The 56,145-nt window shown below is 72.4% G+C and carries 51 protein-coding genes and 4 tRNA genes (1 of these 55 only partly in view); 29 read left to right on the forward strand and 26 right to left on the reverse strand.

The annotated features are described in order from the left end of the window. Positions 1–580 precede the first annotated feature (580 nt). Entirely contained in the window at positions 581–2,356 is a 1,776-nt protein-coding gene (locus ACFVXH_RS23625) for an AIPR family protein (protein WP_387826924.1), read from the reverse strand. A gap of 725 nt (positions 2,357–3,081) precedes the next feature. On the opposite strand from ACFVXH_RS23625, the gene ACFVXH_RS23630 reads away from it, so the two are divergent. The 3 genes from ACFVXH_RS23630 to ACFVXH_RS23640 all read left to right on the forward strand — a co-directional run bounded on the left by ACFVXH_RS23630 (position 3,082) and on the right by ACFVXH_RS23640 (position 4,472). After that, entirely contained in the window at positions 3,082–3,378 is a 297-nt protein-coding gene (locus ACFVXH_RS23630) for a hypothetical protein (protein WP_387826926.1), read from the forward strand. Positions 3,379–3,786: 408 nt separating this feature from the next. Next, positions 3,787–4,224 (forward strand): hypothetical protein, encoded by a 438-nt coding sequence (locus ACFVXH_RS23635; RefSeq protein ID WP_387826929.1) that lies wholly within the window; start codon positions 3,787–3,789, stop codon positions 4,222–4,224. Between the two features lie 50 nt (positions 4,225–4,274). Beyond that, positions 4,275–4,472, forward strand: coding sequence for a hypothetical protein (locus ACFVXH_RS23640; protein WP_387826932.1), 198 nt, complete (start codon positions 4,275–4,277; stop codon positions 4,470–4,472). Between the two features lie 360 nt (positions 4,473–4,832). On the opposite strand, the gene ACFVXH_RS23645 is transcribed toward ACFVXH_RS23640, so the two are convergent. Both ACFVXH_RS23645 and ACFVXH_RS23650 read right to left on the reverse strand, forming a co-directional pair. Next, positions 4,833–5,975 (reverse strand): MrcB family domain-containing protein, encoded by a 1,143-nt coding sequence (locus ACFVXH_RS23645; protein ID WP_387826935.1) that lies wholly within the window; start codon positions 5,973–5,975, stop codon positions 4,833–4,835. 222 nt (positions 5,976–6,197) lie between these two features. Then, positions 6,198–6,272: transfer RNA gene (locus tag ACFVXH_RS23650), tRNA-Val, on the reverse strand. Between the two features lie 145 nt (positions 6,273–6,417). Between ACFVXH_RS23650 and ACFVXH_RS23655 the strand changes: the two genes are divergently transcribed. After that, positions 6,418–7,827, forward strand: coding sequence for a hypothetical protein (locus ACFVXH_RS23655; protein ID WP_387826938.1), 1,410 nt, complete (start codon positions 6,418–6,420; stop codon positions 7,825–7,827). A gap of 101 nt (positions 7,828–7,928) precedes the next feature. After that, complete coding sequence (locus tag ACFVXH_RS23660; protein WP_049659427.1) at positions 7,929–8,144, forward strand: zinc ribbon domain-containing protein; 216 nt, start codon at positions 7,929–7,931, stop codon at positions 8,142–8,144. 30 nt (positions 8,145–8,174) lie between these two features. Here the strand turns inward: ACFVXH_RS23660 and ACFVXH_RS23665 are convergent, their stop codons facing one another. The 3 genes from ACFVXH_RS23665 to ACFVXH_RS23675 form a co-directional block, all read right to left on the reverse strand. Then, entirely contained in the window at positions 8,175–9,008 is an 834-nt protein-coding gene (locus ACFVXH_RS23665; protein ID WP_387826941.1) for an HAD family hydrolase, read from the reverse strand. Beyond that, on the reverse strand, positions 9,008–11,548 hold the full coding sequence (locus tag ACFVXH_RS23670) for a phosphoribosyltransferase (RefSeq protein ID WP_387827234.1): 2,541 nt from the start codon (positions 11,546–11,548) through the stop codon (positions 9,008–9,010). Before ACFVXH_RS23670 ends, ACFVXH_RS23665 begins: the two co-directional genes overlap by 1 nt. A gap of 133 nt (positions 11,549–11,681) precedes the next feature. After that, entirely contained in the window at positions 11,682–12,890 is a 1,209-nt protein-coding gene (locus tag ACFVXH_RS23675) for an HpcH/HpaI aldolase/citrate lyase family protein (RefSeq protein WP_375874110.1), read from the reverse strand. A 357-nt stretch (positions 12,891–13,247) separates the two neighbouring features. On the opposite strand from ACFVXH_RS23675, the gene ACFVXH_RS23680 reads away from it, so the two are divergent. Continuing rightward, complete coding sequence (locus ACFVXH_RS23680) at positions 13,248–14,414, forward strand: TerD family protein (RefSeq protein WP_387826944.1); 1,167 nt, start codon at positions 13,248–13,250, stop codon at positions 14,412–14,414. Positions 14,415–14,525: 111 nt separating this feature from the next. On the opposite strand, the gene ACFVXH_RS23685 is transcribed toward ACFVXH_RS23680, so the two are convergent. Next, positions 14,526–15,266: a Tellurium resistance gene (locus ACFVXH_RS23685; RefSeq protein ID WP_049652604.1), complete on the reverse strand. Its 741-nt coding sequence runs from the start codon at positions 15,264–15,266 to the stop codon at positions 14,526–14,528. A gap of 329 nt (positions 15,267–15,595) precedes the next feature. Here ACFVXH_RS23685 and ACFVXH_RS23690 point away from each other — a divergent pair, with 329 nt between their 5' ends. After that, positions 15,596–16,741 (forward strand): DUF2637 domain-containing protein, encoded by a 1,146-nt coding sequence (locus ACFVXH_RS23690; RefSeq protein WP_049652606.1) that lies wholly within the window; start codon positions 15,596–15,598, stop codon positions 16,739–16,741. 99 nt (positions 16,742–16,840) lie between these two features. On the opposite strand, the gene ACFVXH_RS23695 is transcribed toward ACFVXH_RS23690, so the two are convergent. The 5 genes from ACFVXH_RS23695 to ACFVXH_RS23715 form a co-directional block, all read right to left on the reverse strand. Next, positions 16,841–17,941, reverse strand: coding sequence for a DUF475 domain-containing protein (locus tag ACFVXH_RS23695; RefSeq protein WP_049652607.1), 1,101 nt, complete (start codon positions 17,939–17,941; stop codon positions 16,841–16,843). A gap of 147 nt (positions 17,942–18,088) precedes the next feature. Next, complete coding sequence (locus tag ACFVXH_RS23700; protein ID WP_049652609.1) at positions 18,089–18,667, reverse strand: TerD family protein; 579 nt, start codon at positions 18,665–18,667, stop codon at positions 18,089–18,091. A 227-nt stretch (positions 18,668–18,894) separates the two neighbouring features. Continuing rightward, positions 18,895–19,470: a TerD family protein gene (locus tag ACFVXH_RS23705; RefSeq protein WP_074000774.1), complete on the reverse strand. Its 576-nt coding sequence runs from the start codon at positions 19,468–19,470 to the stop codon at positions 18,895–18,897. A gap of 233 nt (positions 19,471–19,703) precedes the next feature. After that, positions 19,704–20,162 carry a peroxiredoxin gene (locus ACFVXH_RS23710; protein WP_074000773.1) on the reverse strand — a complete coding sequence of 153 codons (459 nt, stop codon included), beginning with the start codon at positions 20,160–20,162 and terminating at the stop codon, positions 19,704–19,706. A gap of 241 nt (positions 20,163–20,403) precedes the next feature. Continuing rightward, on the reverse strand, positions 20,404–20,847 hold the full coding sequence (locus tag ACFVXH_RS23715) for a DUF3052 domain-containing protein (protein ID WP_049652614.1): 444 nt from the start codon (positions 20,845–20,847) through the stop codon (positions 20,404–20,406). A gap of 517 nt (positions 20,848–21,364) precedes the next feature. On the opposite strand from ACFVXH_RS23715, the gene aceE reads away from it, so the two are divergent. Further along, entirely contained in the window at positions 21,365–24,115 is a 2,751-nt protein-coding gene (gene aceE, locus ACFVXH_RS23720; protein WP_074000772.1) for a pyruvate dehydrogenase (acetyl-transferring), homodimeric type, read from the forward strand. 116 nt (positions 24,116–24,231) lie between these two features. After that, entirely contained in the window at positions 24,232–24,690 is a 459-nt protein-coding gene (locus tag ACFVXH_RS23725) for a nitroreductase/quinone reductase family protein (RefSeq protein ID WP_079271734.1), read from the forward strand. 89 nt (positions 24,691–24,779) lie between these two features. On the opposite strand, the gene ACFVXH_RS23730 is transcribed toward ACFVXH_RS23725, so the two are convergent. Then, the gene (locus tag ACFVXH_RS23730) at positions 24,780–26,369 is read right to left on the reverse strand and encodes an MFS transporter (protein WP_369808305.1); all 1,590 of its coding nucleotides are present in this window, start codon (positions 26,367–26,369) and stop codon (positions 24,780–24,782) included. 233 nt (positions 26,370–26,602) lie between these two features. Between ACFVXH_RS23730 and ACFVXH_RS23735 the strand changes: the two genes are divergently transcribed. The 7 genes from ACFVXH_RS23735 to ACFVXH_RS23765 all read left to right on the forward strand — a co-directional run bounded on the left by ACFVXH_RS23735 (position 26,603) and on the right by ACFVXH_RS23765 (position 33,971). Continuing rightward, positions 26,603–27,289: a TetR/AcrR family transcriptional regulator gene (locus ACFVXH_RS23735; protein WP_049652623.1), complete on the forward strand. Its 687-nt coding sequence runs from the start codon at positions 26,603–26,605 to the stop codon at positions 27,287–27,289. Between the two features lie 116 nt (positions 27,290–27,405). Beyond that, the gene (locus ACFVXH_RS23740) at positions 27,406–28,734 is read left to right on the forward strand and encodes a sensor histidine kinase (RefSeq protein ID WP_053112114.1); all 1,329 of its coding nucleotides are present in this window, start codon (positions 27,406–27,408) and stop codon (positions 28,732–28,734) included. Continuing rightward, a complete protein-coding gene (locus ACFVXH_RS23745) occupies positions 28,731–29,405 on the forward strand; it encodes a response regulator (RefSeq protein ID WP_380778091.1) in 675 nt (224 codons plus the stop codon). Before ACFVXH_RS23740 ends, ACFVXH_RS23745 begins: the two co-directional genes overlap by 4 nt. A 153-nt stretch (positions 29,406–29,558) precedes the next feature. Then, on the forward strand, positions 29,559–30,683 hold the full coding sequence (locus ACFVXH_RS23750) for an alpha/beta hydrolase (RefSeq protein WP_387826953.1): 1,125 nt from the start codon (positions 29,559–29,561) through the stop codon (positions 30,681–30,683). A 27-nt stretch (positions 30,684–30,710) separates the two neighbouring features. After that, entirely contained in the window at positions 30,711–31,985 is a 1,275-nt protein-coding gene (locus ACFVXH_RS23755) for an acyltransferase (RefSeq protein ID WP_380742954.1), read from the forward strand. Positions 31,986–32,144: 159 nt separating this feature from the next. Further along, positions 32,145–32,507 (forward strand): MmcQ/YjbR family DNA-binding protein, encoded by a 363-nt coding sequence (locus tag ACFVXH_RS23760; protein WP_387826957.1) that lies wholly within the window; start codon positions 32,145–32,147, stop codon positions 32,505–32,507. A gap of 249 nt (positions 32,508–32,756) precedes the next feature. Beyond that, positions 32,757–33,971, forward strand: a complete 1,215-nt coding sequence (locus ACFVXH_RS23765) for an alpha/beta hydrolase family protein (RefSeq protein ID WP_259316584.1) — start codon at positions 32,757–32,759, stop codon at positions 33,969–33,971. Here ACFVXH_RS23765 and ACFVXH_RS23770 read toward each other — a convergent pair. Beyond that, positions 33,968–34,960 (reverse strand): helix-turn-helix transcriptional regulator, encoded by a 993-nt coding sequence (locus ACFVXH_RS23770; RefSeq protein ID WP_387826960.1) that lies wholly within the window; start codon positions 34,958–34,960, stop codon positions 33,968–33,970. The two genes, ACFVXH_RS23765 and ACFVXH_RS23770, sit on opposite strands and share 4 nt — an antisense overlap. A gap of 111 nt (positions 34,961–35,071) precedes the next feature. Between ACFVXH_RS23770 and ACFVXH_RS23775 the strand changes: the two genes are divergently transcribed. Beyond that, the gene (locus ACFVXH_RS23775; protein ID WP_049652636.1) at positions 35,072–35,650 is read left to right on the forward strand and encodes a TIGR03086 family metal-binding protein; all 579 of its coding nucleotides are present in this window, start codon (positions 35,072–35,074) and stop codon (positions 35,648–35,650) included. 52 nt (positions 35,651–35,702) lie between these two features. Here the strand turns inward: ACFVXH_RS23775 and ACFVXH_RS23780 are convergent, their stop codons facing one another. Next, positions 35,703–36,716 carry an aldo/keto reductase gene (locus ACFVXH_RS23780; RefSeq protein ID WP_387826963.1) on the reverse strand — a complete coding sequence of 338 codons (1,014 nt, stop codon included), beginning with the start codon at positions 36,714–36,716 and terminating at the stop codon, positions 35,703–35,705. Then, positions 36,713–37,216, reverse strand: coding sequence for a MerR family transcriptional regulator (locus ACFVXH_RS23785; protein WP_107086472.1), 504 nt, complete (start codon positions 37,214–37,216; stop codon positions 36,713–36,715). The genes ACFVXH_RS23780 and ACFVXH_RS23785 overlap by 4 nt, the downstream gene beginning before the upstream one ends. A 132-nt stretch (positions 37,217–37,348) precedes the next feature. Here ACFVXH_RS23785 and ACFVXH_RS23790 point away from each other — a divergent pair, with 132 nt between their 5' ends. After that, on the forward strand, positions 37,349–38,182 hold the full coding sequence (locus tag ACFVXH_RS23790) for a serine hydrolase domain-containing protein (RefSeq protein ID WP_387826966.1): 834 nt from the start codon (positions 37,349–37,351) through the stop codon (positions 38,180–38,182). On the opposite strand, the gene ACFVXH_RS23795 is transcribed toward ACFVXH_RS23790, so the two are convergent. Further along, complete coding sequence (locus ACFVXH_RS23795; protein WP_380778106.1) at positions 38,179–38,955, reverse strand: pirin family protein; 777 nt, start codon at positions 38,953–38,955, stop codon at positions 38,179–38,181. The genes ACFVXH_RS23790 and ACFVXH_RS23795 overlap by 4 nt on opposite strands. Positions 38,956–39,181: 226 nt before the next feature. Here ACFVXH_RS23795 and ACFVXH_RS23800 point away from each other — a divergent pair, with 226 nt between their 5' ends. The 5 genes from ACFVXH_RS23800 to fabF all read left to right on the forward strand — a co-directional run bounded on the left by ACFVXH_RS23800 (position 39,182) and on the right by fabF (position 44,224). Then, positions 39,182–40,378 (forward strand): CdaR family transcriptional regulator, encoded by a 1,197-nt coding sequence (locus ACFVXH_RS23800; RefSeq protein WP_074001159.1) that lies wholly within the window; start codon positions 39,182–39,184, stop codon positions 40,376–40,378. A 91-nt stretch (positions 40,379–40,469) separates the two neighbouring features. Next, entirely contained in the window at positions 40,470–41,423 is a 954-nt protein-coding gene (locus tag ACFVXH_RS23805) for an ACP S-malonyltransferase (RefSeq protein WP_074000763.1), read from the forward strand. Next, positions 41,420–42,451, forward strand: coding sequence for a beta-ketoacyl-ACP synthase III (locus tag ACFVXH_RS23810; RefSeq protein ID WP_049656693.1), 1,032 nt, complete (start codon positions 41,420–41,422; stop codon positions 42,449–42,451). Before ACFVXH_RS23805 ends, ACFVXH_RS23810 begins: the two co-directional genes overlap by 4 nt. A 75-nt stretch (positions 42,452–42,526) precedes the next feature. Then, positions 42,527–42,772 (forward strand): acyl carrier protein, encoded by a 246-nt coding sequence (locus ACFVXH_RS23815; protein ID WP_049656691.1) that lies wholly within the window; start codon positions 42,527–42,529, stop codon positions 42,770–42,772. A 186-nt stretch (positions 42,773–42,958) separates the two neighbouring features. Then, positions 42,959–44,224, forward strand: a complete 1,266-nt coding sequence (fabF, locus tag ACFVXH_RS23820; RefSeq protein ID WP_049656688.1) for a beta-ketoacyl-ACP synthase II — start codon at positions 42,959–42,961, stop codon at positions 44,222–44,224. A gap of 98 nt (positions 44,225–44,322) precedes the next feature. Here the strand turns inward: fabF and ACFVXH_RS23825 are convergent, their stop codons facing one another. Both ACFVXH_RS23825 and ACFVXH_RS23830 read right to left on the reverse strand, forming a co-directional pair. After that, positions 44,323–44,817: a DUF3145 domain-containing protein gene (locus ACFVXH_RS23825; RefSeq protein ID WP_049656686.1), complete on the reverse strand. Its 495-nt coding sequence runs from the start codon at positions 44,815–44,817 to the stop codon at positions 44,323–44,325. 363 nt (positions 44,818–45,180) lie between these two features. Further along, entirely contained in the window at positions 45,181–46,209 is a 1,029-nt protein-coding gene (locus tag ACFVXH_RS23830) for an NADP-dependent oxidoreductase (protein WP_049656683.1), read from the reverse strand. 124 nt (positions 46,210–46,333) lie between these two features. On the opposite strand from ACFVXH_RS23830, the gene ACFVXH_RS23835 reads away from it, so the two are divergent. Next, positions 46,334–46,798, forward strand: a complete 465-nt coding sequence (locus ACFVXH_RS23835; RefSeq protein WP_074000762.1) for a MarR family winged helix-turn-helix transcriptional regulator — start codon at positions 46,334–46,336, stop codon at positions 46,796–46,798. A gap of 126 nt (positions 46,799–46,924) precedes the next feature. Beyond that, the gene (locus ACFVXH_RS23840; protein ID WP_387826973.1) at positions 46,925–48,529 is read left to right on the forward strand and encodes an LCP family protein; all 1,605 of its coding nucleotides are present in this window, start codon (positions 46,925–46,927) and stop codon (positions 48,527–48,529) included. A gap of 156 nt (positions 48,530–48,685) precedes the next feature. Here the strand turns inward: ACFVXH_RS23840 and ACFVXH_RS23845 are convergent, their stop codons facing one another. From ACFVXH_RS23845 to ACFVXH_RS23865, 5 genes are all read right to left on the reverse strand, one after another. Beyond that, entirely contained in the window at positions 48,686–49,597 is a 912-nt protein-coding gene (locus ACFVXH_RS23845) for a 1-aminocyclopropane-1-carboxylate deaminase/D-cysteine desulfhydrase (RefSeq protein WP_387826976.1), read from the reverse strand. A 96-nt stretch (positions 49,598–49,693) separates the two neighbouring features. Continuing rightward, positions 49,694–50,398, reverse strand: a complete 705-nt coding sequence (locus ACFVXH_RS23850; protein ID WP_387826979.1) for a GPP34 family phosphoprotein — start codon at positions 50,396–50,398, stop codon at positions 49,694–49,696. A 41-nt stretch (positions 50,399–50,439) separates the two neighbouring features. Then, positions 50,440–50,742, reverse strand: coding sequence for a hypothetical protein (locus ACFVXH_RS23855; protein WP_387826982.1), 303 nt, complete (start codon positions 50,740–50,742; stop codon positions 50,440–50,442). A gap of 9 nt (positions 50,743–50,751) precedes the next feature. Next, the gene (locus ACFVXH_RS23860) at positions 50,752–51,699 is read right to left on the reverse strand and encodes an SPFH domain-containing protein (RefSeq protein WP_387826985.1); all 948 of its coding nucleotides are present in this window, start codon (positions 51,697–51,699) and stop codon (positions 50,752–50,754) included. Positions 51,700–52,002: 303 nt separating this feature from the next. Beyond that, positions 52,003–52,076: transfer RNA gene (locus ACFVXH_RS23865), tRNA-Ile, on the reverse strand. Positions 52,077–52,265: 189 nt separating this feature from the next. On the opposite strand from ACFVXH_RS23865, the gene ACFVXH_RS23870 reads away from it, so the two are divergent. Together ACFVXH_RS23870 and ACFVXH_RS23875 are read left to right on the forward strand one after the other, a co-directional pair. Beyond that, positions 52,266–53,129, forward strand: coding sequence for a trypsin-like serine peptidase (locus tag ACFVXH_RS23870; protein ID WP_387826988.1), 864 nt, complete (start codon positions 52,266–52,268; stop codon positions 53,127–53,129). A gap of 117 nt (positions 53,130–53,246) precedes the next feature. Further along, positions 53,247–53,993, forward strand: a complete 747-nt coding sequence (locus tag ACFVXH_RS23875; protein ID WP_053111986.1) for a serine protease — start codon at positions 53,247–53,249, stop codon at positions 53,991–53,993. A 134-nt stretch (positions 53,994–54,127) separates the two neighbouring features. On the opposite strand, the gene ACFVXH_RS23880 is transcribed toward ACFVXH_RS23875, so the two are convergent. Next, positions 54,128–54,200 (reverse strand) — tRNA-Asn (locus ACFVXH_RS23880). Between the two features lie 61 nt (positions 54,201–54,261). Then, a tRNA-Asn gene (locus ACFVXH_RS23885) sits at positions 54,262–54,334 on the reverse strand. A 229-nt stretch (positions 54,335–54,563) separates the two neighbouring features. Between ACFVXH_RS23885 and ACFVXH_RS23890 the strand changes: the two genes are divergently transcribed. Then, positions 54,564–54,869 (forward strand): hypothetical protein, encoded by a 306-nt coding sequence (locus tag ACFVXH_RS23890; RefSeq protein WP_310593127.1) that lies wholly within the window; start codon positions 54,564–54,566, stop codon positions 54,867–54,869. A gap of 169 nt (positions 54,870–55,038) precedes the next feature. Continuing rightward, positions 55,039–56,145: the 5' portion of an FGGY family carbohydrate kinase gene (locus tag ACFVXH_RS23895; protein ID WP_380745223.1), read on the forward strand. It continues 327 nt past the right edge of the window; 1,107 of the gene's 1,434 nt are visible here — the first part of the coding sequence; the start codon lies at positions 55,039–55,041; its stop codon lies beyond the right edge, outside the window.

Below are 56,145 nucleotides of genomic sequence, written 5' to 3' on the forward strand. Positions count from 1 at the left end.
TGAGTTGCCTGCGCGTCACATCCAACAGTCCTACCGGGTTCTGCCCCAGAGCGGGGCAGAACCCGAAGATTGATCACAACATCACACAGGCCCTAACCTCCGTAGTTATCTGTCGAAGTACGGGACCGTTGTCGCGCGGTTGGTCGCCCACCTCGCCCCTGCTTCGGCTAGCGGCAGGCCTGTCCTCCGGGCTTAGGCATGACCGCCGTGTGATCACCTCATTAGGAGATCGATCATTGCCCGGCTTAGTTGCGAATCTGACCGTCCGCTTCGGTCGCATCGGGGTGCGCAATGATGTCAGCGTCTGCTGCTGTTAATGTCAGCGGAAATCAGCGTTCGTCTCTCAGCGTCAGCCTCCACGAACTCACGGCCCTGGCGAAGACCTGACTCAAACGAATGCAATATCTCCCCGGCCTCATCAACCACCTCCTCGCCAAAGCGGATTCAACCTACAGCCGCCGCAACCTCAACCGTTGAAGATCTCCAGAATAGAGACCAGAAGGCCGTGGATTTTCAATGAAAGTTGATCCCCAGCCTTCTTCGCCTGATTACTTTCGTCTGATGCATCGAAAGCCGAGCATCAGACGTCGGAGCTCGACTCCTTGGCTTTTTGCAGCAGAGCCTCCTGGTTGCGGCGACTACGCACATCATCCTTGCGCAAACTCCTACCCTCATTCAAGACAGACTGAAACTGCTCGGCGGCAAGATCGACTGCAGTAGTGATCGCTACTTCAATTCTCTCTGAGTCCGAAATCTTGAACTTCAGCTTCTTAGCATCCCTCAGCCGCCGTCTTGCTGTCTCTATCTCAGGGGTTTCAAAAATAGGAACAAGTTCCGGCGTAATCAGAGCAGACACCATCATCGCGATGTGATACTTCGCGGCTTTGAGAGTGGTCGAGTCAGGCGTTCGGGCGAAGAATCTGTCCACCCGGTACAAGATCCAAGCCGCGTAGTAGTAGGCCTCAACGGAGTATTCACCCCAAACGAACGATTCCTCAGCCTCTAGCTCCTTTGGAGCACCAATCGCTCGGAAAGAATCGCCGAACAGTGTTGCCGCGACCGCTCGGTTGAGTTCGGGAGTAGTGACAACACGAGTCCGCGGGAAATCAAGAGACGCATGCTGGTTCTGCCGCAGATAACGTAGGCCGTTTACGCCAGACTGATTGAAATACTCTTCCACGTCTTTCGCCATCTGGGAACTCGCCTGTATGTCAGTTGAGCCGATGGGAGTTTGCAGGTTAGTAGCGATCGCCACGCTCGTTCGCACCCCAGCGTCGCCTGAGCTGACGATCTTGACCGGGATCCAAAGGTCAGAGAGGAGGGCGGGCTTGGCCTTGACCGCTTCGCTTGCCGCCCACCTAACGAGCTGGTGACTCGTCTGCCCGCCATTTACGATCTGATACCCGGAGATGAAGAATCTGTCACCCGACCCTCGGAGAGATGTCGCGATGATCGTGAGTCCGTTATTGAGGAAGGGAAAGTGCTCACGGTCTTCGCTCTGAAGGGTTCTCGTGATCCGGGCATTCACTGGGTTATGACTACCGAGATCGAGACGCACGTTATCGTCGAAGATCCCTGACCGCACGGAGCCAGTTTCATCCGTCAGCAACTTCATCACCTCCGTACCAGACAAGAGCCCGATGTAAGCCTCACTCACCCGCTCAGTCGCAGGAATGGTCTGCCGCTTCTCAAAGTTGAACCGAATGTTCTGCGGCCCGTGCCGCTCCTTCAGCTTTGCGGCTAGTGCATCGTGGCCATGAGTATTGAGGTGCAAAGGTTCTGAATAAATACCGAGAGCTCGAATGCGATCGATCGCCTCCGTGACCTGAAGTTCTTGCTGTGCACCCTTGCCATCATTGCCGCTGGTAGTGACATAGAAGAGTTCGCACGGGATTCGCGTGTCTTGAAATTTGTCTCCGCTCTCTGCGATCCGATCGATCAAGGCAGCCAGGTCGACCAGGGCTGGAGGAAGCTTGACGCTCTTCGTATTAATCGCATACTTTGTCACGGACTCGACTCCGTGGAGGAACTTCGCGATAAGCTTAGAGTCGTAGGACTCGCTTGTCTTGGCCTGGATGAAGAGTACCCTCGCCGAATTAGATGTTTGATCCGAGATAAGGTCGTCGATTTCTGATGGCTCGAAGACGATCTGTCCATTGACTATGACAGCGGCGATGTCGATGCCCTCGTCGGTCCCACCACCGAGAACAGCGCGCTCAATCTGCTCGACATCGTCCCGCACATAAGGGAAGAGGTAGTTGGCTGCGACGTACAGTTCGAACTGCTTCGCCTCGCTCCCCTCGAAGCCAAAGTCTCGTGCAAACTTGGCCACTCGCTTTCCCGTGAGCGTGTGCACTTCATCTCCCTAGTCAGCGCGAGCGCTGATCGTCATCACGGTGTGCCTACCAGTGAGCGTAGCGTCTGGGTCACGGACTGATTCACTGCGTTAACCCACCACTCACCCCAGCTCCCATCCCGGTGCCGGCCGTTCCTCCGCCGGAGGCACAGGCCCTGACCGCGCCTCGATCGTGCGGCTGCTCGCCACCCCATACCTGGTCTCTTCCCACTCCAGGGCGCGAAGGCGCAGTGCGGGCGGAGCGGGCCGAAGGCAGGAGCAGCGCCCGCAGCGCGGAGCGGGAACGCGCCCGGCGGAGCGCCGTCTCCGGCCACTCGCCAGGTCCGCTCCGCCCGGCGTCGCCAGGACACCCTCGACCCACCCGGCCTCCGATGGAGAGCCACCTTCCGAGCCTCAAGCCAGCGACTGGAAGGGGCATCTGCCCAGATCAGGCCGTTGCAGCCTGCGGGACTCCGCCGGCCGAGGTGGCTCCCGATCTGGGCGGAGGGGTGGCTCTCGCGGACCCCGGAGAACTCAATCTCTCCTGGCGCTGCGCCAGGTCATCACCGCCGCCTACCACCAGGTCTGGTAGCCCCGAGAGCACGCCAACCTGGTCGCCCGAACCCCATGCCTTCCCCTTTCTGGGCACCAACGGACCGCTGCCCACCTCGGGCGAAGCACTCGACCGCCTCGACGCCGACCCCCTGCACGTACTCCATTTCGAACCTCAACTCGACGCCCAAAGCATGCTCTTCGGCTCCCCGCAGGCCGCCCACTGCGTCCGGTACGTGACCGAGCACCTCGCCAAATCCGTCGCCGAGTGCCACACTCCGGCCGGCAAGTCCGACACCGACCACGTCGACCGCCTCGCCACCGAACTCCGCTACGAACCCTGCTCACCGACCTCACCCCTCGCTACCCGGCTCCTGCACGCCATCCCCGAACGCTTCCACTGGCGCCAAGCGCTGGACAAAGCCCTGGCCCGCACGGAAGGTCCCAACTCCTCGGCCACCATCGTCACTCCCGAAAGGAAGGCAATGTGACATCCCCGGAACCTCTCCTGGCCACCACTCAGGCCGCCTGCTCGGGAGTACCCCAACTGATCGCTGAGCGACGCATCGCCTTCGTGGAGCTCGGATGCCATTTCCGCATCCCAGCCTTGGTCATCGCCGAGTTCATCACCGCTTGCACCGTCCAGCCGGTCACTGGCCTGCGCACACAGTTCAGGCTTCCTGATGGCGGACACCAAGGGGAACTTCCGACGCTTCGACTCCGTCCGCCAACTGCTGGCCGGCCGCAAGCAGGTCCGCTAGCCGGATCCAGTCACCGGACTGACGCGCAAGGGTGAGGAGACATACCCGACCAAGACCTAAGCCAAGGTCGCGCTCACGCTGTTCGAAGCGGATCTCAAGCACGACAAGTGGGCCGCTCCGGATACTGGGAAGGTCAGGTTGACCGACTTCGCCACCACCTGGCGGCGGGGCCGGAAGGTGGAGGCGAGCACCCACAAGCGTTACGCCATCACGCTCCGCCAGCACCTCCTCGACGGTGGGGCCGGCGAGCCGTCCGTCGTCAAGGCGTACCAACTGTTGCGGGCAATCATGGACACCGCCGTGGATGACGAACTGATCCAGCGCAACCCGTGCCGTACCAAGGGCCCCGGGACTTACGACGTACCGGAGCGACCCGAGCTCAAGGTCACCGACGTGTTCGTCATCGCCGACACGATCGGTCCACACTGGCGGGCCCTGGCGCTGCTGACCGCGTTCACCGCACTCCGCCTCGCCGAGCTGGCCGTGCTTCGCCGGTGGGACGTCGACTTGGCGAACCGGCTCGTCCGGGTTCAGCGCAACCAGGCAGAGCTGAACAGCAGACGGCTCTACGACTAGGCGTCGAAGAGCCGTGCGGGCTTTCGCCCTGTCGCCTTCCCGGCGAGATCGTGAACGACCTGGAGCGCCACCTCGACCGGTACGCCGGCCCCGGCCTGGACGGTCACCTGTTCATCGGCCCCTGCGGCGGCGAGCACCACCAAAGCAACTTCCGGGACGACTGGATCGAGGCTCGCACCACAGCCGGAGTGAGCGAGGACGCCCATTTCCACGACCTTCGCCACACCGGGAACACCCTCGCCTCGTAGAACGGAGCCAGCACCCTGGAGCTCATGACCAGGATGAGCCACAGCAGAACCCGCGCCACGCTGATCTATCAACACCTGACCAGCGACTAGGACCGGGCCCGCTGCCCGGACGGCGAAGCCGTCCGGGCAGCGTTTGGGGATCACAGGCCAACCCTAGAAGCATCGGGCACGCGGGTGGCGCGGGACGAGTAGGAGCCTGGAGACGATCAAGGCCAGCTCGGAAGAGTCGAGCCTCCGAACTGGCCCTTCGCATAGGTTGGCACGGCCAGTGTTGAATCGCCGACATCTGATTTGTGACCTCATTCAGACGTTCGATGCACTCGACAAAGCCGCCCGTGCCCAGCCCGGCCAGCGATACCGCTATGACACGGGGACGAGTCCGTCCTCGACCGCAGCGGCGGAGCCTTCCCAGCCTCCTGGCCCCTTCCACACCACAGCGATGCCCAGGGCTTCGAGGAACGCCGCGTATCCCTCCCCGACCGTCTCAGTGAACAGGGCCACTAGGCGCGGCGCCGGCGGGTCCGGGTGCAGGAAGTGCCTATAGGACAGGAGTTGCCCCACGGCCTCCCGAACGGCGGCTGTGGCGTTACCGTTGTAGACAACCTTGGCCTCCACCAGCCAGCTAGCACCACCTCGGTGGAGCATGAGGTCACGCGGGTGGACGTCAGTGGTCACACGGAACCCGGCCCCGGCCAAGGCCGGACCGAACTCGGCTATCAAGGTCTCGTGTCGGCGCTTCTTGCGGATCCTTCGACCTACAAGATGGGCGACATAGTCAGCATCGTCCTTCGGGTAAAAGTCTCGCAGTGGATCCGCGCTCTCCTCTGGCTGCACATAGGAACCGGGATCGAGCACCGCCACGTCAGTCCGGCTGACAACGGGCGTATCACGGCTTTCGATGGCGCGCTGGTAGATATCGGCCAGGCGCCACAGGTCAGCCCGTAGTCCCGCTTCGGACGGCAGGTCCTCAATGTTATAGCGCCTAGCCACGACGCTGCCAGCCTCATAAGCCCGCTGGCGCCAGCCTTTGGAACCCAGATCTACAGAAGTATCCCAACCCTTAAGCAATACGGCTGGAACTGCATGACGGAACGATTCTGCATCCCGCCTCAACCGGGCCTTGAGTTCCTCCTGTCGACTGGAGTGCCCCGCCAGTTCCTGGCTCAAGCGCGTGACCCCTTGATTGAGCATCAATGTCACGCTCGTTAGGTCCTCGGCGAACAGGTAAACGATATACAGGCCCTGACCGGGGTCGTCAGTCTCATCCGGATGGAATACGCCTATCCAAGGGGTGAACGTCGGAGTACCCATACCCCCACTGCCCCGGACCCGGTACCCCGCCGGTGTGAGGTCCCGAAGATGTTCCTTGGCGGTACGCAGCAGCCGCTGAGCGTCCGAGTTCATCGGAGCGCGCCGATCATAGGTGCGGGCGACGTTCAGCAAGTACTCACGTAGGTCCATCAGACGATCCCCCAAGTCGTTCGAAGTGACAGTCTCCTTCATACCGTGCAGCCAAGACTGCTAAGGCACCAGGGCCACGCTGATCTACCAGCACATGACCAGCGACAGAAACCGGGCCATCGCCTACCGGACGGGCGAAGCTGTCCGCCAGGCGCTCGGGCGGCCGGAGGCATCTGGCACGCGGGTGGCACGGGAGGCGTAGGGACGCGGGAACGATCAAGGGCCAGTTCGGGAGGGTGTTGCCTCCGAACTGGCCCTTCGTGCTGGTGGGCGCGGACGGTTTCGAACCGCCGACATCTGCTTTGTAAGAGCAGCGCTCTACCACTGAGCTACGCGCCCCCTGCCGTGGCCCGACCGGGCGCACGACGAGAGCCTAGGGTACCTGGTCCCGGGAGGTGGTGGGGGACGGGCGCCCGGTGAGGGGCGGGGCCGTGCGGCGGGCGGGGTGGGAGGGGGTGCCGGGCCGGCGGGGGGATCGGGGAGAATGGGGGCCGGATCAGCGGGTCGGAGCAGGGAGCGCGCAGTGACGGTGGCCGGCGGGAGCGGGCGGGGGCGGCGTCGGGCGGGAGCGGCACTGGCCGACGCGTTGGTGGTGCCGGTGGCGCTGGCGGGTGCGCTGGCCGCGGTCGGGCTGGCCTCCGCCGGAACCGGCGGCTGGTGGGGCCGGCGGGGCGGCGGCGAGGGCGGACGGGCGCAGGCCCGGGAGGCCCGGGCGGCGGCCCAGGAGGCGTTCTACGAGCTGGAGGAGACCCAGCGCGAGGTGCAGCTCGCGGTGGAGACCGTCCGCGCGGCCGAGGAGGGCCCGACGGTGCAGCGCGCGCTGGCCGACCTGGCGGCGATCTCCGGCCGGGTCGAGCAGGTCACCGTGAACTACCTCGCCGCACTCGACGCCCACAACCTGGACAGCGAGACCCTGGACGCCGGCACGGCCGCGCAGGCCAGGCGCCGGCTGGAGGACGTGAAGAGCCAGCTCGGCTCGGCCCGGGCGGAGCTGAACGACTTCCTGCGCCGCCTGCAGCCGACCGTCGAGCACGCCGAGCAGCAGCTGATGCGGGTCACCCCGGCGGTCGAGCAGGCCAAGCGCGCGCTGCTCGCGGCCACCACCGCGCTGGACGGGGCGCGCGGCGCCGGCCTGCGGGCGGACGACCTGGCGGCCCGGCTCGCCGAACTGGCGCCCGAGCTCGGCCGGCTGAACGAGGGCCCGGCCCGGCACGGGGTCGCGGACACCCTGCGGCGCGCGGAGGACGTGAAGCAGCGCGCCGAGGCGATCGCCGCCGACGCCGGACAACTGCCGGAGCGGGCGCGGGAGATCGACCGGCGGGTGGCGAGCCTGCGGACCCGCATCCAGGCGCTGGAGACCAAGGCCGAGACGGTCGAGCCCGCCCTGAGCGAGCTGCGCCGCCGGTTCAGCACCTCCTGCTGGCAGGACCTCCAGCGGGTGCCGGACCAGGTCGCGGAGGCCGGGCGGGCCGCCGAGCGCAAGCTCGCCGAGGCTGCCCGGGCCCGGGACGAGCAGCGCTGGGCCGACGCCACCGCCGCGATCGGGACGGTCCGCGCGCTGCTGGAGACCGCCGACGGCTCGGTGCTCGCGGCGAACGACCGGCTGCGGCAGCTGAACGAGGTGCAGCACGACCCCAACCGGGAGATCGAGCGCGCCCGCTTCGCCATCCGGGACGCGCAGCGGCTGGCGATGGCCGGGCGCAGCGCGCCGGACCCGCGGCACGCTGCCCCGCTGGACGAGGCGGTGGCCCGGCTGGACCGCGCCGTGGCCACGCTGGAGGCGGCCGGCCGGCACCCCGACTACTGGCACTTCCTGACCGAGCTCGCGGCGGTGCGGGACACGGCGGCACGGGTGATCGAGCTGATCCGCGGGGACCTCGGCGGCCACCGGTAGCACCGGGAGCGCCAAGGCATCGGTAGCACCGAAGCACCCGGAAGCCCTGGAAGCACCAGAAGCGGGCTGCCGGCGGGGACCCCGCTCGGTACCCTGCCGGTATGCCTCGCTACGACTTCCGCTGCCGCTCCTGCGGCGCCACCTTCGAGCTCCGCCGCCCGATGGCCCAGGCCAACGACCCCGCCGTCTGCCCGCAGGGCCACCAGGACACCGTGAAGCTGCTGTCCACCGTCGCCGTCACGGGCGGCGCGGCCGCCGCCCCGCAGGCCCCCGCCGGGGGCGGGGGCGGTTGCTGCGGCGGCGGCTGCTGCGGCTGACCCACCCGCAGCCGAACCCGGACCCGGGGGTCAGCCCCCGACCGGCAGGGCCGACGCCCCTGCCAGGAACCGCCGGACGATCTCCTCCCCCGCCGTCACCCCCACCTCCGTCAGGGCGGTGACGCCGGGGGCCGTCCAGCCGCTGTCCGCGAGTTCGCCGTGCCCCGGGCGCCAGCCCGCGTCCGCCGCGAGCAGCAGGTCGGCGTCGAGCAGCGAGTCCCCGGCCGCCAGCACGGTGTCCGCGCCGCCGCGCCGGACGACCTCGGCCAGCGCGGCGCTCTTGGTGAGCGGCGCGGGCACCGCGTACACCTTGCGGCCCTGCAGGGAGACCGTCCAGCCGCGCTCGGCGCACCAGCCGGTCAGCTCCGCCAGCCAGCCCCCCGGCAGCGCGGCGCGCTCGACCACCAGGTAGGCGAACAGCTCGTCGGCGACCCGCCGCTTGTGCGTCCACTCCGGGTCGGCGCACAGGGCGAGCCGCCGGACGACCTCCTCCAGCGGGGCCGAGCCGGCGGCTATCCGCGCGGTGATCTCGGCCCGCCAGTCACCGTCCGGCACGCCGTCCACCAGCAGTTGCCCGCCGTTGGCGCAGATCGCGTACGCGGGGACCCAGTCCGGCGTCGGGCCGGGCAGGTTGACCCGCCCGTACTGCTCCGGCGTGCGGGTGGTGGCCGGGACGAAGCAGGCCTCCCGGGCGAGTTCGGCGAGCAGCCCGGCGGCCCGCTCGGTCATGAAGGACAGCGGCCGCCCCTGGTACACCTCGACGCAGAGCAGCCTCGGCGCCAGCCGGTCGGGCCCGGCCAGGGCCATGGCCCGCTCGGAGTAGATCAGCGTCCGGTCGAGGTCGCTGGCCACCAGGACACCCATCAGGATTCCCTCCCCGTCGTCTCGGTCACGGTGCCCCCGTCGGCCACCGCGCGCCCGTCTCCCCCGGTCGCCCCGCGGCTGTAGCGGGGGTGGATCAGGCCGACGCAGGTGTACGGCAGGCCGTCCACCTCCTCGACCTCGACGCCGCGCTGGGCGGCGAGCAGCCGGACGTGGTCGAGGTCCGCCCCGGCGCCGCGCCGGGCGAGGATCCGCCAGGGGACGCGGCGCAGCAGCACCCGGGTGGTCTCGCCGACCCCGGGCTTGACCAGGTTGACGTTGTCGATGCCGTACTCGGCGCTGATCCGCTCGACGGCGGCCCAGCCGGCCCGGTCGGGCTCCCGGTGCGGGTCGGCGGCGAGCCGGTCGGCGCCCTCGACCGCCGCGGCGCGGACCTCGCCGAAGCGGGCGGCCACCGTGTCCAGGAAGAGCGCCGAGACGTCGTTCCCGGCCAGGTCGGCGTAGTGCTTGGCGCCGTGGAAGTCGTCCGGCCCGATCAGCCCGGCGCGCAGCACGGTGCGCGAAACCAGCCCGGAGACCGTGGAGTTGAGGCAGGCGGACGGGATCAGGAAGTCGTCCCTGGTGCCGTACGTCCGCACGCAGCGGCCCGGGTCGGCGAGCACCGCGAGGTCCGGGTCGAAGCCGGTGCCGGCCAGCGCGTCGGCCAGTTCGCGGGTGATCGCGCCCTTGCCCGTCCAGCCGTCCACGAACACCACGTCCCGCGCCCGGTGGTGGGCCGCCAGGTAGCGCAGTGCGACCGGGTCGATGCCGCGGCCGCGCACGATCGAGACCGCGTAGTGCGGCACCGACAGGCCGTGGGCGAAGGCCAGCCAGCGGCGGACCAGGATGCCGACGGGCGTGCCGGCCCGGGCCAGCGAGGCCAGCACCAGCCCGGGGCCGCGCTCGCGCAGCAGCGTCTCGGCGACGGTGCCGACGGCGAGCGCGATCCGGCTGGCGGAGCCGCGCAGCGCCTGGTGGAACAGCTCCTGGTACTCGGGGCTGGGCTGGTACTCGACCGGCAGCGACTCGGCGTAGTGGGCGCCGCCGTTCTGGACGGCCTCCTCGCGCTCCTCGGTGGGGGCTTCGAGCGCGACCCCGGAGAGGTCCTTGAGCAGCCAGGCCACCTCCTCGGCGGGGTACGAGGAGAACGCCGGCCCGTACAGGGGCGCGGGCAACTCCGAAGAACCGGGCAGCTTCGAAGACCCGGGCGGCGACAGGGCCGCGGGCGGCGACGAGGGTGCGGCGAGCGGAGCGGGCACGACGGGCACCGGCCGGTGCGAGGGCAGCACGGCGAGCACCACCCGGTCGGTCACCCGCCGCAGCTGGCCGAGCAGCGCGTGCTCGCCCTCGTGCAGCGCCGGGGTGTCGGCCACGTCGTCCACCACCAGCACCACGGCGTCGAAGCGCCGCGCCGGGTCGCTTCCGGGGGCGACGTTGTACGCGTAGCGCTCGGACGAGCCGCCGTCCCGCGGGTCGTCGTGGGCGGGGAAGGCGAGCCGGGTACGGATGGCGTAGCCGGGGTCGTCCACCGCCAGGACGGGCGAGCGGGTGGTGGTGGAGAACCGGACGCGGTCGCCGCCGAGCCGCTCGGCGAGGGCGTCGGCCAGGCGCAGCGGCGCGTACATCAGCTCCTCGAAGCCGAGCACCAGCACCCGCCGCGCACCGGCGGGCAGGGCCTCGGCGAGCTGCCCGGCCAGCCGGGGCAGTGCGGCGTCCAGCCGGGCGCGGTCGTGGGCGGTGAAGCCGTGCCGGCCGCCGTCCGGGAGCCCGGCGGGCCAGTCCAGTTCGACCCGGTCCAGCGGCGCGGGGCCGGCCGACGGCGGCTCCCCGACCGGGGGCGCGGCGGCCGGCGCCGCCTCGGCGATCAGCCGCTCGGCCCGCGCCACGACGTCCTCCGGCAGCTCGACGCCGCCGCTCGCGGTGGCCACCAGGTCCAGCCGGACGCCGAGTTCGGCGGCGGCCTCATCGAGCCGGCGCCGGTCGGCCGCGGAGCGCAGGTCCACCAGGGCGACCACCACGTAGTGCCCGCGCGGGTGGCGGGCGTGCAGGTCGCGGATGGTGTTGAGCACCGTCCGTCCGGTCGAGAACTCGTCGTCCACCAGCACCAGCGGCCCGTCGCCGGCGAGGAGTCCGGGGTCGGCGGGGAGCAGCAGGTGCGAGGTGGCGTGCGAGTGCTCCTCCTCGAAGCCGCCGACCGGGTCCAGGCCGGGCACCGGCCGGCGGGTGGAGTGCAGGTAGGGGGCGTCCAGGCCGTCGGCGACGCTGTGGCCGAGGCCGGTGGCCGTCTCCGCGTAGCCGAGTACGACGGCCCGCCCGGCCGCCTCCGCGCCGAGCAGGTCGCGGACCCGGCGGCCGAGTTCGAGCCCGGCGCCGTGGACCACCGAGGGCCGCTGCGGCACGTGCTTGCCGAGCACGGTGGAGACCAGCAGGTGGGCGCGCTTGGGGTTCCCCGAGCGCAGCGCCAGGCCGACGAGTTCGGGGAGGCGCTCGGAGCCGGTCAGGGCGATCCCGGCCCGGTCGGCGACCCAACGGCCGGTCCACATCTGCGGTGTTGCTGTCACTGCGGGTCCTGCCTTCGGTGGTGCGATGGTGCGTTCGTCGGTGCGTTCGTAGCCGGCGTTCACGGGTGCGTTCGTCATGTCCGTCGGTGTGTCCGTCGTGTCCGTCCTGGCGCCGTCAGCCGCACAGGCAGGCCGACAGCAGTTCGGCGAAGCTCACGTCCTCCCGGGCCACCCCGAACACCTCCGCCCGCAGCAGCACCCGCTCCGCCCAGGCCCGGTGCGGCCGGGCCTCGTTCATCTTGTTGGTGTACGCCGAGCGCAGTACCCCGCCGCCGTCCTGCTCCTGCCGGAGGATGTCGCGGGCGTCGCAGTACTCCTCGTGCGTGACCACGGAGAGGGCGTGCACGGCCGGTACGTGGCTGGGGTGGATGCAGGTCTTGCCGAGCAGGCCGTTGGCCCGGTCGAGTTCGACCTCCCGGATCAGCCCGTCCAGGTCGTGTTCGATGATCCGCCGGCGGACCTCCTCGCCGGAGGCCCGGAGCACCCCGGCCGCGGCCGGGACGGAGGCCCCGGCGAACGGGGTCCGGCGCAGCTGCGGCTTGAACATCCGCTCCTGCACCGGGAAGTACTCCCAGACCGGGCCGGTGACGGTGTACCCGGTGCCGTCCGCCCGGCCGAGCACGTTGACCACGTCCCCGATCACCGAGGCGACCAGCGCCACGTCGTACGCGGTGAGGTCGGGCGAGCGCCGCAGGCCGTACGCGGAGCAGAGGTCGGTGACCCCGAGCCGGACGGCGAGCACCCGTTCGCGGTGGCCGGCGAGCAGCTCGGCGATGCCGAACAGCTGCTCCCGCCTGGTCTCCAGGTGGGCGAGTTCGGGCGACTCCAGGACGGGCATGGCGAACAGCCGCCGCCCGGTCGCGGCCTCGGCGGCGGCCAGCGCGGCCAGGTACCCGCCGCCGTTCGCCGGGGTGAACTTCGGCAGCACGAAGCCGCTGAGCAGTTCGACGGCCGGGCCGAGACGCTCGGCCAGGTCGAGGATCTGGGCGGCGCTGCGGACCCTGATGAAGAGCAGGGGGTGGCTCTGTGCACAGTCGGTGAAGTCCTTGACCAGGTCATTCAACTGCTCGACCAGGTTCCGCTCGCCCGCGTCCACCTCGTGGTCGGCGATCGCGTCCTCCAGGCAGAGCACCATCGACACCACGCCCCGACCAGCGAGTTTGCGGATGTCGGCGGCCAGGGCGGGCCTGGTGGCCGGGCTGTAGAGGGTGCCGCCGAGGGCGGTGGCGATCACCTCCGGCCCGCTCCGCGCGCTGAACGGGCGCGGCTGTTCCAGGAAGAGCCGGCCGCGTACGTCCTCGGCGAGGTGGCCGAAATGGCGCAAGGTGCTCTCCTCCAGGAAGTGGACCGGCCCCCGGCCCGTTGCCGACGACACCCTGGTCAACCGGCCGACCGGGCGCCAAGGTTCCCGGGCACGCCGCCGCCGGACGCCCCTCCGCCGAACCCCCGGAGACCCTTCGACCGCCCATCGTACGGACGGGATCCGGCCGGTCCCGGTTCCCCGGTACTGAACTCCCGGAACATCCCGGTCCACTTGGACGATCATGGGCGCATCGATGCCCCATCCCGGAAACGACGGCGGCAAACCTCGGAAAGCGCAAGTCTTGGCAAAGTCCGACTCCGCGCGGACCGGTCCGGTCACGTTGTCCGAAGGGGTGGCGAACAGGCAGGATGGTCGGCTATGACGCACGTGATGGCCAAGGGCGCCAACATCGCACTGCCGGCGGCGGCGGTCCGCGCCGTGCTGCGCTGGAGCGCCACGCCCGGTGCGCCGGACGTGGACGCGTCCGCGCTGCTGCTCGGCGCCTCCGGAAAGGTCCGCTCGGACGCCGACTTCGTCTTCTACAACCAGCCCCGCCACCCCTCCGGCCTGGTCCGCCACCTGCCCAAGCAGCAGACCTCCGGCGGCGCCGAGATCATCGACACGGTCGAGGTCGAACTGGGCAAGCTGCCCGCCGAGGTGGACCGCGTGGTGCTGGCCGGCTCCTCCGAGGGCGGGCCGTTCCGCGCCGTGCCGGGGCTGCGCCTGCTGCTCTTCGACGCCACGGCCGGCGAGGGCGTCCCCGCGCTCGCCGAGTTCGCGATCGACGACGCCGAGAACGTCACCGCCCTGGTCGCGGGCGAGCTGTACCGCCGGTCCGGGGCCTGGAAGTTCCGGGCGATCGGCCAGGGCTACACCTCCGGGCTGATCGGCCTCGCCACCGACTTCGGCATCACCGTGGACGACGAGGCGGAGGCCGACCAGGCCCTCGGCGCCACCCCCGCCCCGTCCGGCGCGTCCGGCGCGTTCGACCCGCGCAGCACCCCGCTGCCGGACCCGCGCTCGACCACCCCCGAGCCGGGCACCTTCACCCTGGCCCCGGCCGTCCCGCAGTCACCGCCCACCCCGGCCCCGGCCACCGCACCGGCCCCGGCCACCGCCGCGAACGCCTCGCCCGCGCCGGCGACCCCGCCGCCGCCCACCGCCCCGCCGACCGTGCCCCCGCCGCCCACCGCTCCCCCGAGCAACCGACCCGGCACCGGCTACGGCTACCCCCAGCAGCCCGGCACGGGGTACGGCTACCCCCAGCAGCAGCCCGCACCGCCGCAGCAGCCCACCGGCGGCTACGGCTACCCGCAACCGGGCACCGGCCAGCAGCCCTACCAGCAGCAGCCGGGCGGTTACGGCTACCCCCAGCAGAACCAGCCCGCGCCGCCGCAGCAGCGCCCCGCCGGCTACGGCTACCCGCAGCCCGGCACCGGCCAGCAGCCGCCCGTCCCACCGCAGCCGCCGACGGCCCAGCCCCCGGCGCCCACCGGCGAGGAGTTCGCGCTGCCCCCGCAGGGCCCGCAGTTCCAGCCCCGCTGACACCCCCGGCGGGACCGCCGGACGACCCCGGCCCCGCCGCCCGCACCGCCCTCTGCCGTGGAACCGCCGCACGCACCGCCCGCCGCCGTGGAACAGCCGCGCCCCCCGGCGTCAGTCGCCCTTGTACCCGCGCTGCCACTGCATCCCGAACCCGTACAGCCGGTCGATGTCCGCCTGGAACCCGTTGACGTACCGCACCTCGCGCCGCACCGTCAGCTGGTTGTCCCCCGCGTTCTCGATCAGCACCACCGCGCAGGAGCGCGCCGCCCGGGCCCGCTCCTCCAGCTTGATCTCGATCCGCGGCCCGGTCTGCGGCACGATCGTGACCACCGCGTGCGACTGCTCGAAGGCCGGCGTGCCGTCGTAGATGTAGACGAAGATCAGCAGCCGCTTGAACTTGTCCTTCTTCTCCAGGTTGACGTACATCGTCTCGCCGGACGGCGCCCCGTACTGGTCGTCGCCGCTGAGCTTGATGTACGGCGCGTTCTGGAGGTCGCCGAAGAGCCCGCCGAGCGGCTGCACCACGCCGGTGCTCCCGTCGGAGAGCTCGTACATGCAGGCCAGGTCGAGGTCGACGTTCATCGGCTCGCTGTTCTGCGGCGAGTCCGGGTCCTGCGGCCGCAGGATCCGCGGGCTGAAGAACCGCTTGACGGACTCCCGGGCGCTCGGCCGGCGGGAGCCCCCGGCGCTCATCGTCCAGTGCAGGTTGACGTAGAGGTAGCCGGTGGTGGCGGCCGACCCGGTGATCGCGTGCTGCGGAGTCGACTTGGTGAGTATGACCTTGTGCTGACCGCCGGGGTTGTCGAAGGTGTAGCTCTTGTCCCCGCGCAGGTACTCCCAGATCGAGACCATGCCGTCCTCTCCCCCTGCTCCCGCCAGGCGTTCTGACGGTCCGCCGACCAATGATCGGGCATCGGCCCGGCCGTCGGATACCCCGTCCACCCCTCCCCTATCCAACCGGCGGGTCGATTGGCAGGAGGAAGCCGCCCTCCCGTAACATGCCGCCCCTTCGGACGCGATATCGTCTAGCCGCACAGGCGTCCCGTCCGCCCCTGCGCGGGCGCGGCGGGCATGCCGTGCGGCGACGAACCGACCGTCAGGCGGTGCCCGTACAGCGGGCCCTGACCACCTGTGTCGCGCTGTGATCCTGTCCCCTGCGGAAACCCGAGGCCCGACCCGCAATGAACCTGACCTCCATACAGCTGGTCTGGACCGTCATCGGCGGCGCAGCCCTGCTGTTCGTCGCCGTCCTGCTGGCGACGCTGCGTTTCAAGAGCTCGAAGAAGGACGAGTCCGGCGACTCCTGGGAGCGCAGCGAGGAGCGCCGCCGGCGCAAGGAGATGATCTACGGCATCTCCTCGTACACGCTGCTGTTCTGCTGCGCCGGCGTCGCCGCGGCCCTCTCCTTCCACGGCCTGGTCGGCTTCGGCAAGGAGAACCTGGGCCTGTCCGGCGGCTGGGAGTACCTCGTCCCGTTCGGCCTGGACGGCGCCGCGATGTTCTGCTCGGTGCTCGCCGTCCGCGAGGCCAGCCACGGTGACGCCGCGCTCGGCTCGCGCCTGCTGGTCTGGGTGTTCGCGATCGCCTCGGCCTGGTTCAACTGGGTGCACGCCCCGCGCGGCGTGTCGCACGACGGCGCCCCGCAGTTCTTCTCCGGCATGTCGATCTCGGCGGCGATCCTGTTCGACCGCGCGCTGAAGCAGACCCGCAAGGCCGCGCTGCGCGAGCAGGGCCTGGTGCCGCGCCCGCTGCCGCAGATCCGCATCGTCCGCTGGCTGCGCGCCCCGCGCGAGACCTACGCGGCCTGGTCGCTGATGCTGCTGGAGAACGTCCGCAGCCTGGACGAGGCGGTCGAGGAGGTGCGCGAGGAGCGCCAGGCGAAGCTGGACGCCAAGGCCCGCGCCCGCACCGCCGACCGCCGCGAGCGGGCCGAGCTGAAGGCCATCTCGCGCCAGGGCGGCATGCTCGCCCGGGGCCGCGGCGGCCGCCAGGTTCCCGCCCTCACGGCTGCCGGAGACGGCCCGAGCGCTACGGAGCCTGCCCTAGCCGCGGAAACCGACGCCACCACCTCGACCTCCCCGGCCTCCTCGTACGCGGACTCGCACCGGTCCGCCGACTCCTTCGAGCCGGCCGCCCTGGACGCCGGCCGCCGGCCGCGCGCCGCCGTCGGCTCCTCGTACGCGTCCTCCTCGTACGCGTCCTCCGGCACCGGGTCGTCCCGCAGCGACTCGACCATCGACCTGACGGCCGACGACGACACCCTGTCGATGCCGAAGCTGGACTCGCTGGAGCGCAAGCTGCGCGCGATCGAGCAGCAGCTCGGCTGACCGGGCGTCCCCCGGGGACAACCAGGAAGCACGGGAAAGGCCGCCCCCGGGAGACCCCGGGGGCGGCCTTTCCGCTTGTCCTGCGGACCGCGTGGGCGGCTACTTGCCGCTGCCCACCAGCTCCGGTTCCTCGTCCTCGCCGGCGCCCTCGCGCCGGTTGCGCAGGATCGACGAGCCGAGTGCCAGTCCGATGAAGGCGACGCCGATCAGGCCGGTGACGATCTCCGGGATGTGGAACTTGATGCCGACCAGCAGGATCGCCGCCAGCGCGCCGATCGCGTAGTGCGCGCCGTGCTCCAGGTAGACGTAGTCGTCCAGGGTGCCCTTGCGGACCAGGAAGACGGTCAGCGAGCGGATGTACATCGCGCCGATGCCGAGGCCCAGGGTGATCTGGAAGATGTCGCTGGAGATGGCGAACGCGCCGACCACGCCGTCGAAGGAGAACGAGGCGTCCAGGACCTCCAGGTAGAGGAAGAGGAAGAACGCGGCCTTGCCGCCGACCTGCATGATCGACTTGCCGGACTTCTCCGCCTCCTCCTCCCGCTCCTCCTCGGCCTCCAGGCCGGACTCGAAGATCGAGGAGAGGCCGTTGACCGCGAGGTAGGTCACCAGGCCGAGGACGCCGGCGAGCAGAACGGTTTCCGCGTGCTCCCCGGCGAAGAAGTTGGAGGCCAGCAGCAGGGCGACCAGGGCGACGACGGTGGAGAAGGCCTCCAGCTTGCCGACCTTCTCCAGCGGGCGCTCGATCCAGGACAGCCAGTTGTAGTCCTTCTCCCCGAGGATGAAGTCGAGGAAGATCATCAGCAGGAAGACGCCGCCGAAGGCCGCGATGGCCGGGTTGGCCGCCTCCAGGTACTGGCCGTAGGTGAGGCCGTCGTGGGTCTTGTCGGAGTGCAGCGCCAGGTCGATGACCGTCGTGGGGTTGAGCTTCGCGGTGAGGCCGACGACCAGCAGCGGGAAGACCAGGCGCATGCCGAAGACCGCGATGAGCACACCGACGGTCAGGAAGATCTTCTGCCAGTACGGGTTCATCCGCTTCAACACCGTGGCGTTGACCACCGCGTTGTCGAACGACAGGGAGATCTCCAGGATGGAGAGGATCAGCACGATGCCGAAGCCTTGGGCTCCCCAGAGCAGTCCGGCCGCGACCAGGCCGATGGCGGTGATCGCGAGCGACCAGCCGAATGTGCGGAGGAACACGGGAGTTGGCTACCTTTCGGGTTTTGGCCGTGCCGGGGTCGGCCTCGTACCCGAGACGCCCTGACCGGGCCGGGCCCGGTCAGGCCACCCCCGCACTGCCCTCTGTTCTCATGATCGGGTCGGGTGCGATAAGTCCGATTTCCGCCCTTACTGTACGTTCACGCCGAAGTCGAGCGCGATGCCACGCAGGCCGGAGGCGTACCCCTGGCCCACTGCGCGGAACTTCCACTCGCCCGCGTAGCGGTACAGCTCGCCGAAGATCATCGCGGTCTCGCTGGACGCGTCCTCGGACAGGTCGTACCGGGCGATCTCCTGGCCGTCGACCGAGTTGACGACCCGGATGTAGGCGTTGCGGACCTGACCGAAGTTCTGGAGCCGCGCCTCGGCCTCGTAGATCGAGACCGCGAAGATCACCTTGTCGGCCTGCACCGGGACGAGGTCCAGGTTGACCTCGACCACCTCGTCGTCACCCGTGTCGTCGCCGCCGGTGAGGTTGTCGCCCTGGTGCTCCACCGAGCCCTCGGGGCTCTTGAGGTTGTTGTAGAAGACGAAGTACTCGTCACCGAGCACTCGCCCGCCACCGCAGATCAGGGCGCTCGCGTCGAGGTCGAACGGGGCGCCCGTGGTTGAACGGGCGGACCAGCCGAGGCCGATCCGAACCTGCGTCAGGTTCGGCGCGGCCTTGGTGAGCGAGACGTTGCCACCCTTGGCAAGCGTGACCACCATGACGTTCTTCCTCCCTTGCTTCTCCCGGGGCGCCATCCAGGTGTAGTCCCCCGCGGCCCCGGCCGACCGGCTTTGGTCGGCTGAACTTCCTGAACTCACATCCTCGCAGCGCCGCGGACCAGCGCGGCACCGGGTCGGACGAAGCCGGGGCGGCCCCGGACCACGGAGGTCCGGGGCCGCCCCGGGAGAACGGCGCGCAGCCCGCGCCGCAGGGCGCCGGCGACGGCTCAGACGTTGACGCCGAAGTCCTGCGCGATGCCGCGCAGGCCGGAGGCGTAGCCCTGGCCGATGGCGCGGAACTTCCACTCGCTGCCGTTGCGGTACAGCTCGCCGAAGACCATCGCGGTCTCGGTGGAGGCGTCCTCGGAGAGGTCGTAGCGGGCCAGCTCCGAGTTGTCGGCCTGGTTCACCACGCGGATGAACGCGTTGCGCACCTGGCCGAAGTTCTGGCTGCGGGTCTCGGCGTCGTAGATCGACACCGGGAAGACGATCTTCTCCACGTCCGCCGGGACGCCGGCCAGGTTGACCTTGATCGCCTCGTCGTCGCCCTCGCCCTCGCCGGTCAGGTTGTCACCGGTGTGCTCGACCGAGCCGTCCGGGCTCTTCAGGTTGTTGAAGAACACGAAGTTGCCGTCCGAGGCGACCTTGCCCTGGGCGTTGCACAGCAGGGCGCTGGCGTCCAGGTCGAAGTCCGCACCGGTGGTGGTCCGGACGTCCCAGCCCAGGCCGACGACCACGGCCGTGAGGCCGGGTGCCTCCTTGGTGAGCGAGACGTTGCCGCCCTTGCTGAGGCTGACTCCCACTAGTCCTCCAAGAATCGGGAGGCACGTCCAGTGGTGCCCCCGGTGGTGCGGTCCGGGGCGGCGGGAGGCCGATCGGCCCCCGCGTCCCACCCCGCCAACGGCCCGAGCGTAGTACGGGGTTCCCGCCCGCACCCCTGATCAGGCCGGACACGGCCCCACGGCACCCGGCCGGCGGGCGCCGAAGGGGCCCGGCGGGCGCGCCCGGGACGCGTCCGGGGCCCCCGGCGGGGGCCTCAGAGCGCCGCGAGCACCTTCAGGTACTCCTGCTCGTCCCGGGCGTCCGGGAGGCCGTTGACGACGCTCCAGCGCACCGCGCCGGCGGTGTCGACCACGAAGGTGCCGCGCAGCGGGCAGCCCCGCTCCTCGTCGAGGACGCCGTACGCGCGGGCGACCTCGCCGTGCGGCCAGAAGTCGGCCAGCAGCGGGAACTCCAGGCCCTCCCGGTCGGCGAAGACCCGCTGGGAGAACTGGGAGTCGCAGGAGAGCCCGAGCACCTGCACGGTGTCGTTCTGCAGGCCCGCCAGCTCCCGCTGGATCGCGCCCAGCTCGCCGGTGCAGACACCGGTGAAGGCGAACGGGTAGAAGACCAGGACGACGTTCTTCCGGCCGCGGAAGTCGGAGAGCCGGACGGACTCGCCGTGCTGGTTGCGGAGCTCGAAGTCCGGAGCCTGGGTGCCGACCTCGATGGCCATGAACGGGACCTTTCTGACGCGAGCGCACCGCGCGGCGGGCGCGGCAGGCCACATCCTCGCATTCGTTTACGGCCGTTCCGCCGAACGGATGAGGCGGGCGGCCGCGGCCCACCGCGTTCGCCGTCCGCGAACGGGCCGGTCGGAGCGCCGGCCGGGCCCCGGGCGGCGCTCCGGGCATGCAGCGGGCCCCGCCGGAGGGGGTTCCTCCGGCGGGGCCCGGCGCGGGGACTTCAGAGCCCGCTCAGCGCTTTCCGCCGCTCTGCTTCGCCGTGGACTTGGTCGCGAGCCGGGTGGCCGCCCAGTCCTTGACGATGTTGATCGAGCTGGTCTGGGAGAGACCGGCGGTCTTGGCCGAGTCGTTGATGTCGGACGCCTCGATGTGGCCGTCCCGCCCGGTCTTGGGCGTCATCAGCCAGATGAGGCCGCCCTCCGCCAGGTACTCCAGCGCGTCGACGAGGGCGTCGGTGAGGTCCCCGTCGTCGTCGCGGTGCCACAGCAGGACGGCGTCGGCGACGTCGTCGTAGTCCTCGTCGACGAGATCCGTCCCGGTGAGCTCCTCGATGCCTTCGCGGAGGTCCTGGTCAGTGTCTTCGTCGTACCCCAGCTCCTGGATGATCTGGCCCTCTTCGAAGCCGAGACGGGTCGCCGGGTTGGACTTGTCCGCGGGGTCCGCGGTCGCGCTCACGGGAATAACCTCCAGTATTCGGCTCGGCATCCATGCCGAGGCTGTGGCCGTAGTCCACACGGGCGCGGCGGTTCGCGCAAGTACCCGACCCCCGATCCCCCCCAAAGGTTGACGTGTCGCACCGGAACACGCCGTGGGACGTGTCGGGAATCACACCGATTTGCCCTTTTCTGCATGGTCCGAGGATGCTTCGGGTGGTCCCGGCCCACAGGCCGTACGTGTGCCCGAGATGCGAACGGCATTCGGGGTCCGCGCGTGCGCGGGCGTAGAGTCTCCTGTTGGCCCTCACCCCGGCCGCCCGCCATCGGGCGGACGGGACACCAGGTCGGACCACCTCTTTTCGTAACACCCGGGGGTGTGCGGAGCGGACGGAGACGCCCGCACCGCGCACCACCAGACCGGACCGCCCACCGGGCGCAACGGTTACCGATCGGTAGAGATGACGGATCTCCGAGCGCGGTAGCACGATGGAGGCGGCGCGACACACCTCAGTTTCGACCGACAGTGAAGGAACAGCGTGGCTTCCGGATCCGATCGCAACCCGATCATCATTGGCGGCCTTCCGAGTCAGGTCCCGGACTTCGATCCCGAGGAGACCGCGGAATGGCTGGAGTCGCTCGATGCGGCCATCGACGAGCGGGGGCGTGAGCGTGCCCGTTACCTGATGCTGCGGCTGATCGAGCGCGCCCGCGAGAAGCGTGTCGCCGTGCCCGAGATGCGCAGCACGGACTACGTCAACACCATCGCGACCAAGGACGAGCCGTTCTTCCCCGGCAACGAGGAGATCGAGCGGAAGATCCTCAACGCGACCCGGTGGAACGCGGCCGTCATGGTCTCCCGGGCGCAGCGCCCCGGCATCGGCGTCGGTGGCCACATCGCCACCTTCGCCTCCTCCGCGTCGCTCTACGACGTCGGCTTCAACTACTTCTTCCGCGGCAAGGACGCCGAGGGCGAGTCGGGCGACCAGATCTTCTTCCAGGGTCACGCCTCCCCCGGCATCTACGCCCGCGCCTTCCTGCTGGACCGGCTCACCGAGCAGCAGCTCGACGCCTTCCGCCAGGAGAAGTCGAAGGCCCCGTACGGCCTCTCCAGCTACCCGCACCCGCGGCTGATGCCGGACTTCTGGGAGTTCCCGACCGTCTCGATGGGCCTCGGCCCGCTCGGCGCGATCTACCAGGCGCGGATGAACCGCTACCTGGAGCACCGCGGCATCAAGGACACCTCGGACTCGCAGGTCTACGCCTTCCTCGGCGACGGCGAGATGGACGAGCCCGAGTCGCTCGGCCAGCTCTCGCTGGCCGCCCGCGAGGGCCTGGACAACCTGACCTTCGTGGTCAACTGCAACCTGCAGCGCCTGGACGGCCCGGTCCGCGGCAACGGCAAGATCATCCAGGAGCTGGAGTCCCAGTTCCGGGGCGCCGGCTGGAACGTGATCAAGCTGGTCTGGGACCGCTCCTGGGACCCGCTGCTCGCGCAGGACCGCGACGGCGTCCTGGTCAACAAGCTGAACACCACGGTGGACGGCCAGTTCCAGACCTACGCCACCGAGACCGGCCAGTACATCCGCGAGCACTTCTTCGGCGGCGACCTGCGCCTGCGCGCCATGGTCGAGAACATGACCGACCAGCAGATCCAGCACCTGGGTCGCGGCGGCCACGACCACAAGAAGATCTACGCGGCGTTCAAGGCGGCCCGCGAGCACAAGGGCCAGCCGACGGTCATCCTGGCGCAGACGGTCAAGGGCTGGACGCTGGGCCCCAACTTCGAGGGCCGCAACGCCACCCACCAGATGAAGAAGCTGACGGTCGAGGACCTGAAGCGCTTCCGCGACCGGCTGCACCTGCCGATCACCGACAAGCAGCTGGACGAGGGCTACCCGCCCTACTACCACCCGGGCCGCGACTCGGAGGAGATCCAGTACATGCACGACCGCCGGGAGGAGCTCGGCGGCTACGTGCCGACCCGCAAGGTCCGCCCGCGGAAGCTGGAGCTGCCCGGCGACGACGCCTACAAGGCGGTCAAGAAGGGCTCCGGCAACCAGACCATCGCCACCACCATGGCGTTCGTCCGGGTGCTCAAGGACCTCATGCGGGACAAGGGCATCGGCAACCGCTTCGTGCCGATCGCGCCGGACGAGTACCGCACCTTCGGCATGGACTCGCTCTTCCCCTCGGCGAAGATCTACAACCCGCTCGGCCAGACCTACGAGTCGGTCGACCGGGACCTGCTCCTCGCCTACAAGGAGTCGCCGACCGGCCAGATGCTGCACGACGGCATCTCCGAGGCGGGCTGTACCGCCTCGCTGATCGCCGCCGGCTCGTCCTACGCCACCCACGGCGAGCCGCTGATCCCGGTGTACGTCTTCTACTCGATGTTCGGGTTCCAGCGCACCGGCGACCAGTTCTGGCAGATGGCCGACCAGCTGGCCCGCGGCTTCGTGATCGGCGCCACCGCCGGCCGCACCACGCTGACCGGTGAGGGCCTGCAGCACGCCGACGGCCACTCGCACCTGCTGGCCTCGACCAACCCCGGCGTCGTCGCGTACGACCCGGCGTACGGCTTCGAGATCGCGCACATCGTCCAGGACGGTCTGCGGCGGATGTACGGCTCCAGCGCCGAGCACCCGCACGGCGAGGACGTGTTCTACTACATGACCGTCTACAACGAGCCGATCAAGATGCCGGCCGAGCCGGAGAACGTGGACGTCGAGGGCATCCTCAAGGGTCTGCACAGGTACGCGCCGGGCACCGCGGGCCAGATCCCGGCCCAGATCCTCGCCTCCGGCGTGGCCGTGCCGTGGGCCCTGGAGGCCCAGCGCATCCTCGCCGAGGAGTGGAACGTCAAGGCCGACGTCTGGTCCGCGACCTCCTGGAACGAGCTGCGCCGCGACGCGGTGGAGGCCGAGGAGTTCAACCTGCTGCACCCCGAGGAGCAGCAGCGCGTGCCGTACGTCACGCAGAAGCTCCAGGGTGCCGAGGGCCCGGTCGTCGCGGTGTCCGACTGGATGCGCGCGGTGCCGGACCAGATCGCCCGCTGGGTGCCGGGTCAGTACCAGTCGCTGGGCGCCGACGGCTTCGGCTTCGCCGATACCCGTGGCGCGGCCCGTCGCTTCTTCCACATCGACGCGCAGTCGGTCGTCCTGGGCGTGCTCACCGAGCTCGCCAAGCAGGGCAAGATCGACCGCTCGGCGCTGAAGGACGCGATCGACCGCTACCAGCTGCTCGACGTGACCGCGGCCGACCCGGGCGCCGCCGGCGGCGACGCCTGACCGGCCGGTAGGCCCTGAGGCACCGAGGGGCCGGACCTCCCGTACGGGGGTCCGGCCCTTCGCCGTCCGTCGTGTTCTTGACCCTCACACCGGTGTGAGGTCCTAGGCTCGGCGTCATGACCGACGAGACGAGGCCCGGGCCCTCCGGGCGGCACCCCGAACCCGCCGACGGCGCGGGCGAGTTCAACCGGAACGTGATCGCGGAGTTCCGCACCCGGCAGGGGGCCGTCGGCGGCCCGCTCGCCGACGCGCCGGTCCTCCTGCTCACCGTGGTCGGCGCCCGCAGCGGCGAGCCGCGCACCACTCCCCTGGTCTACCTGCCGGACGGCGGGCGGCTGGTGGTCTTCGCCTCCAACGGCGGCAGCGAGCAGGACCCGCTCTGGTACCGCAACCTGGTGGCCCACCCCGAGGTGACCGTCGAGGTCGGCGCCGAGCGCTACCCGGCCCTGGCGGCACCGGTCGACCCGGCCGAGCACGACGCGCTCTGGGCCCGTCAGATCGCCGCCCAGCCCCAGTTCGCCGGCTACCGCACCACCGCCCGGACCGTCCCCCTGGTGGCCCTCAGCCGCGCCTGACGCACAGGGGCGCCCGCCGCCCGGGCACCACGACGGCCCCGGACTCCGAGGAGTCCGGGGCCGTGGCGTGCGGCGGGGCCGTGGGGCCGTCAGATGTGCACGGACGGGCCCGCGTCGGTGGTGCCGCGGCGGGTGAGCAGGCCGAGCGCGGCGGCGGCGAGGGCCACCACGGAGGCCACCGCGAAGGCGAGCGACATGCCGCTGACGAAAGACTCGTGGACGGCGCCGGCCATCGCGTCCACCGCCTGCTGCGGGGTGCCGGCCGGGGCCGGCGGGGCGATGCCGAGCTGGGCGGCCTGCTTGAGGCCCTCGCCCGCCGCGCCCTCGACCGGCGGCAGCCCGGCCTTCGCCCAGTTGCCCGGCAGCACGTCGCCGACCTTGGCGGCCATCAGCGCGCCCAGCACCGCCGTGCCGAGGCTGCCGCCGACCTGCATCGCGGCCTGCTGGAGGCCGCCGGCCACGCCGGAGAGCTCCAGCGGGGCGTTGCCGACGATCACCTCGGTGGCGCCGACCATGACCGGGCTGATGCCGAGGCCCATCAGGACGAACCAGAGCGACATCACACCGTTGCCGGAGCCGGTGTCCAGGGTGGACATGCCGTACATCGCGACGGTGGTGATCAGCATCCCGGCCACGATCGGGATGCGCGGGCCCAGCTTCCCGATCGCCAGGCCGGCCAGCGGCGAGCCGACGATCATCATGCCGGTCATCGGCAGCAGGTGGACGCCGGCGTCGACCGGCTTCATCCCGTGCACGTTCTGGAGGTAGAAGGTCACGAAGAAGATCGCGCCGAAGAACGCGAAGGCCATCAGCGCCATCAGCAGCACGCCCGCCGACAGCGGCACCGAGCGGAACAGGCCGAGCGGCACCAGCGGCTCGCGGGCCTTGCCCTGCCAGAGCGCGAACAGCACCATCAGGACCACCGCGCCGCCCAGGAACAGCAGCGTCCGCCCGTCGCCCCAGCCCCACTCGGGGGCCTTGATGATGCCGAAGACCAGCGCGAACATCCCCACCGAGAGCAGCGCGATGCCGGGCAGGTCGAAGGACTTGGCGGCCTTCTCGGCGCGGACGTCCCGCAGGATCCACAGGCCCAGCGCCAGCGCGATCAGGCCGACCGGGACGTTGATGAAGAACACCGACTCCCAGTTGACGTGCTCGACCAGCAGGCCGCCGACGATCGGGCCGGCCGCGGTGGAGGCACCGATCACGCCGCCCCAGATGCCGATCGCCATGTTGAGCCGCTCGGCCGGGAAGGCCCCGCGCAGCAGGCCGAGCGCGGCCGGCTGGAGCAGCGCGCCGAACAGGCCCTGGAGCACCCGGAAGGCGATCACGGTCTGGATGTTGCCGGCGAAGCCGATCGCGGCCGAGGTCACGGCGAAGCCCACCGCGCCGACCAGGAAGGTGGCCTTGTGGCCGAAGCGGTCGCCGATCTTGCCGGCGGTGACCAGGAAGACCGCCAGGGCCAGCAGGTAGCCGCTGGTGACCCACTGGATCTCGGCGGGCGCCGCGTGCAGCTTCTCCTGGATCACCGGGTTGGCGATGGCGACGATCGTGCCGTCCAGCGCGACCATCATGACGCCGACCGCGACGGTCAGCAGGGTCAGCCAGGGGTGCCCCTTGAGGCCGCCCCCCGACGGCGGGTTCGGCGGCGGCGGTGCGTCCGCCTCGGAGTTCTTCACGACGGACTGGCTCATCAGGGCCCTCCGGGGGCGTGGCTGGGGTGCAGGACGTGGTCGTGGCGCCCCGGCCCACCCGTCCCCACAGGTGCCCCGGCCCGACGGGCGCCACCTCGGCAGATTATGTCAGCCGCTGACATTCGGCAAACAGTGACTTCTGGCCATAACTGACATTTGTCAGAGCGCTAGGATCGTGCTCCCACCGCCGTACCCAGCCCTCCGGAAGGCCCCTGCTCATGGCCGCTCACACCCCCCGCACCACCGCCGCCCCGGAGGGCCCCGGGCGCACGCCCGGACTGCGCGAGCGCAAGAAGCAGCAGACCCGGTACGCCCTGATCCAGGCCGCCCACGTGCTCTTCCTCCGGCAGGGCTTCGCCCGGACGACCGTCGACGAGATCGCCTCCGCCGTCGACGTCTCCCAGCGCACCTTCTTCCGCTACTTCGCCAACAAGGACGAGGTCGCGCTCGCCGTGATGGCCGTGGCCGAGGACTACTTCATGGAGTGCCTGCGCCACCGCCCGGCCGAGGAGACCCCGCTCCAGGCCCTGCGCGCCTCGATCGTCAAGGCCTGGCACGACCTCGGCAGCGAGGAGGCCGCCGGCCCCGGCTCGATCCACAGCGCCCTCGAACTCATGCGGATGATCGAGGAGACGCCCCCGCTGCTCGCCGCCCACCTGCGGCGGGTCAACGAGCAGGAACGGCTGGTCGTCCGGGTGCTCGCCGAACGCGAGGGCCTGGACCCGGCCGAGGACCTGCGCCCGGCCGTGCTCGCCGCCGTCTTCGGCGGACTGCTGCGCCTGGCCCACCTCTCCTGGAGCGCCGAGCACGAGCCGGCCGGCCCCGAGGGCATGGTCGCGGTGATCGAGCGTCACTTCGACCAGCTCGGCCCGGCCCTGGCCGGCCACTGGCACGACCGCGCGTAGTACCCGGCCGCGCACCCGCGTCATACCGGGGTATCACCCGGTACCCCGGTAGCACCCGGAAAATCGGGCTCCGGTGCGACGCCCGGCGGGGCCCCGCCCTCCTAGGCTGGCGCGCGATGAAGAACCTCACCGCCGCCGACGTCCGCCCGCACGCCCTGCGCCTGCTGGGCACCTTCCGACACCACCTGACCACCCCGAGCGGCGGCCACACCCCGCTGCTCGGAACGTCGCCCCGGCGCTGGGTGCGCCGGCTGCCGTACGCCGTCGTCCTGATCATGCTGTCCTCGCTGATCCCCGCCGGGATCGCCACCCTGGTCGGCTTCTTCGGCCTGGTGCTCCCGGTGGCCGGCGCGCTCACCGTCGCCCAGACGGTGCCGCTGCTGCTCGCCATCACCCGGCCGCTGGCCGCCTGGTGGATCAGCGCGGGCACCCTGGTCGCCACCGCCACCATCACCGCCCGGTACGACCAGGACGGCGGCACCTGGCCGTGGACCGCGCCGATGATCCTCTCGTACCTCTTCCTGCTGATCGCCCTGGCGCTGCGGGAGAGCCGGGCCACCCTGCTCTCGGTCTGGCTCGCCACCATCGCGCTCACCGCGCTCACCACCACGCTCGGCCTGCCCCGCTCCGGCGACGGCACCACCATGCTGCTGATCGCGCTCAGCGGCGCCGTGCTGCTGCTCGGCTGGGCCGTCCGGGACCGCGCCGAGGCGCGCCGGCTGCTCAGCGAGCAGGAGCAGATCAGCGAGGTCGAACGTGAACGCCGCACCCTGCTGGAGGAACGCGCCCGGATCGCACGGGAGTTGCACGACGTGGTCGCGCACCACATGTCGGTCATCGCGGTGCAGGCCGCCAGCGCGCCGTACCGGATCACCGGGGTGCCGGACGAGGCCGCCGAGGAGTTCACCGCGATAGCCGGCACCGCCCGCGAGTCGCTGGCCGAGATGCGCCGGCTGCTCGGCGTGCTGCGCAGCGAGGAGTCCGGCGGGGAGCGGGCCCCGCAGCCCGGGGTGGGCCAACTCGCCCAGCTGGTCGAGACGGTGGGCCGGGCCGGGGTACCGGCCGAACTGACGGTGGAACCGGGCCTGGTGGACCTGCTGGACCAGGCACCGCAGGCCGTCGGCCTGTCCGCCTACCGGATCGTGCAGGAGGCGCTGGCCAACGTGGTGCGGCACGCCCCCGGCGCGCGGGCCTGGGTGTCGCTGAGCACGGACGGCCCGGCGCTGCTGGTGACGGTGGTCAACGCGCCCCCGCCGCAGCGCACCGAGTCGCTGGAGGCCTCGGTCGAGGGCACCGGGCAGGGGCTGGTCGGAATGCGTGAACGCGTCCGGCTGGTCGATGGCAGGCTGGACACCGGCCCGTTGCCGGACGGCGGCTTCAAGGTGGCCGCCGTCCTGCCCGTCGACCGCCCCGACACCGACACCCCCCAGGAGACCACCGCATGACCATCCGCGTGATCATCGTCGACGACCAGGCCATGGTGCGCGCGGGCTTCGCGGCCCTGCTCAACGCCCAGAGCGACATCGACGTGGTGGGGGACGCGGCGGACGGCGCCCAGGCCCTGGAGGTCAACGGCCGCACCCACCCGGACCTGGTGCTGATGGACGTCCGGATGCCCGTCATGGACGGCCTGGAGGCGGCCCGGCGGCTGCTCGACCCGGCCGTGCCCGGCGCCCACCGGCCCAAGGTGCTGATGCTGACCACCTTCGACGTGGACGACTACGTGTACGAGGCGCTGCGCGCCGGGGCCAGCGGCTTCCTGCTCAAGGACGCCCCGCCGGCCGACCTGATCGCCGCGGTCCGGGTGGTCGCGGCCGGCGAGGCACTGCTCGCCCCCTCGGTGACCCGCCGGCTGATCGAGGACTTCGCCCGCACCCGCCCGGCCAGGCGCCGCGACCCCAAGGTGCGGCTCAACGGCCTGACCCCGCGCGAGACCGAGGTGCTGGAGCTGATCGCCCGCGGCCTGTCCAACCAGGAGATAGCCGCCGGGCTGGTGCTCGCCGAGCAGACCGTCAAGACCCACATCGGGCGCATCCTCGCCAAGCTCGGCCTGCACAACCGCGCCCAGGCGGTGATCCTGGCCTACGAGTCCGGCCTGGTGACACCGGGTCAGTAACCGGCAGCTGTTCGCCCGCTCCTCTGATACCCGGGTAGCACCCGGGAGTTGGCCCCGCGGTGTGACGTCCGCGGGGCCGTCGCATTCCTACCTTCCTCCTCGTCGGAAGCCGAACCGAGTCGGCGGCCGAACGGACGAGGAAGGAGCAGGGACATGCGCAGGTTTCGAGCCGGGCGGGCGATCGCCGGCGCCGCGGTGGCAGTGGCGATCATGCTCGGCGCGGGCGGCTGGGCCGCCGACACCCAGACCCCGGTCACCGGCCCGCCGCCCGGCAGCGCCGCGTGGACGGCCGACACCTCGCTCGGCCTGCGGCTGCCCGACCCGGCCACCACCGAACCGGCCCGGGTCGCCACGTTCTTCGCCGGACTGGACCCGGCCCGGCAGGACGCCCTGACCGCCCGGTACCCGCTGGTGGTCGGCAACCTGGACGGCGCCCCGGTCGCCCTCCGGTACCGGGCCAACGCCCTGGCCCTGACCTCCGAGCACACCCGCGAACTCGCCCGGGCCGCCGACCCCGCCCTCACCCCGCAGGACCACGAGGCCGCCCGCACCCGCGCCGAGCGCTACCGCGCCCTGCTGGACGGCGGCCGGCGGATCCTCGCCTTCGACCCGCGCGGCCGCGGCCAGGTCGCCGAGGTGTACGGCGACCTCGCCACCGCCCGCCGCACCGCCGTGATCGTCCCCGGCTCCGACACCGACCTGCTCCGCTTCGACCGCGCCGGCGACCCGTACGGCACCCCGGCCGGCATGGCCCGGGCGCTCCTGGACGCCACCGGCGGGCAGACCGCCGTGATCGCCTGGGCCGGCTACACCACCCCGCTCGGCCTCGGCCTGGACGCCGCCACCGAGGACCTGGCCCGGGCCGGCGCCCCCCGCCTCACCCGGCTGCTCGACGGACTCGCCGCCACCACCCGCCCGCAGGACCCGCCCACCGTGTTCTGCCACAGCTACGGCTCCGTGGTCTGCGGCCTGGCCCGCCCCACCCCCGCACAGGCCTCCGGCGTGGTGGTGCTCGGCTCGCCCGGCATGGGCGTCGGCTCGGCCGCCGACCTCGACCCGGGCGTCCCGCTCTGGGCCACCGCCCGCAACGACTCCGACTGGATCGGCGACGTGCCCAAGGTCCGGCTGTTCGGCCTCGGCCACGGCGCCGACCCGACCGCCCCCGGCTTCGGCGCCCGCCCGCTGCCCGCCGCCGGATCCCACGGCCACACCGGCTACTTCGCCCCCGGCACCGCCTCCCTCGCCGCCTACGCCGCCGTCGCCCTCGGCCGCGCCTGACCCGCCCGCACCGGAAGGAGCACCACCATGGCCGACACCCTCGCCGCCCCGCCCCGTACCCCCCGAGCGCTCGCCGCCGGACCGCTCACCGCCCTGCGCCGCGCCGCCGCGCGGGTCGACGCGAAGACCCCGGCCGACCGCGACCGCGCCCTGGACGGGCTGCGCGCCCTCGCCCTGCTCGCCGTACCGGTCGGCCACTGGATGCTCGGCGGCTTCACCCGCTCTCCCGACGGCGCCCTGCACAACGCCAGCCCGCTCTCCACCCTCGGCTTCTTCGCCCCGCTCAGCTGGGTGCTCCAGATGCTCGGGGTGTTCTTCCTGGTCGGCGGCCACTCCTCGGTCCGCTCGCTGGAGCGGGCCCGGGCCAAGGGCGTCACGTACGGCGGCTGGCTGCGGGCCCGTGCGGTCCGGCTGCTGCGCCCGGTGCTCGGGGTGGCGGCCGTCTGGGCGGCGCTGATCCCGCTGCTGCCCGCGCTCGGCGTCCCCGAGGACACCGTGCGCACCGGCGCCACCCTGGTGGTGCAGCCGCTCTGGTACATCGGGGTCTACCTGGGGCTGACGGCCCTCACCCCGCTCTGCGTGGCCGCCGGGCGCCGGCTGGGCGGCTGGTCGGCGGGCCTGCTGGTGGCCTCGGTCGCCGCCGTCGACCTGCTGCGGTACGGGCCGTGGGCCGGGTCGGTGCCGTCCTGGGTCGCGCTGCTGAACATCCTGCCGGGCTGGCTGTTCGGCTACCAGCTGGGCGTGCTCTGGGCGCAGGGCCGGCTCGGCCGCCCGACGGCCCGGGTGCTGCTGCTCGGCGGCGGCGCGCTGTTCGCCGCGCTGCTGCTGGTCTTCCACTACCCGGCCAGCATGGTCGGCGTGCCCGGGGCGGAGCGGACCAACTCGCACCCGCCGTCCCTGCTGGTGCTCGCCCTGGCGGCGTTCCAGTGCGGCGCCGCGGTGCTGCTGCGGGAGCGGCTGGGCCGGCTGCTGACCGGCCGTCCGCTGCTCTGGCTGCCGGTCGTGGTGGTCAACCTGTCGGCGATGACGATCTTCTGCTGGCACCAGAGCGCGATGCTCGCGGTGGCGGTGCCCGGCGCGGCCGCCCTGGGCGCCGTCCCGGGGCTGAGCACGGCGCCGGACTCGCTCGGCTGGGTGCTCGCCCGGCTGGCGCTGCTGCCGCTGTTCGGCGCCGTGCTGGTGGCGGTCGGCTGGTTCACCCGCCGGTTCGACGGCCCGTGGACGGCCTTCTCCCGGGGCGGCAAGGCGGTGGCCGGGGCCGCGGCGGCGCTGTTCGCGGCGTACGCGCTGGGCATGGTGTGACGGTCCGCCGGGTGCGGCCCGTCCGAACGGCGGGGCGCACCACCGTCGCTGGGGCGTGGACCGGTCGGTCCGCGCCCCTGCGGCCGGCGCCCACCGCCCCCGGTGCGCCGTGCCGCGCGCCGGGGGCGCGCTGTCAGTGCCCTGCCCTACCCTGCCGCCATGGTGACGTTCGACGAGTTCCGCACGATGGCCCTGGCCCTGCCGGAGGCCGCCCAGGAGCCGACCTGGGACATCGAGACGCTGCGGGTGCGCGGCCGGATCTTCGCGATGGGCGCGCCCGACGGGGACCGCGTCACCGTCAAGGCCTCCCCCGAGGACCAGGCCGAACTGCTCGCCGCCGAGCCCGAGGTGTTCTCCTCCGCCCCGTACGTCGGCCGGCACGGCTGGGTGAGCGTCCGGCTGGACCTGGTGGACGGGGACGAGCTGCGCGACCTGGTCACCGAGGCCTGGCGGCGGACGGCACCGAAGCGCCTGGTCCGCGCGTTCGACGAATCCGACGGGTCCGGCGGGTCCGAGGGCTGAGCGCGCCCCTTCCCGACGGCCGCACCGGCCGCCGTCCGGGCCTCCGTACGAACCACTTCCCGAACCACTGTCCGAACCACTGGGAGACGTCGGACGGACACCCCCGGTTCATGTGAGCCATCCCACAGTTTAGGCGTTCCCGGCATCCCTTCGGGCCCCCTAGGCTTGCGCAGGGAAGTCAGCAGAGCTATCGCACCCTCCGGGCACCACCGCCCGCGAAACGGTGCGGGCCCCAAGGGAGTTGGTGCGGTGCGCATCCGTCGGCGCTGGAAGCGGGTACTGATCGGGGCGTTCGCCGGCTGCGCGGTGCTCGCCGACGCCGGGGCCGTCGCCGCCGCGGCCGCCGTCTCCTCCGAACAGCTGGCGATCTCCACGCCCCCGGCCGGCAGCGCCGCCTGGGTCGAGGACCACTCCTTCGGCCGCTCCCTGCCCGACCCGGCGACCACCACCCCGGCCGCCGCCGCGGCGTTCTTCGCCTCGCTCGCGCCCACCGAGCTGGACCGGCTGATCCAGGACTACCCGCTGGTCGTCGGCAACTACGACGGCGCCCCGCTGGACCTGCGCTACCGCGCCAACCGGATCGCCCTGGCCGCCGAGCACGACCGGGCCCTGGCCCGCGCCGCCGACGGCACGCTGGACTCCGACACCCGCGCGCTGGCCGTCTCCCGCGCCAACGACGTCGAGCACCTGCTCGCCCCCGACCGGCAGATCCTGGCCTTCGACCCGCGCGGCCGCGGCCTGGTCACCGAGGTGTGGGGCGACCTCGCCGACGCCGAGCGGATCTCCGTGCTCGTCCCCGGCTCGGACGCCGACCTCGGCCACCACGACCAGGCGGCCGACCCGCTGCGCTCCCCGGCCGGCATGGCCCGCGCCCTCCACACCGAGGAGCAGCGCCAGGCCCCGGACACCCGGACCGCCGTGATCTCCTGGACCGGCTACGTCACCCCCTCCGGCCTCGGCCCGGACGCGGCCACCTCCCGGCTCGCCGACGTCGCCGCCCCCCGGCTGGAGCGGCTGCTCGCCGGGCTCAAGGAGACCACCCGGCCGGACGCGCCGCCGGCGCTGCTCTGCCACTCGTACGGCTCGGTGGTCTGCGGTACGGCCGCCCCGGACATCCCGCGCGCGGCCGCCTCGCCGTCCGACACCTCCGGCATCACCGACCTGGTGGTCTTCGGCAGCCCGGGCATGGGCGTGCAGAACACCGGCGAGCTGGGCGCGGGCGTGCACCTCTGGGCCACCCGCAACCCCAGCGACTGGATCGGCAACGTGCCGTTCATGGAGGTCGGCGGGCTCGGCCACGGCGCCGACCCGGCCGCGAGCGGCTTCGGCTCCGAGCTGATCTCCTCGGCCCGCGCGGCCGGCCACAACGGCTACCTCACCGAGGGCACCGACAGCCTGCACAACTTCGCGGCGATCTCCCTCGGCCACTACCAGGACGTGGTCCGGGCCAACCCGGGCTCCTAGTCCCCCTGCTCCTGGTACAGCCGCAGGGCCTCCGCCGCCGCCCGGGCCAGTTCGCGCCGGGCGGCCGGCGGGGCCAGTACCTCGACGTCCGCGCCGAAGGCCAGCAGCGACCGGACGGCCGCCGGGGCCGGGAAGGCCATCGCCACCTCGGTCCACTCCTCGGCCGGGACGGCGCCCGGCTCCGGCGGCGGTGCGGTGACCCGGCCGCCGTGGATGCGCAGGAACATGTCCAGCCGTCCGCGCCGGACCCGCACCCGCACCCGCACGTCCTTCGGCAGCCGTTCGACCTGCTCGCGCAGCACCGCCCAGACCTCGCCGAGCCCGACCCCGGTCCGGCGCCGCACCGCCTCCTCGGTGGTGTCGGCGGCCAGCACCCGGTCGGCCCGGAACAGCCGCGGCTCGCCGTGCAGATCGGCCACCAGGTACCAGACCGCGGCCTTGCTCACCAGCCCGTACGGGTCGACGGTGTACTCCACCGGCGCGGGCGTGCCGCTGTGCCGGTAGCGCAGCCGCAGCCGCCGGTCGGCGAAGACGGCGTACTGCAGCTCGCCCAGGTCCGGCCCGGCGGCGGGGCCGGCCGCGCCGGGGGTCTGCATCCAGCGGGCCGGGTCGACCAGGATCCGCTCGCGGACCCGCTCGGCGGCCGGCCGGTGCGGGGCCGGCAGCGCCGCCATCACCTTGCGCAGCGCCGAGCCGAGCGCGCCGTCCAGCCCGAGGTCGCTGTGCGCGCCCTGGGCGGAGAGCACGAACAGCGCCCTGGCCTCGTCCGCGGTCAGGCCGGTGACGTCGGTGCGGTAGCCGGGCAGCAGGCCGATGCCGCCGTGCCGCCCGCGTTCGGTGAACACCGGCACCCCGGCGGCGGAGAGCGACTCGACGTCGCGGTAGATGGTGCGGACGGACACCTCCAGCCGCTCGGCGAGTTCGGTGGCGGGCACCCGGCCGCGGGTCTGGAGCAGCAGGAGGATCGAGAGCAGGCGGTCGGCCTTCATGGTCCAAGAATCCCAGTAATCCTGACGGCCGTTGTCAGGTTTTACTGGGAGATTGCGTTCCGGGCCCGAAAGGGGCCCGAACGACCACCCGACACCAGGGAGTTGAGCGCCATGACCGCCGTCCAGGACGCCCGCCCGCAGTACCAGGCCGCCCTCGACCAGCTGGAGAAGCTGTTCGCCACCGTCACCCCGGCCGACCTCGACCGGCCCACGCCCTGTACCGAGTTCACCCTGCGCGGGCTGCTGAACCACGTGGTCGGCGGCGTCCACCGGTTCGCGTACATGGGCGAGGGCGGCCACGCCGAGGACACCGTGGCCGCCATCGAGGACCCGTCCGACGAGGGCTGGCCGGCCGCCCTGGGCCGGGCCCGCGCCCGGGTGACCGCCGCCTGGGCGGACGACGCCAAGCTCGGCCGCCCGACCGTCGCCCCCTGGGGCGAGGTGCCCGGCGCGATGGCGGTCGGCGGCTACCTGATGGAGCTGGTGACCCACTCCGGGGACATCGCCCGGAGCCTCGACAACGGCTTCGCCCTGGACGACGACCTGGCGCGGACCGCCCTGGGCATCGCCGAGTTCGTGCTGCCGGCCGAGCGGCGGGTGCCGGGCGTGCCGTTCGCCGCCGTCCGGCCGGTCGCCGAGGACGCCGACGTGCACACCCGGCTGGCCGCCTGGACGGGCCGTACGGTCTGAGCCCGGCGGCCGGCCCGGGGCGTCCGCCGACTCCCCGGGCCGCCGGTGCCCGCTACTCGCGCGCCGCCGAGGTGGAGCTCATGTCCGCGTAGCGGCTCCCCGCCACCCGGCCGGCCACCGGCTCCAGCAGCGCCAGCTCCTCGGCGGTCAGCCGCAGCGTCGCCGCCGCGGTGTTCTCGGCGAGCCGGCTCCGCTTGCGGGTGCCCGGGATCGGCACCACGGCCAGCCCGTGCACCTCGGCCCGCTGGTGCACCCAGGCCAGCGCGACCTGGGCGAGCGTGACGCCGCGGGCCCCGGCGATCTCCCGCAGCGGGTCGAGCAGTTCGCCGTTGGCGGCCGCGTTGTCGCCGGTGAAGCGGGGGTGGTTGCGGCGGTAGTCGTTCGCCGAGAGCTCCGTGGCGTCCTGGAAGGCGCCGGTCAGGAAGCCCCGCCCGAGCGGCGAGTACGGCACGAAGGTGACGCCCAGCTCCGCCGCGGCCGGCACCGCCGTGCTCTCGACGTCGCGGGCGAACACCGACCACTCGGACTGGAGCGCGGCGATCGGGTGGACGGCGTGCGCCTCGCGCAGCTCGGCCCCGGTCACCTCGGACAGGCCGAGGTGGCGCACCTTGCCGGCCTTCACCAGTTCGGCCATGGCGCCGACCGAGTCGGCCAGCGGCACGGCCGGGTCGCGGCGGTGCATGTAGTACAGGTCGATCTCGTCCACGCCGAGGCGGCGCAGCGAGGCGTCCACCGCGGTCCGGATGTACGCCGGGTCGTTGCTGATGCCGCGGACGGCGCCGTCCTCCTCGGAGCGCAGGATGGCGAACTTGGTGGCGAGCACCACCTTGTCCCGGTTGGCCCGGACGAAGGGGCCGATGAGCTCCTCGTTGCGGCCGGAGCCGTACATGTCGGCGGTGTCGAAGAGGGTGACGCCGGTCTCCAGCGCGGCGTCCAGGGTGGCGAGCGCCTCGTCGGCGTCGGTGGGGCCGTAGAACTCGCTCATGCCCATGCAGCCGAGGCCCTGGACGCCCACCAGCGGGCCGCCGGTGCCGAGTTCGACGGTGGGAAGGACGGTCTGAGTCATGCGCTCTGCTCTTCCTCTCCATGGATGTTCTGGCACTTGGCCGGGATGCCGGCGCCGACGGCGCCCTTCCCGGCATAGATGTCGATCTTGTAGTCGAGGACGGCGAGGGTCGCCTGGAGGTCCACGATCCGCTGTCGGACCTCCTCGCGCTGGGCCTCCAGGAGCAGCCGACGCTCCCCGTAGGTCTGCTCGCCCTGGCGGGCCATGTCCACGTACTTGAGCATGTCCGCCACCGACATGCCGGTCAGCCGCAGCCGGCCCAGGAAGGCCAGCCGGTGCAGATCGGCGTCGGAGTAGCGGCGCTGGCCGCCCGCCGCCCGGTCGACCGGGTCCAGCAGGCCGATCCGCTCGTACCAGCGCAGGGTGTGGGCGGTCAGCCCGCTCGCCGTGGCGACCTCGCTGATGGTGTGCCTCGGGCTCGGGTCCGGATCGCCGACGGGGCGGCTGAAGACCTCGGAGCAGCTGCGCAGGTCGATCTCGATGCGTGCGGGTGCGGCCATCGCTCGTTCCCCCTTGTCCTGTGCGACGGGAACGACGCTACAGAGTTTGAGTGCACTCCAAGCAAGCCCGCCATCCGGGTGGGCCCGCCACCACCTTTTCCGAGGATTTTCCCGGCGACTAGAGTCGGGCCCATGGAGAGCTTGCGGATGATCGAGAACTGGCTGGTGCCCCATGCCGCGGTGGCGGTGGTCCGGGCGGCGGACGGCGCGGTGCTGGGCGCGCACGGGCCGCAGCAGCACCTGTTCCCGCTCGCCTCGGTGACCAAGCTGCTCACCTCGTACGCGGCGCTGGTCGCCCTGGAGGAGGGCGTGTTCGAGCTGGACGACCCGGCCGGGCCGCCCGGGTCCACCGTCCGCCACCTGCTCGCGCACACCTCCGGCCTGGGCTTCGACGAGGACCGGGTGTTCGCCGAGCCCGGCAACCGCCGGCTCTACTCCAACGCGGGCTTCGACGCGCTGGCCCGGACGCTGTCCGAGGCCGCCGGGATCGAGTTCTCCCGCTACGTCGCCGAGGCGGTGTTCGAGCCGCTGGGCATGACGGACACCCTGATCCACACCGCCCACAAGTCCCCGGCCGGCGCCGGCGGCCTGTCCACCGTCGCCGACCTCACCCGGTTCGCCGCCGAGCTGCAGGCCCCCAAGCTGCTGGACCCGTCCACCGTCCGGCAGGCCACCCGCGAGGTCGCCTTCCCCGGCACCAGCGGCGTGCTGCCCGGCTACGGCCACCGCCGCCCGAACGACTGGGGCCTCGGCTTCGAGATCCGCGACGGCAAGAGCCCGCACTGGACCGGCACCGCCAACTCCCCCGGAACCTTCGGCCACTTCGGCCAGTCCGGCACCTTCCTGTGGGTCGACCCGCAGGCCGGCGCGGCCTGCGTCGCGCTCACCGACCGGGACTTCGGACCGTGGGCGGTCGAGGCCTGGCCGGCCTTCTCGGACGCGGTGCTGGCGGAACTGGACAGCTAGCCGTACGAGACCGGCGAGTGCATCTCCCAGAGCAGGAGTTCGGCGCCGGTCTCCCCCGCCGCCGGGTCGGCGAAGGCCTCGCCGGTGATCCGCACGCTGTCGCCCGGGACCATCGAGCGGCCGCCGCCCTTGGGCCCCGGGACGGTCCGGTAGCCCAGCGAGCCGGCCGTCAGGTGCGCGTACCGCCAGGGCGCCTCGGGCAGCGGCGGCAGCGGCTGCCACGGCCCGGCGGTGGCCAGCCAGAGCGCGGCGTCGCGGCGTCGCAGCCGCAGGGCGTCCGTCCCGGCGTCGCGCTCCAGGCCGGAGGCGAGCAGCGTCAACCCGCCGTCCGCCGGTTCCACCTTGCGCAGGCCGTACGCGGGCGGCGCGTCGAACTCGTCCGGCTGGAGCCACATCTGGACGAAGCGGACCGGCCCGGTGGCGCCGCCGACGTTGCGCTCGGTGTGGGTGACGCCGGAGCCGGCGCTGAGGTGCTGCACCATCCCGGGCCGGACCACCCCGCTGTGGCCGTGCGAGTCCCGGTGGGCCAGCGCCCCCTCCAGCACCCAGGTGAGGATCTCGGTGTCCCGGTGCTTGTGCTCCTCGAACCCGGCGCCGGGGGCGAGGAGTTCCTCGTTGCACGCGAGCAGCGCGCCGAAGTGGGTGTTCTTCGGGTCGTAGTGGCCCGAGAAGGAGAACGCGTGCCGGGTCTCGACGCCCTCGGCCGGGGCGGAGCGGTAGCGTTCGGCGGTGCGGCGCAGGTCGGCGCGGGGGCGGTCGGCGGCTTCGGTCACGCCCCCACCGTAGTCGCCGGCGCGCGGGGTGTGACTCTTGCCACCGCGCCGCTCCGCCGGGGGGGGTGTGCACGAGCAGTCACTCGCGTGAGGCAGTCTTGTCCTTGTGCCAGCCGCTTCCGCGAACTCCAAGAGCGAACCCAGCCCCAGCCCCGCAGCCGACCCCACCGGGAAGAGCCCGGCCGCCCGGGCGGGCCGTGACCGCCCCGGCCGCGCGGCGCCCCGCCTGACGGCGCAGGAGCGCAGAAACGCCGCCGAGCGCGCCGAGCGCCGGGCCGCGACGCTCAAGCGGCTGGAGAAGTCCTCCGGCAAGCTGGCCACCGCCGCGATCTCGCGGATGGACGACCAGCTCGGCTGGTACCGGCGGATGCCCCCGGAGCACCGGTCCTGGATCGGCCTGGTCGCCCAGGCCGGCATCGCCGCCTTCACCGAGTGGTACCGCCACCCCGACGCCGCCCAGGCGATCTCCACCGACGTCTTCGGCACCGCCCCGCGCGAGCTGACCAGGGCGATCACCCTGCGCCAGACCGTCGAGCTGATCCGCACCACGATCGAGGTGATGGAGGAGGCCATCGAGGAGGTGGCCGCCCCCGGCGACGAGGCGGACATGCGCGAGTCGGTGCTGGTCTACGCCCGGGAGATCGCCTTCGCGACCGCCCAGGTGTACGCCCAGGCCGCCGAGGCGCGCGGCGCCTGGGACGCCCGGCTGGAGGCGCTGGTGGTCAACTCGCTGCTGTCCGGCGACGCCGACGAGGGCGTGCTCTCGCGGGCCGCGGCGCTCGGCTGGGGCCAGCCCAGCCAGGTCCGGGTGGTGATGGGCAGCGCGCCGGACGGGGACAGCGAGCTGGTGGTCGAGGCGATCCGCCGGGCCGCCCGGTACGCCAAGCTGAACGTGCTGACCGGGGTGCTGGGCAAGCGCCTGGTGGTCGTGGTCGGCGGCGAGAAGGAGCCGGTGCACGCGGCCCGCGCGCTGATCGGCCAGTTCGCGCCGGGCCCGGTGGTGGTCGGCCCGACCGTGCCCGACCTGCTCTCCGCGACCCGCTCGGCCGCCGCCGCCGCGGCCGGCCTGCGGGCCTGCGCCGCCTGGCCGGACGCCCCCCGCCCGGTGCTGGCCGACGACCTGCTGCCCGAGCGGGCGCTGGCCGGCGACCAGGCCGCGCGCCGCCAGCTGGTGGAGGAGATCTACACACCGCTGGACGAGGCCGGCTCCGCCCTGCTGGAGACGCTGAGTGTCTACCTGGAGCAGGCCTCCTCGCTGGAGGGTGCGGCCCGGATGCTCTTCGTCCACCCGAATACGGTGCGCTACCGGCTACGACGTGTGACTGACGTCACGGGGTACGCCCCCTCCGACGTACGTTCGGCGTTCACTCTGCGGATCGCACTGGCCCTCGGCCGGCTGGACGCCGTCGGGGAGCCCGGCTGAGCCGGAGTGTAGGGACCATACAATCCCGGATGGTTTTCTTCGTTACCGTCGCCTACCCGCCCCTGGGCGCCTGGCGAGAGAGGGTTGAACCGTGCTCGTAATCGTCGCCCCTGGACAGGGTGCCCAGTCCCCCGGTTTCCTCAGCCCCTGGCTGGAGCTCGACGGCGTCGCCGACCGCCTGCGCGGTTGGTCGGAGGTCGCCGGGCTCGACCTGGTGCGCGCCGGGACCGAGGCGTCCGCCGAGGAGATCAAGGACACCGCCGTCGCCCAGCCGCTGCTGGTCGCGGCCGGTCTGGTGACCGCCCGGGAGCTGTTCCCGGACGAGGACGCCGCCCGTGCGCTGGTCGGCGCCGTGGCCGGCCACAGCGTCGGTGAGATCACCGCCGCCGCCGGCGCCGGGGTGCTCACCGCCCACGACGCGCTGACCTTCGTGCGCGAGCGCGGCCGGGCCATGGCCGAGGCCGCCGCCGTCACCGAGACGGGCATGCTCGCCCTGCTCGGCGGCGAGCCGGAGGAGGTCGCGGCCAAGCTGGCCGAGCACGGCCTGACGGCGGCCAACAACAACGGCGGCGGCCAGATCGTCGCCGCCGGCACGCTGGACCAGCTGGAGGCGCTGAAGGCGGACCCGCCGACCCGCTCCAAGCTGGTGGCCCTCAAGGTGGCCGGCGCCTTCCACACCGAGCACATGGCCCCGGGCGTCGAGCGGCTGGCCGAGCTGGCCCCGACCCTGACCAGCGTGGCCGACCCGAAGGTCCGCTACGTCTCCAACAAGGACGGCGCGGTCGTGGACTCCGGCGCGGAGGTCCTCGCCCGCCTGGTGTCGCAGGTCTCCAACCCGGTCCGCTGGGACCTCTGCATGGAGACCCTCGGGCAGCTGGGCGCGACGGCCGTGATCGAGCTGTCCCCGGCCGGCACCCTCACCGCGCTGCTCAAGCGCAACCTCAAGGGTGTGGCCACGCTCGCCCTCAAGACCCCCGCCGATCTGGACAAGGCCCGCGCGCTCGTCGCGGAGCACGGCGGTCAGGAGCAGGAGAACCAGGCATGACCAAGCCCCAGATCCGTCCGGTGAGCGGCGCGCAGTACTCGCGCATCCTCGGCGTCGGCGGCTACCGTCCGGTCCGGGTGATCCCCAACTCCGAGGTCCTGGAGTGGATCGACTCCTCGGACGAGTGGATCCGCACCCGCAGCGGGATCGCCGAGCGCCGCTGGGCCGGCCCGGAGGAGTCCGTCTCCGAGATGTCCGTCCAGGCCGCCGGCAAGGCGATCGCCCAGGCCGGGATCACCGCCGAGCAGATCGGCGGCGTGATCGTCTCGACCGTCTCGCACTTCAAGCAGACCCCGGCGATCGCCACCGAGATCTCCGAGCGGCTCGGCTGCGGCACCGCCCCGGCCTTCGACATCTCGGCCGCCTGCGCCGGCTTCGGCTACGGCCTGGGCCTGGCCGACGGCATGATCCGCGGCGGCAACGCCGAGTACGTGCTGGTCATCGGCGTCGAGCGGCTCAGCGACCTGACCGACCGGTCGGACCGCTCCACCGCCTTCATCTTCGGCGACGGCGCCGGCGCCGTGGTCGTCGGCCCGTCCGACACTCCCGGCATCGGCAAGCTGGTCTGGGGCTCGGACGGCTCGCAGGCCGACCTGATCACCCAGACCGAGGCCTGGGACACCGCCTTCGCCAAGTCCGACGCCGTCAACGGCGCGGGCGAGGAGACCAAGTGGCCGGCCCTGCGGATGGACGGCCAGCCGGTCTTCCGCTGGGCGGTGTGGGAGATGGCCAAGGTGGCCCAGCAGGCGCTGGACGCCGCCGGGATCACCGCCGACCAGCTCGGCGCGTTCATCCCGCACCAGGCCAACATGCGGATCACGGATGCCATGATCAAGGCGCTCAAGCTGCCGGAGTCGGTGCCCGTCGCCCGCGACATCGCCGAGACCGGCAACACCTCCGCCGCCTCCATCCCGCTGGCGATGGAACGCATGCTGGAGAGCGGTGAGGCCCACAGCGGGGACCTGGCCCTGATCATCGGGTTCGGGGCGGGTCTCGTGTACGCCGCGGCAGTCGTTACTCTCCCCTAGGCGCATTCGCCCAATCCACAAGCCTGTGTCCGGCCGCCGGCCGGACGCGTTCAACACCGAAGAGGAGCAGCCAGTATGGCTACCAAGGACGAGGTCCTGGAAGGTCTCGCCGAGATCGTCAACGAGATCGCCGGTATCCCGACCGAGGATGTCGCGCTCGACAAGTCCTTCACCGATGACCTGGACGTCGACTCGCTGTCCATGGTCGAGGTCGTCGTGGCCGCCGAGGAGCGCTTCGACGTCAAGATCCCGGACGACGAGGTCAAGAACCTGAAGACCGTCGGCGACGCGGTGGACTACATCCTCGCCAACGCCGCCTGAGCGATCGAGTCGTTCGACTCGGCCAGCCCGCCCGGCGTCCCGTACGCCGGCGGGGGCTGACCGGTCGGCCGGGCTCGTGGAGCCCGACCGACCCCACCGGCCGGGACGCCCCCTCACCGGGGCGCCCGGCCGGGCCCATCCTCGGCACGCCGCCGACCCCTGCACACGTGAGAGAAGAAGAAACCAGTGACCGCTGAAAACCGCACCGTGGTCGTCACGGGTATCGGCGCCTTCACGCCGCTGGGCGCCGACGCCGCCAGCACCTGGGAGAACCTGGTCGCCGGCAAGTCCGGCGTGGTCGCCCTGACCGAGGAGTGGGCCGAGGACCTGCCCGTCAAGATCGCCGCACGCACCGCCGTCGAGCCCGGCACCATCCTGCCCCGCCCGCTGGCCCGCAAGCTGGACCGCTCGGCCCAGTTCGCGCTGATCGCCGCCCGCGAGGCCTGGGCCGACGCGGGCTTCGAGACCCCCGCCACCGACGAGTCCTCCAAGCTCGCCCCCGAGCGCCTGGGCACCGTCATCGCCTCCGGCATCGGCGGCGTGACCACCCTCCTCGACCAGTACGACGTGCTGAAGGAGAAGGGCGCCCGCAAGGTCTCCCCGCACACCGTCCCGATGCTGATGCCCAACTCCCCGGCGGCCAACGTCGGTCTGGAGGTCGGCGCCCGCGCGGGTGTGCACACCCCCGTCTCCGCCTGCGCCTCCGGCGCCGAGGCGATCGGCTACGCGATCGAGATGATCCGCACCGGCCGCGCCGACGTCGTGGTGGCCGGCGGCACCGAGGCCGCGATCCACCCGCTGCCGATCGCCGCGTTCGCCAACATGATGGCGATGTCCAAGAACAACGACCAGCCCCAGCGCGCCTCCCGCCCGTACGACAAGGGCCGCGACGGCTTCGTGCTGGGCGAGGGCGCCGGCGTGGTCGTGCTGGAGTCGATCGAGCACGCCGAGGCGCGCGGCGCCCGGATCTACTGCGAGGCCGTGGGCCAGGGCCTGTCCTCGGACGCCCACCACATCGCCCAGCCCGAGCCGACCGGCGCCGGCGTGGCCCGCGCGCTGGCCGACCTGTTCGAGCGCAACGAGCTGGACAAGGCCGAGATCGTGCACGTCAACGCGCACGCCACCTCGACCCCGCAGGGCGACACCGCCGAGCTGAAGGCGCTGCGCAAGGAGCTGGGCGACGACCTCGACCACATCGCCGTCTCGGCCACCAAGTCGATGACCGGCCACCTGCTGGGCGGCGCCGGCGGCATCGAGACCGTCGCCACCGTGCTGGCCCTGTACCACCGGATCGCCCCGCCGACCATCAACGTGGACGAGCTGGACGACGACGTGGAGGCCGACATCGTCCGCGACGAGGCCCGCAAGCTGCCCGAGGGCCGGATCGCCGCGCTGAACAACTCGTTCGGCTTCGGCGGCCACAACGTGGTGCTGGCCTTCCGCACCCACTGACGCCCGTGACGAAGGGGCCGGCGCTCGCCGTGAGCGCCGGCCCCTTCGTCGTACCCGTCCGGTCCGTCCCTGTCCGCCTGCCCCCGGGGGGGGCGGCCTCAGACCACCTGGTGCAGCCAGCGCACCGGCGCGCCCTCGCCCGCGTACCGGAACGGCTCCAGCTCGTCGTCCCAGGGCTTGCCGAGCAGCCGGGCGATCTCGGCCTCCAGGTCGGCGCCCTCGCTGCGGGCGCGCAGCAGGACGGCGCGCAACCGGTCCTCGGGGATCAGGATGTCGCCGTGGATGCCCGTGACGGCGTGGAAGATGCCGAGCGAGGGCGTGCTGCTGTACCGCTCCCCCTCCGCCGTGGCGCAGGGCTCGCTGGTCACCTCGTACCGCATCAGCTGCCAGCCGCGCAGCGCGGAGGCGAGTTTCGAAGCCGTACCGGGCTCCCCCTGCCAGGAGAGCTCGGCACGCCAGTGCCCGGGTGCGGCCGGCTGGCGGATCCAGTCCAGACTCACCCGCACACCGAGCACCCCCGCGACGGCCCACTCGACGTGCGGGCACAGCGCGCGGGGCGCGGAGTGGACGTACAGGACTCCACGTGTCGTCACCGGGACCTCCAGGCTGTGGACGAGGGTCGCCTTCCCCAGCTGCCTCGTGCCTGCAGTTGATCCGCAGTTACTCACGTTAGCCGACATTAAGCTACTAAATTGAGCAAAACGGACAGGCTTTCGCTCAATGCTAGTCGAATCCTCAACGAGGTCTACCCCTCGGCCGGATCTCTCCCCCGAACGGCCCCATCGTCGGCGGGACCACCGTACCGCGAGGCGCCACAGGATGGATGACGCACTTTCGGATCCGGACGGAATGCGGTAGTGCGGCCGCGGCGCCCGCGCCCGACCGCGGGCCGCACATGACGGACCGCCCCGCCGCCCGGTGGGGGCGGCGGGGCGGTCGGGTCTCCTGACTGATCGTCAGCCGTCCAGGCGGACGACCATCTTGCCGGTGTTGACGCCGCTCAGCAGACCGAGGAAGGCGTCCACCGTGCCGTCGATGCCCTCGCTCACCGTCTCGCGGTACTTCAGCTCACCGGAGCGCACCCACGCCGAGACCTCCTCGACGAACTTCGGCTGGAGGTCGTAGTGGTCGCCGACGAGCAGCCCCTCCATGCGGAAGCGCTTGGCGATGATCTGCGCCAGGTTGCGCGGAGCCGGAGTGGGCTCGGTGGCGTTGTACTGCGAGATCATGCCGCAGACCACGATGCGCCCGTGCAGGTTGATCGAGTCGATCGCCGCTTCGAGGTGCTCGCCGCCCACGTTGTCGAAGTACACGTCGATGCCGTCGGGGGCCGCCGCCCGGAGCTGGTCGGCCACCGGACCGTTCTTGTAGTTGAACGCGGCGTCGAACCCGTACTCCTCCACCAGGAGTTCGACCTTCTCGTCCGAGCCGGCGGAGCCGATCACCCGCGACGCGCCCTTCAGCCTGGCGAGCTGGCCGACGATGCCGCCCACGGCGCCGGCCGCACCGGACACGAACACCACGTCGCCGGCCTTGATCCCGGCGACCCGCGTCAGCCCCGCGTACGCGGTCAGCCCCGGCATGCCCAGCACGCCCAGGTAGGTGGAGAGCGGCGCGGCGTCCGGGTCCACCTTGACGGCCGTCCTGGGGTCGAACGTCGCGTACTCGCGCCAGCCGAAGAAGTGCAGGACGTAGTCGCCCTCGGCGAAGCCCTCCGCCCGCGAGGCGACGACCCGGCCGACCGCGCCGCCCAGCATCGGCTTGTCCAGCTCGTACGGCTCCGCGTAGGACTTGCGGTCCGACATCCGGCCCCGCATGTACGGGTCCACCGAGAGGTAGACGTTGCGGACCAGGACCTCGCCCGGGCCGGGGGTCCGGACCGGGGCCTCGACCAGGGCGAAGTCGGTCGGCACCGGCCAGCCCTGGGGGCGGGCGGCGAGGTGCCATTCACGGGCGGTCGCGGGGGTGGCGGCCTGCTCTGCCATCGGGGGCTCCTTGAGGGTTCGGGTGCGGGTTCAGGCGCGGTTCACAACATGAAAGGTTGATGAACTGAAGTAACGATGGGCATGAAAGGTTCACCCTGTCAACTTTTCAGGTAGACTTTTGACCATGGAGACCCAGCCCGTCGAGGACGCCACGCCGCAGCCCGACGAGATCACCCGCGAGGTCGTCGACCTGATGGCCAACCTGGTCGCGCTGTTCCACCGCGAGTACGAGGAGGCCGCCGCCGCCCGCTCGCTCACCGGCGCCCAGGCCAAGGTGCTCGCCCTTCTGCGGCGCGGACCGATGCCGATGCGCCAGATCGCCCAGACGCTCAGCTGCGAGCCCTCCAACATCACCGGCATCGTCGACCGGCTCGAATCCCGCGGCTTCGTCACCCGCGAGGCCGACCGGCACGACCGCCGGGTCAAGCTGGTCGCCGCCACCGGCACCGGCTCGGCCGCCTCCGAGGAGCTCCGCGAGTCGCTCAACTTCGCCCGCGAGCCGCTGGCCGCACTCGGCCCGGACGAGCGGACGGCCCTGCGCGACCTGCTCCGGAGGATGCTCGCGGGCGCCTCCGGCCCTGGCGCGTGACCAGCATCACAGGTCCCGGGGGCTGTCCGTTGGCCCCGGGGGGGTAACCGAACCGCCTCCCGGAACGTCTAACGTTCGAACATCGAACATCGAACGCGAGATACCTGAAGACGGGGGGCACTGAGGATGAGCAGCAGTGCGCGTCGGCGCCGCTACCTGCGGACCGCCATCGGCCTGGCCGCCGCACTGGTGCTGTCGGTCGCGGGTGCCGGAGCCTGGTTCTACCACCGGCTGGACAACAACATCACCACCTTCGACCCGGGCGGCGTCGCCACCGAGCGCCCGCCGGCCGCCGTGCCGGCCAGCCCCGGCGCCCAGGTGCCGGTCAACGTGCTGCTGCTCGGCTCGGACACCCGCGACGGGGGCAACGACTCGCTGGGCGGCGGCGACGAGGGCGTCGGCCACTCGGACACCGCGATCCTGGTGCACATCTACGCCGACCACAAGCACGCCGTCGGCGTCTCGATCCCCCGCGACACCCTGGTCACCATCCCGTCCTGCAAGCTGCCGAACGGCAGCTGGACGACGCCGAAGAACGACCAGATGTTCAACTCCGCCTTCACCGTCGGCCTGGCGGAGAGCGGCAACCCGGCCTGCACCCAGAACACCGTCGAGAAGCTGACCGGGCTGCGGATCGACCACACCGTCGTGGTCGACTTCAAGGGCGCGGCCGCGATGTCCGACGCCGTGGGCGGCGTGGAGGCCTGCGTGCCCAACGACGTCAACCAGTTCGGCATACACCTCAAGAAGGGCCTCCAGAAGCTCTCCGGGCAGTCCGCGGTGGACTACCTGAGAGCGCGCCACGGCATCGGCGACAACTCCGACATCGGCCGGATGAAGCGCCAGCAGGCCTTCCTCTCGTCGATGATCAAGAAGGTGCAGGGCCAGGGCTTCTCGCTGCCCACCCTGCTGCCGCTGGCCGACGCGGCCACCAAGTCGCTCACCGTGGACGAGGGTCTCGGCACCGCGATGAAGCTGGTGGACTTCGCCCGCTCGATCCAGGACATCAAGCTCTCGGACGTCTCCTTCGTCACCGCCCCCTGGCGCTTCGCCGGCGAGCGGGTGCGGCTGGTCCAGCCGGACGCCGACGCGCTCTGGAAGCTGCTGCGCGAGGACCGCACCCTGGACGGGCAGAGCACCTCCGGGACGGGCCAGGTGACCTCCTCCCCCGGCGCCGACCCGGGGGCCCCGGCCGCCCCGGCCACGCCGCTCACCCCGGAGCAGGCCGCGGCGCCGATCACCGTGGTCAACGGGGTCGGCACGCCCGGCCTGGCCGGCTCCGGCGCCGAGACGCTCAAGGCGCGCGGCTTCCGGAGCATCACCCTCGGCCCCAACTCCCCCGGGCAGCAGGCCACCCAGGTCTCCTACGACCCCGCGCTGAAGGCCGTCGCCGACCAGGTCGTGGCGCTCTTCCCCGGTGCCAAGGCGGTCGAGGAGCCCGGCTCGGGGGCGGTCACCGTCACCCTCGGCGCCGACTACCGCGGGGCGGGCACCCGGATCGACGCGGTGGCCGCCCCGAGCCCGGAGCCCGGTGCCGGGACCGCACCCGGGGCTGCCGCCGGGGCCCCTGCCGCCGCGGCTCCTGCCGGGGCGGGCGCCGCCCCGGACGCCACCGCGGGCGCCACCGCGGGCAGCACCCCCGGCGCCCTCCCGGGCGGCGTCCCCACCGGCATAGCGGAGAACACCCGCACCGCCGACACCGACCCGTGCGCGAACCTGACCTTCGGCTGACCGCGCCCGGCCTCCGGCCCGCCTGAGGGCCGGGCCGCTCGTCGAACTCCCGCCCGCCCTCCCCGCGTTCGCCCGGGGAGGGCGGGCGGCCCGGCGTCCGGGCGGGCACCTCGCGCGGCTGAACCGTGGGCGCCTCGCCCCGACGGCCGCCGGCCGCTACTCCGGATCCGGCAGCCCGGTGACGACGGCGGTGAGGCGGGTGCCGCGCGGGAAGGCGCCCGCCGCCGCCAGGTCCGCCAGCGCGGCGAGCAGCTTGGCGACGTAGCGGCGCTCCAGCGGGACGCCGTGGCGGCGCTCGAACCGCTCGGCGAAGCCGGCCAGCTCGGCCGGGACCTTCCCGTAGCCGCCGCCGTGGTGCCCGTGGTCGATCCGCCAGTTGTCGAACCCGCGCCCGTAGGCGGCCCGGTGCAGCCGGGCGACCTCCTCCTCCAGGTAGCCCTCGCCGCCGCGCAGCACCGCCACCCCGAGCGCCCGGGCGCCCGCCGGCAGGCCGGCCGCGATGCCGGCCAGGGTGCCGCCGGTGCCGACCGGGCAGCAGACCACGTCCCGCTCGCCGAGGTCGGGCAGTTCGGCCGGGATCGCGGCCGCGCCGACGGCGGCCAGGGCGTTGGAGCCGCCCTCCGGGAGCACCAGGCAGGGGCCCCAGCGGCGGAGCGGGTCCGCCGCGCCGTCCTCCCCCTCGGCCCGGCCGGTGGCCTCCCGGTACGCGGCCCGGGTCAGGAACTCCAGCCGCATCCCGGCCGCCTCGGCGGCCCGCAGCGACCAGTTGCGCGGCCGGTCGGCCAGCTCCTCGCCGCGGACCAGCCCCACGCTCTCCAGTCCGAGCGCCCCGGCGGCGGCCGCGACGGCCCGCAGGTGGGTCGAGTAGGCGCCGCCGAAGGTCAGCAGCCGGGTGTGGCCCCGCTCCATGGCGGCGGCCAGGTTGGGCGCCAGCTTGCGCCACTTGTTGCCGGGGACGGTCGGGTGCAGCAGGTCGTCCCGCTTCAGCCGCAGCTCCACCCCGGCCCGGGCGAAGGCCTCGTCGGTGCAGTCCACCAGCGGGGTCGGCAGCAGGGCGGCTTCGAGCATCCGGCCAGCATAAGGCGGACGCGCGGAGCCCGGCCCGCCGGTGCGGCGGCCGGGCTCCGCGCCCCGGGACGGGCCGCCACCCCCGTGGACGGCCCGTCAGCCCAGGACGGCGATCTCCGCCGTGTGGCTCGCCTGGCGCCAGGCGAGGGCCGAGCCGAGCGCCTTCGGGACCGGGCCGGCCGCCGGGTACAGCTTCTCGATCCGGCCTCGGTGCTCCCGGCGCTGCTTGGGATCCAGCACCGTGCGCAGCCGCCCCGCGGCGGCCAGGGCCACCAGCGCCGCGTCGGCCGGGTCCACCCGGCTGAGCGGGCCCTTCAGCGCGGCGGTGACGGAGGCCGCCAGCGCCGCGCGCACCTCGGGCCCGTCCAGGGTGACCCGGGTGACCGGGAACACCCCGGCCGCCCGGCCCTGCTGGAGGCCGATCCAGCCCGCCTCCGCCAGGCCCTCCCGGATCCGCCGGGCCGGCTGGTCGCGCCCGACGCTGGGGGCGCGGCCGATCCACCAGCTCCAGCTGTGCGGCCGCTTCTCCTGGATCCGGCCCAGCAGGTGGGCGCTGTACGGGTCGAGGCCGGCCGAGGCGGCGGAGTCCCGGACCCTCGCGACGGCCGTCCGGCCCTCCTCGCGCACCAGTCCGCGGCGCAGCAGTTCGGTCAGCGCCGCCGCCTGCAGCACCAGGTGGAGGGTGGACTGCCGGGTGATCCGCCCGCGCCGCGGGTCGTAGGCGAGCAGGTACAGCTTCTCGGGCAGGTTGACGGGGAGGTCGGCGGGCGGCTTGCTGGGCAGTTTGGCGAGCAGGTCCATCTCGTTCTCCGGTCGTTCGGTCGGTGCCCGGCCCGCCGCGGTCAGTCCGCCGCGGAACCACCGCTCTGCGGACTCTCCGGGTTCTCCGGGCGGCTCTCCGGGTTCTCCTCCGGCGGGCTCTCCTTGGGCGGGCTCTCCTTGGGCGGGCTCTCCTTGGGCGGGCGTCCGCGCCGGGGGAGCCGGGCCGCGCCGCCGGGCATCCGGCCGGCGTCGGTGAGGGCACGGCGGAGCAGGAACTCGATCTGGGCGTTGGTGCTGCGCAGTTCGTCCCCGGCCCACCGGGCCAGCGCGTCGTGAACTGAAGGGTCCAGTCGCAACAGGAGCTTCTTCCGTTCCGTCGCCAAGGCCTCGCCTTACTGGTAGAGGGAGCCCGTGTTCACGACGGGCTGGGTGCCGCGGTCGCCGCAGAGCACCACCAGGAGGTTGCTCACCATGGCGGCCTTGCGCTCCTCGTCCAGCTCCACGACATCGCGTTCGGCGAGCCGGTCCAGCGCCTCCTCGACCATACCGACGGCGCCCTCGACGATCAGCCTGCGCGCCGCCACCACGGCCCCGGCCTGCTGGCGCTGGAGCATCACCTGGGCGACCTCCGGAGCGTACGCGAGCCTGGTGATCCGGGACTCGATGACCCGCACTCCGGCCGCGGCGACCCTGGCGGCGATCTCGGTGGAGAGCTTGCGGGCGATCTCGTCCGCGCCGTCGCGCAGCGACAACTGGCCCTCGTGGTGGGCGTCGTACGGGTAGCTGGTGGCGATGTGCCGTACGGCCGTCTCGGTCTGGATGGCGACGAAGTCGGCGTAGTCGTCCACCTCGAAGACCGCCATCGCGGTGTCCTCGACCTGCCAGACCACCACGGCGGCCATCTCGATCGGGTTGCCGTCCGCGTCGTTGACCTTGGTGGTCTCCGTCTCGTGGTTGCGGATCCGGGTGGATATCCGGCGCCGGCTGGTGAAGGGGTTCAGCCAGGTCATGCCCTCGGCGCGGACGGTGCCCCGGTAGCGCCCGAGCAGCTGGACCACCCGGGCCTGTCCGGGCGAGACCACCGTCAGCCCGCACATCAGCACCACCGAGCCGAGCAGCAGCACCGGCCCGAGGACCATCAGCCCGATGCCCAACCCCTTTCCGCCGCCGGACAGTTGGACCGCACCGGCGACGAACGAGCCGACTCCGGCGAGCAGGCCGAGCAGCGTGCCGCCGAGGACCGGCAGGCCGGCCGCCCCGATGATGGCCCGTTCGGTGATCTTGGGGACCGGGAGGTCCAGGACGGCACCGTCCTCGACGGCGAAAGGCGGGGTGGTCATGGGGCGACTCCTTCGGCGAGCATCCGCATCCGATGGCAAAGTGATATCACTTTTTGAGCGCGCGGCGCCAGGGTCCGGTGACGGGAAGGAGGGGACGAACGGCCGCGGAGAAGGCGGCGGAGAGCCGTCGGGGACGGTCGGGACCGATGCCCACGGGCGGGTGAATTCCGGCGCGCCACACGGGGAAGGAGGGTGGCCGCGGCCTAGACTCTGCGACGTCGCATGCGGTGGAAAGACGGCGGGCCCCGGCTCGGCGGCCCGCCCGCGAAGGGTCGTCACGACACTCGTCGCACATCGAGAAGGTGGGGCGGGTGGGACTCGAACCCACGACCAAGGGATTATGAGTCCCCTGCTCTAACCGGCTGAGCTACCGCCCCGGTTCGCCGCGCGCGCCGGTCGTCGACACGGCAGCAGCAGACGGCCCCAGCGAGGCCGTCCCGGGCAGCATAGCCGGTCGATCACCCGTGATGCTCGCCGGGGGCGCACCTGGGTGCGCGACGGTGCGCCCCTCCCGGGCGGCGCAGCCCGGGTGGCGGCGGGGCACCCGTCCGGGGCAGCCTGGGCGGATGACGACACGTGGGACGGGGGCGGCGGCCGCGGCGCTCGCGCTGGTGCTGGCCGCGGCGGGCTGCACCACCGCGGCGGGGCCGGGCGGAAGCTCCCCGACCGTCACCTCCGCACCACCCACCACCGCCGCCACCTCCACCGCCGTCAACAGCCACGGCTGGAACCGGCAGCGGTTCAAGGGCGCGTCCGGCCGGCACACCGGCGTCACCCGCACCGCCAAGCCCACCGTGCTCAACGGCCTGGTCGGCGCGGTGTTCACCCGCAACGCCACCGGCGACCACTTCTGCACCGCCAGCGTGGTCGACAGCGCCGGGCTCAACCTCGTCGTCACCGCCGCCCACTGCGTCTGGGACCCGAAGCTCGGCCGGCGCGGCGACCTGGTCTTCGTCCCCGGCTACCGCGACGGCGACACCCCCAGCGGCGTCTGGCCGCTGCTGGCCGTCACCGTGGACGACGCCTGGAACGACCACGCCGACCCGGACATGGACGTCGCCTTCGCGGTCGTCCAGGCCCAGAACGGGCAGCAGGTCCAGCAGGTGCTCGGCGCCAACCGACTGGGCGTCAACCGCGGCTACCGGCTCCCGGTGAAGATCACCGGCTACCCGAGCAGCAGCGGCGTCCCGATCACCTGCTCCAACACCACCCTCCAGCAGAGCCCCACCCAGCTGCGGATCGACTGCCCCGACTACACCGGCGGCACCAGCGGCAGCCCCTGGGTCACCGACTTCGACCCGAGCACCAGGACCGGCACCGTGGTCGGCGTGATCGGCGGCTACCAGGAGGGCGGCAACAGCCCGGACACCTCGTACAGCAGCTACTTCGGCGACCGCGTCCAGGCGCTGTACGACCGCGCCACCGGCTGACCGGGCGGCGGGCGGGACCCCGGCGGTGGCGCCGCCGGGCCCGGCCTGGTAGATCTTCCTCACGAACGGCGGAACGCACGGCCCCGGTGCCCGCCCCGAGGACGAGACGGAGCCCCGATGGCCTCCCGCCCGGCGCGGCCCGCGCACACGGCACGAACGGTTGCGCTGGCCGCCCTGCTGCTGGCCGCCGGCACCGCCTGCGGCGGGCAGGACGCGGCGCCGCGCGCCGAGGTCGCGCAGCGGAGCCCCGCCCGGGACCGGATCGGCACCCTCTCCATCCACACCGCGCAGGGGCCGCGGGCCTGCACCGCGAGCGTGGTGCACAGCCCCCGGGGCAACCTGCTGGTCACCGCGGCGCACTGCGTGCAGACCCGCCGGATCGGCCTGCTGGACGGCCTGGTGTTCACCCCCGGCTACCGCAACGGGTCCACCCCGTACGGGACTTGGCCGGTGCAGGCGATCACCGTCGACCCGCGCTGGGCGGCCGGCGACGACCCCGAGTACGACGTGGCCTTCGTCACGGTGGGCCCGGTCGACGGCCGGCAGGTCGAGGAGGCGGTCGGCGGCAACCCGGTCGGCACCGGCCAGGGCTTCGGGCTGTCCGTCTCGGTCACCGGCTACCCGAACGAGAGCGACGAGCCGATCACCTGCGCCGTCCGCACCAGCTCGCAGAGCGCCACCCAGGAGCGCTTCGACTGCGGCGGCTACACCGACGGCACCAGCGGCAGCCCGTGGGTCACCTCGAACGGCGCGGTGGTCGGCGTGATCGGCGGCTACCAGGAGGGCGGGGAGACCCCCGGCACCTCGTACAGCGTCACCTTCGACCAGCGGGTCGCCGAGCTCTACCGGAAGGCGACCGCCTGACCCGGGAGCCGCCCCCGGGCCCGCGGGCGGTGTCGCGCACGTCACGCCGCGGAGCCGGCCGGGGACAACACGAAGGCCCCCCGGTCGACCGAGGGGCCTTCGCTCTGAGCAGTCACCGGGCAGGCCCGGTGCAGCTCCCGCAATTGGACTCGAACCAATAACCTGCCGATTAACAGTCGGCTGCTCTGCCAATTGAGCTATGCGGGATCGCGGTACCCAACTTCCGTACCACGGACGGGAACAGGACCCCGGAGGGCCTTCTCCCGAGCTCCCCCAATTGGACTCGAACCAATAACCTGCCGATTAACAGTCGGCTGCTCTGCCAATTGAGCTATGGGGGATCGGCTCCCGCCTCGGCCCCCGGTCTCCCGGGCTCCTCGGCGCTCGCTGCGGGACATACATTAGCGCACTCGGGGGGGTGGTCCGCCAATCGCTTTCCCGGATCGCCCCCGGATCGCCGCCCGGCGTGCCCCGCGCGCGCCCGGCGACGGGGCCGGGGATGCTGGGGCGCGGACGGTTCGCCGTCCCGACGTACGGGTAGGGCAATGCGGCAGAGGCCGCCAGGAGAGGGTGGATCCGACCATGTGGAAGCTGTCGTTGGCCGTGGGTTTCGCGGCCGGCTACGTCCTGGGCTCGCGAGCCGGGCGCCAGCGCTACGAACAGATCGCCAAGGTCACCCGGGAGATCGCCCGGAACCCCACGGTCCAGAACGCGACCGACCGGGCCCGGCAGCAGGCCGGTGCGGTGGCCGGGAAGGCGGCCGACGCGGTCGCCGGCCGGGTCGGCGACCGGCTGCCGAACGCCGTCACCGACCGGGTGCCGTACTTCAACCGCACCAGGGCGGAGGACGACGGCTGGGGAACCTTCCGGCCGTGAGCGCCGGGCCCGGCCCGACCGCCTCACCCGGGGCGGTCGGACCGGGTACCCGCCGTCCGTGACGGGACGGTGACAGCTGGGCGAAGCGGACCCCGACCCGGGGTCGCGAACCCGCAACAGGCCGCCCGGCCCGGACGCGTCCGGGGCCGGGCTGAGGCATGATCTCGGCATGGCCATCGTCGCGGGGATAGACAGCTCGACCAACCGCACCAGGATCGTCGCGTGCGACGCCGACACCGGCGCCGTCCTGCGCTCCGGCAAGGCGCCGCACCCCGTCCCCGAGGACCAGGACCTGCGCCCGGGCGAGGCCGACCCCCAGGTCTGGCTGCACTCGCTCGGCGACGCCGCGACCGGCGGCCTGCTGGAGAGCGTCCGGGCGATCGGGGTCAGCGCCCAGCAGCACGGGATGATCGGCCTCGACGCGGGCGGGGTGCTGGTCCGCCCGGCGATCCTCTGGAACGACCCGCGCTCCAGCGGCGCCGCCGCCAAACTGCTGGACGCCCTCGGCGGCCCGGCCGCCTGGACGGCCGCGATCGGCTCCGTGCCGGCCCCCACGTACACCGTCGCCAAGCTGCGCTGGCTGGCCGAGTTCGAGCCCGCCAACGCCCGCCGGGTCGCCGAGGTGCTGCTGCCGCACGACTGGTTGGTCTGGCAGCTGCTCGGCCACCCCAAGCGCCGCACCACCGACCGCGGCGACGCCTCCGGCACCGGCTACTGGTCGCCGATCACCGGCGAGTACCGGCAGGACCTGGTGGAGCTGGCGCTCGGCCACGAGCTCAGACTGCCCGACGTCCTGCCCCCGGCCGAGCCCGCCGGGCACACCCCCGAGGGCCTGCTGATCTCGGCCGGCACCGGGGACAACATGGCCGCCGCGCTGGGCCTGGGCCTCGGCCCGGGCGACGCGGTGGTCTCGCTCGGCAGCGCCGGGACGATCTTCGCGGTGCACGAGGAGGCCGTGGTCGACGCGTCCGGCCTGGTCTCCTCCTTCGCCGACGCCAGCGGCCGGCACCTGCCGATGGTCGCCACCCTCAACGCCGCCCAGGTGCTGCGCTCCACGGCCGCCCTGCTCGGCCGGGACCTGGAGGGCCTGAGCGACCTCGCCCTGCACTCCTCCCCCGGCGCCTACGGCCTGGTGCTGCTGCCGTACCTGGACGGCGAGCGCACCCCCGCGCTGCCGCACGCGGCCGGCACCCTGACCGGCCTGCGGGCCGAGGCGATGACCCCTCAGCACCTGGCCCGGGCCGCCGTCGAGGGCATGCTCTGCAACATCGCCGAC

The organism is Kitasatospora sp. NPDC058184, from assembly GCF_042883725.1.
GTDB lineage: Bacteria > Actinomycetota > Actinomycetes > Streptomycetales > Streptomycetaceae > Kitasatospora.

Bases quoted from the DNA above. Each gene is read 5' to 3' on its own strand.
- ACFVXH_RS23630 (WP_387826926.1), top strand. From the start codon at position 3,082: ATGCTCTTCGGCTCCCCGCAGGCCGCCCACTGCGTCCGGTACGTGACC.
- ACFVXH_RS23645 (WP_387826935.1), bottom strand. From the start codon at position 5,975: ATGAAGGAGACTGTCACTTCGAACGACTTGGGGGATCGTCTGATGGAC.
- ACFVXH_RS23655 (WP_387826938.1), top strand. From the start codon at position 6,418: ATGGGGGCCGGATCAGCGGGTCGGAGCAGGGAGCGCGCAGTGACGGTG.
- ACFVXH_RS23660 (WP_049659427.1), top strand. From the start codon at position 7,929: ATGCCTCGCTACGACTTCCGCTGCCGCTCCTGCGGCGCCACCTTCGAG.
- ACFVXH_RS23665 (WP_387826941.1), bottom strand. From the start codon at position 9,008: ATGGGTGTCCTGGTGGCCAGCGACCTCGACCGGACGCTGATCTACTCC.
- ACFVXH_RS23670 (WP_387827234.1), bottom strand. From the start codon at position 11,548: ATGTGGACCGGCCGTTGGGTCGCCGACCGGGCCGGGATCGCCCTGACC.
- ACFVXH_RS23680 (WP_387826944.1), top strand. From the start codon at position 13,248: ATGACGCACGTGATGGCCAAGGGCGCCAACATCGCACTGCCGGCGGCG.
- ACFVXH_RS23685 (WP_049652604.1), bottom strand. From the start codon at position 15,266: ATGGTCTCGATCTGGGAGTACCTGCGCGGGGACAAGAGCTACACCTTC.
- ACFVXH_RS23690 (WP_049652606.1), top strand. From the start codon at position 15,596: ATGAACCTGACCTCCATACAGCTGGTCTGGACCGTCATCGGCGGCGCA.
- ACFVXH_RS23700 (WP_049652609.1), bottom strand. From the start codon at position 18,667: ATGGTGGTCACGCTTGCCAAGGGTGGCAACGTCTCGCTCACCAAGGCC.
- ACFVXH_RS23710 (WP_074000773.1), bottom strand. From the start codon at position 20,162: ATGGCCATCGAGGTCGGCACCCAGGCTCCGGACTTCGAGCTCCGCAAC.
- ACFVXH_RS23725 (WP_079271734.1), top strand. From the start codon at position 24,232: ATGACCGACGAGACGAGGCCCGGGCCCTCCGGGCGGCACCCCGAACCC.
- ACFVXH_RS23735 (WP_049652623.1), top strand. From the start codon at position 26,603: ATGGCCGCTCACACCCCCCGCACCACCGCCGCCCCGGAGGGCCCCGGG.
- ACFVXH_RS23740 (WP_053112114.1), top strand. From the start codon at position 27,406: ATGAAGAACCTCACCGCCGCCGACGTCCGCCCGCACGCCCTGCGCCTG.
- ACFVXH_RS23745 (WP_380778091.1), top strand. From the start codon at position 28,731: ATGACCATCCGCGTGATCATCGTCGACGACCAGGCCATGGTGCGCGCG.
- ACFVXH_RS23750 (WP_387826953.1), top strand. From the start codon at position 29,559: ATGCGCAGGTTTCGAGCCGGGCGGGCGATCGCCGGCGCCGCGGTGGCA.
- ACFVXH_RS23755 (WP_380742954.1), top strand. From the start codon at position 30,711: ATGGCCGACACCCTCGCCGCCCCGCCCCGTACCCCCCGAGCGCTCGCC.
- ACFVXH_RS23760 (WP_387826957.1), top strand. From the start codon at position 32,145: ATGGTGACGTTCGACGAGTTCCGCACGATGGCCCTGGCCCTGCCGGAG.
- ACFVXH_RS23770 (WP_387826960.1), bottom strand. From the start codon at position 34,960: ATGAAGGCCGACCGCCTGCTCTCGATCCTCCTGCTGCTCCAGACCCGC.
- ACFVXH_RS23775 (WP_049652636.1), top strand. From the start codon at position 35,072: ATGACCGCCGTCCAGGACGCCCGCCCGCAGTACCAGGCCGCCCTCGAC.
- ACFVXH_RS23780 (WP_387826963.1), bottom strand. From the start codon at position 36,716: ATGACTCAGACCGTCCTTCCCACCGTCGAACTCGGCACCGGCGGCCCG.
- ACFVXH_RS23785 (WP_107086472.1), bottom strand. From the start codon at position 37,216: ATGGCCGCACCCGCACGCATCGAGATCGACCTGCGCAGCTGCTCCGAG.
- ACFVXH_RS23790 (WP_387826966.1), top strand. From the start codon at position 37,349: ATGGAGAGCTTGCGGATGATCGAGAACTGGCTGGTGCCCCATGCCGCG.
- ACFVXH_RS23810 (WP_049656693.1), top strand. From the start codon at position 41,420: ATGACCAAGCCCCAGATCCGTCCGGTGAGCGGCGCGCAGTACTCGCGC.
- ACFVXH_RS23815 (WP_049656691.1), top strand. From the start codon at position 42,527: ATGGCTACCAAGGACGAGGTCCTGGAAGGTCTCGCCGAGATCGTCAAC.
- ACFVXH_RS23830 (WP_049656683.1), bottom strand. From the start codon at position 46,209: ATGGCAGAGCAGGCCGCCACCCCCGCGACCGCCCGTGAATGGCACCTC.
- ACFVXH_RS23835 (WP_074000762.1), top strand. From the start codon at position 46,334: ATGGAGACCCAGCCCGTCGAGGACGCCACGCCGCAGCCCGACGAGATC.
- ACFVXH_RS23840 (WP_387826973.1), top strand. From the start codon at position 46,925: ATGAGCAGCAGTGCGCGTCGGCGCCGCTACCTGCGGACCGCCATCGGC.
- ACFVXH_RS23845 (WP_387826976.1), bottom strand. From the start codon at position 49,597: ATGCTCGAAGCCGCCCTGCTGCCGACCCCGCTGGTGGACTGCACCGAC.
- ACFVXH_RS23850 (WP_387826979.1), bottom strand. From the start codon at position 50,398: ATGGACCTGCTCGCCAAACTGCCCAGCAAGCCGCCCGCCGACCTCCCC.
- ACFVXH_RS23860 (WP_387826985.1), bottom strand. From the start codon at position 51,699: ATGACCACCCCGCCTTTCGCCGTCGAGGACGGTGCCGTCCTGGACCTC.
- ACFVXH_RS23870 (WP_387826988.1), top strand. From the start codon at position 52,266: ATGACGACACGTGGGACGGGGGCGGCGGCCGCGGCGCTCGCGCTGGTG.
- ACFVXH_RS23875 (WP_053111986.1), top strand. From the start codon at position 53,247: ATGGCCTCCCGCCCGGCGCGGCCCGCGCACACGGCACGAACGGTTGCG.